This is a genomic window from Lactococcus ileimucosae (genome assembly GCF_943193185.1).
GTDB classification, from domain to species: Bacteria; Bacillota; Bacilli; order Lactobacillales; family Streptococcaceae; genus Lactococcus; species Lactococcus ileimucosae.
Genome location: NZ_CALPDE010000002.1, coordinates 56952 through 114622, shown reverse-complemented (window position 1 = coordinate 114622; position 57671 = coordinate 56952). Strand labels below are relative to the sequence as shown.

At 38.0% G+C, this 57671-nt stretch carries 51 protein-coding genes (2 of these 51 cut by a window edge); 7 read left to right on the top strand and 44 right to left on the bottom strand.

The genetic code is table 11. The annotated features are described in order from the left end of the window. The 4 genes from hprK to NFR51_RS01550 form a co-directional block, all read right to left on the bottom strand. Positions 1–399, bottom strand: partial view of an HPr(Ser) kinase/phosphatase gene (hprK, locus tag NFR51_RS01565; protein ID WP_251712014.1) — the beginning only. It extends 525 nt beyond the left edge of the window; only the first 399 of its 924 coding nucleotides appear in the window; it begins with the start codon at positions 397–399; the stop codon falls past the left edge of the window. 146 nt (positions 400–545) lie between these two features. Next, positions 546–2177 carry a hypothetical protein gene (locus NFR51_RS01560; RefSeq protein ID WP_251712013.1) on the bottom strand — a complete coding sequence of 544 codons (1632 nt, stop codon included), beginning with the start codon at positions 2175–2177 and terminating at the stop codon, positions 546–548. Between the two features lie 151 nt (positions 2178–2328). Beyond that, positions 2329–2475, bottom strand: a complete 147-nt coding sequence (locus NFR51_RS01555; protein WP_251712012.1) for an adenine methyltransferase — start codon at positions 2473–2475, stop codon at positions 2329–2331. 114 nt (positions 2476–2589) lie between these two features. Further along, positions 2590–2769, bottom strand: coding sequence for a DUF3272 family protein (locus NFR51_RS01550; protein ID WP_202229892.1), 180 nt, complete (start codon positions 2767–2769; stop codon positions 2590–2592). A 102-nt stretch (positions 2770–2871) separates the two neighbouring features. Between NFR51_RS01550 and NFR51_RS01545 the strand changes: the two genes are divergently transcribed. Continuing rightward, positions 2872–3327, top strand: a complete 456-nt coding sequence (locus NFR51_RS01545; protein WP_251712011.1) for a GtrA family protein — start codon at positions 2872–2874, stop codon at positions 3325–3327. A gap of 209 nt (positions 3328–3536) precedes the next feature. On the opposite strand, the gene NFR51_RS01540 is transcribed toward NFR51_RS01545, so the two are convergent. Together NFR51_RS01540 and NFR51_RS01535 are read right to left on the bottom strand one after the other, a co-directional pair. Next, positions 3537–4439, bottom strand: coding sequence for a YihY/virulence factor BrkB family protein (locus NFR51_RS01540; RefSeq protein WP_251712010.1), 903 nt, complete (start codon positions 4437–4439; stop codon positions 3537–3539). Positions 4440–4474: 35 nt separating this feature from the next. Beyond that, a complete protein-coding gene (locus NFR51_RS01535) occupies positions 4475–5332 on the bottom strand; it encodes a methionyl aminopeptidase (protein WP_251423960.1) in 858 nt (285 codons plus the stop codon). Positions 5333–5490: 158 nt separating this feature from the next. On the opposite strand from NFR51_RS01535, the gene NFR51_RS01530 reads away from it, so the two are divergent. Next, positions 5491–5934, top strand: coding sequence for a flavodoxin (locus NFR51_RS01530; protein WP_251423963.1), 444 nt, complete (start codon positions 5491–5493; stop codon positions 5932–5934). A gap of 40 nt (positions 5935–5974) precedes the next feature. On the opposite strand, the gene NFR51_RS01525 is transcribed toward NFR51_RS01530, so the two are convergent. Beyond that, positions 5975–6703, bottom strand: coding sequence for a TrmH family RNA methyltransferase (locus NFR51_RS01525; protein WP_251712009.1), 729 nt, complete (start codon positions 6701–6703; stop codon positions 5975–5977). Positions 6704–6798: 95 nt separating this feature from the next. Here NFR51_RS01525 and NFR51_RS01520 point away from each other — a divergent pair, with 95 nt between their 5' ends. Further along, positions 6799–7074 (top strand): acylphosphatase, encoded by a 276-nt coding sequence (locus tag NFR51_RS01520; protein WP_251712008.1) that lies wholly within the window; start codon positions 6799–6801, stop codon positions 7072–7074. 382 nt (positions 7075–7456) lie between these two features. On the opposite strand, the gene NFR51_RS01515 is transcribed toward NFR51_RS01520, so the two are convergent. The 7 genes from NFR51_RS01515 to NFR51_RS01485 all read right to left on the bottom strand — a co-directional run bounded on the left by NFR51_RS01515 (position 7457) and on the right by NFR51_RS01485 (position 14851). After that, positions 7457–8068 (bottom strand): lysozyme family protein, encoded by a 612-nt coding sequence (locus tag NFR51_RS01515; RefSeq protein ID WP_251712007.1) that lies wholly within the window; start codon positions 8066–8068, stop codon positions 7457–7459. 169 nt (positions 8069–8237) lie between these two features. Beyond that, positions 8238–9479, bottom strand: coding sequence for a serine hydroxymethyltransferase (gene glyA / locus NFR51_RS01510; RefSeq protein ID WP_251712006.1), 1242 nt, complete (start codon positions 9477–9479; stop codon positions 8238–8240). A gap of 110 nt (positions 9480–9589) precedes the next feature. Beyond that, on the bottom strand, positions 9590–10192 hold the full coding sequence (locus NFR51_RS01505) for an L-threonylcarbamoyladenylate synthase (protein ID WP_251712005.1): 603 nt from the start codon (positions 10190–10192) through the stop codon (positions 9590–9592). 455 nt (positions 10193–10647) lie between these two features. Then, a complete protein-coding gene (prmC, locus tag NFR51_RS01500; protein WP_251712004.1) occupies positions 10648–11460 on the bottom strand; it encodes a peptide chain release factor N(5)-glutamine methyltransferase in 813 nt (270 codons plus the stop codon). A 274-nt stretch (positions 11461–11734) separates the two neighbouring features. Beyond that, on the bottom strand, positions 11735–12808 hold the full coding sequence (gene prfA / locus NFR51_RS01495; RefSeq protein WP_251712003.1) for a peptide chain release factor 1: 1074 nt from the start codon (positions 12806–12808) through the stop codon (positions 11735–11737). Between the two features lie 34 nt (positions 12809–12842). After that, positions 12843–13436, bottom strand: a complete 594-nt coding sequence (locus NFR51_RS01490; RefSeq protein ID WP_251712002.1) for a thymidine kinase — start codon at positions 13434–13436, stop codon at positions 12843–12845. A gap of 425 nt (positions 13437–13861) precedes the next feature. After that, the gene (locus tag NFR51_RS01485) at positions 13862–14851 is read right to left on the bottom strand and encodes a helix-turn-helix transcriptional regulator (protein WP_251712001.1); all 990 of its coding nucleotides are present in this window, start codon (positions 14849–14851) and stop codon (positions 13862–13864) included. Positions 14852–14956: 105 nt separating this feature from the next. Here NFR51_RS01485 and NFR51_RS01480 point away from each other — a divergent pair, with 105 nt between their 5' ends. After that, positions 14957–15436, top strand: coding sequence for a hypothetical protein (locus tag NFR51_RS01480; protein ID WP_251712000.1), 480 nt, complete (start codon positions 14957–14959; stop codon positions 15434–15436). 58 nt (positions 15437–15494) lie between these two features. Then, positions 15495–15971 carry an effector binding domain-containing protein gene (locus NFR51_RS01475; protein WP_251711999.1) on the top strand — a complete coding sequence of 159 codons (477 nt, stop codon included), beginning with the start codon at positions 15495–15497 and terminating at the stop codon, positions 15969–15971. A 108-nt stretch (positions 15972–16079) separates the two neighbouring features. Here NFR51_RS01475 and NFR51_RS01470 read toward each other — a convergent pair whose 3' ends face one another. After that, positions 16080–16199 carry a transposase gene (locus NFR51_RS01470; RefSeq protein WP_439108850.1) on the bottom strand — a complete coding sequence of 40 codons (120 nt, stop codon included), beginning with the start codon at positions 16197–16199 and terminating at the stop codon, positions 16080–16082. A 73-nt stretch (positions 16200–16272) separates the two neighbouring features. Here NFR51_RS01470 and NFR51_RS11055 point away from each other — a divergent pair, with 73 nt between their 5' ends. Continuing rightward, positions 16273–16644, top strand: a complete 372-nt coding sequence (locus NFR51_RS11055) for a hypothetical protein (RefSeq protein ID WP_251711998.1) — start codon at positions 16273–16275, stop codon at positions 16642–16644. 542 nt (positions 16645–17186) lie between these two features. On the opposite strand, the gene NFR51_RS01460 is transcribed toward NFR51_RS11055, so the two are convergent. The 15 genes from NFR51_RS01460 to NFR51_RS01390 all read right to left on the bottom strand — a co-directional run bounded on the left by NFR51_RS01460 (position 17187) and on the right by NFR51_RS01390 (position 43647). Beyond that, positions 17187–19979 (bottom strand): AAA domain-containing protein, encoded by a 2793-nt coding sequence (locus tag NFR51_RS01460; protein WP_251711997.1) that lies wholly within the window; start codon positions 19977–19979, stop codon positions 17187–17189. A gap of 67 nt (positions 19980–20046) precedes the next feature. Next, positions 20047–23139 carry a type I restriction endonuclease subunit R gene (locus tag NFR51_RS01455; protein WP_251711996.1) on the bottom strand — a complete coding sequence of 1031 codons (3093 nt, stop codon included), beginning with the start codon at positions 23137–23139 and terminating at the stop codon, positions 20047–20049. A 13-nt stretch (positions 23140–23152) separates the two neighbouring features. Beyond that, entirely contained in the window at positions 23153–23722 is a 570-nt protein-coding gene (locus NFR51_RS01450; protein WP_251711995.1) for a hypothetical protein, read from the bottom strand. A gap of 6 nt (positions 23723–23728) precedes the next feature. Next, positions 23729–24877, bottom strand: a complete 1149-nt coding sequence (locus tag NFR51_RS01445) for a restriction endonuclease subunit S (RefSeq protein ID WP_251711994.1) — start codon at positions 24875–24877, stop codon at positions 23729–23731. Continuing rightward, positions 24867–25751: a DUF2806 domain-containing protein gene (locus NFR51_RS01440; protein ID WP_251711993.1), complete on the bottom strand. Its 885-nt coding sequence runs from the start codon at positions 25749–25751 to the stop codon at positions 24867–24869. The genes NFR51_RS01445 and NFR51_RS01440 overlap by 11 nt, the downstream gene beginning before the upstream one ends. A gap of 60 nt (positions 25752–25811) precedes the next feature. Beyond that, entirely contained in the window at positions 25812–26600 is a 789-nt protein-coding gene (locus NFR51_RS01435; RefSeq protein WP_251711992.1) for a hypothetical protein, read from the bottom strand. Further along, positions 26593–27330 carry a Fic family protein gene (locus tag NFR51_RS01430; RefSeq protein WP_251711991.1) on the bottom strand — a complete coding sequence of 246 codons (738 nt, stop codon included), beginning with the start codon at positions 27328–27330 and terminating at the stop codon, positions 26593–26595. Before NFR51_RS01430 ends, NFR51_RS01435 begins: the two co-directional genes overlap by 8 nt. Beyond that, positions 27327–28877, bottom strand: a complete 1551-nt coding sequence (locus NFR51_RS01425; protein ID WP_251711990.1) for a type I restriction-modification system subunit M — start codon at positions 28875–28877, stop codon at positions 27327–27329. Before NFR51_RS01425 ends, NFR51_RS01430 begins: the two co-directional genes overlap by 4 nt. Before the next feature lie 372 nt (positions 28878–29249). Next, the gene (locus NFR51_RS01420) at positions 29250–35861 is read right to left on the bottom strand and encodes a mucin-binding protein (RefSeq protein WP_277613144.1); all 6612 of its coding nucleotides are present in this window, start codon (positions 35859–35861) and stop codon (positions 29250–29252) included. Between the two features lie 429 nt (positions 35862–36290). Then, positions 36291–36728, bottom strand: a complete 438-nt coding sequence (locus NFR51_RS01415; protein ID WP_251711988.1) for a hypothetical protein — start codon at positions 36726–36728, stop codon at positions 36291–36293. Positions 36729–36738: 10 nt separating this feature from the next. Then, a complete protein-coding gene (locus tag NFR51_RS01410) occupies positions 36739–38256 on the bottom strand; it encodes an S-layer homology domain-containing protein (protein WP_251711987.1) in 1518 nt (505 codons plus the stop codon). A 269-nt stretch (positions 38257–38525) separates the two neighbouring features. After that, the gene (locus NFR51_RS01405; RefSeq protein WP_251711986.1) at positions 38526–40574 is read right to left on the bottom strand and encodes a KUP/HAK/KT family potassium transporter; all 2049 of its coding nucleotides are present in this window, start codon (positions 40572–40574) and stop codon (positions 38526–38528) included. 727 nt (positions 40575–41301) lie between these two features. Beyond that, the gene (locus NFR51_RS01400) at positions 41302–41973 is read right to left on the bottom strand and encodes an ABC transporter ATP-binding protein (protein WP_251711985.1); all 672 of its coding nucleotides are present in this window, start codon (positions 41971–41973) and stop codon (positions 41302–41304) included. Between the two features lies 1 nt (position 41974). Beyond that, entirely contained in the window at positions 41975–43048 is a 1074-nt protein-coding gene (locus NFR51_RS01395; protein ID WP_251711984.1) for an ABC transporter permease, read from the bottom strand. 35 nt (positions 43049–43083) lie between these two features. Next, positions 43084–43647 carry a TetR/AcrR family transcriptional regulator gene (locus tag NFR51_RS01390; protein ID WP_251711983.1) on the bottom strand — a complete coding sequence of 188 codons (564 nt, stop codon included), beginning with the start codon at positions 43645–43647 and terminating at the stop codon, positions 43084–43086. 226 nt (positions 43648–43873) lie between these two features. On the opposite strand from NFR51_RS01390, the gene NFR51_RS01385 reads away from it, so the two are divergent. Continuing rightward, positions 43874–44077 (top strand): CsbD family protein, encoded by a 204-nt coding sequence (locus tag NFR51_RS01385; RefSeq protein ID WP_251711982.1) that lies wholly within the window; start codon positions 43874–43876, stop codon positions 44075–44077. Between the two features lie 35 nt (positions 44078–44112). On the opposite strand, the gene NFR51_RS01380 is transcribed toward NFR51_RS01385, so the two are convergent. The 14 genes from NFR51_RS01380 to NFR51_RS01315 all read right to left on the bottom strand — a co-directional run. After that, positions 44113–46191, bottom strand: coding sequence for a sensor histidine kinase (locus NFR51_RS01380; RefSeq protein WP_251711981.1), 2079 nt, complete (start codon positions 46189–46191; stop codon positions 44113–44115). Continuing rightward, on the bottom strand, positions 46169–46858 hold the full coding sequence (locus tag NFR51_RS01375) for a response regulator transcription factor (RefSeq protein WP_251711980.1): 690 nt from the start codon (positions 46856–46858) through the stop codon (positions 46169–46171). Before NFR51_RS01375 ends, NFR51_RS01380 begins: the two co-directional genes overlap by 23 nt. A 144-nt stretch (positions 46859–47002) precedes the next feature. Next, entirely contained in the window at positions 47003–47791 is a 789-nt protein-coding gene (locus NFR51_RS01370; RefSeq protein WP_251711979.1) for a Cof-type HAD-IIB family hydrolase, read from the bottom strand. A gap of 340 nt (positions 47792–48131) precedes the next feature. After that, complete coding sequence (locus NFR51_RS01365; protein WP_251711978.1) at positions 48132–48566, bottom strand: Spx/MgsR family RNA polymerase-binding regulatory protein; 435 nt, start codon at positions 48564–48566, stop codon at positions 48132–48134. Between the two features lie 142 nt (positions 48567–48708). Further along, positions 48709–49821, bottom strand: a complete 1113-nt coding sequence (gene alr, locus NFR51_RS01360) for an alanine racemase (RefSeq protein ID WP_251711977.1) — start codon at positions 49819–49821, stop codon at positions 48709–48711. 22 nt (positions 49822–49843) lie between these two features. Next, positions 49844–50206: a holo-ACP synthase gene (gene acpS / locus NFR51_RS01355; protein ID WP_251711976.1), complete on the bottom strand. Its 363-nt coding sequence runs from the start codon at positions 50204–50206 to the stop codon at positions 49844–49846. Between the two features lie 113 nt (positions 50207–50319). Beyond that, a complete protein-coding gene (pepV, locus tag NFR51_RS01350; RefSeq protein WP_251711975.1) occupies positions 50320–51726 on the bottom strand; it encodes a dipeptidase PepV in 1407 nt (468 codons plus the stop codon). A gap of 109 nt (positions 51727–51835) precedes the next feature. Further along, positions 51836–52909, bottom strand: a complete 1074-nt coding sequence (gene mutY, locus NFR51_RS01345; protein WP_251711974.1) for an A/G-specific adenine glycosylase — start codon at positions 52907–52909, stop codon at positions 51836–51838. A 113-nt stretch (positions 52910–53022) separates the two neighbouring features. Then, positions 53023–54804, bottom strand: coding sequence for an excinuclease ABC subunit UvrC (gene uvrC, locus NFR51_RS01340; RefSeq protein ID WP_251711973.1), 1782 nt, complete (start codon positions 54802–54804; stop codon positions 53023–53025). A gap of 90 nt (positions 54805–54894) precedes the next feature. Further along, positions 54895–55083, bottom strand: a complete 189-nt coding sequence (locus tag NFR51_RS01335; RefSeq protein ID WP_251711972.1) for a hypothetical protein — start codon at positions 55081–55083, stop codon at positions 54895–54897. 30 nt (positions 55084–55113) lie between these two features. Further along, positions 55114–55776, bottom strand: coding sequence for an ATP-binding cassette domain-containing protein (locus NFR51_RS01330; protein WP_251711971.1), 663 nt, complete (start codon positions 55774–55776; stop codon positions 55114–55116). Next, positions 55773–56198, bottom strand: a complete 426-nt coding sequence (locus NFR51_RS01325; protein ID WP_251711970.1) for a hypothetical protein — start codon at positions 56196–56198, stop codon at positions 55773–55775. The genes NFR51_RS01330 and NFR51_RS01325 overlap by 4 nt, the downstream gene beginning before the upstream one ends. 70 nt (positions 56199–56268) lie before the next feature. Beyond that, the gene (locus tag NFR51_RS01320) at positions 56269–57417 is read right to left on the bottom strand and encodes a hypothetical protein (protein WP_251711969.1); all 1149 of its coding nucleotides are present in this window, start codon (positions 57415–57417) and stop codon (positions 56269–56271) included. Between the two features lie 6 nt (positions 57418–57423). Then, positions 57424–57671, bottom strand: the final stretch of a protein-coding gene (locus tag NFR51_RS01315; RefSeq protein ID WP_251711968.1) for an ABC transporter ATP-binding protein. The gene runs 418 nt beyond the window's last position; only the last 248 of its 666 coding nucleotides appear in the window; its start codon lies off the right edge, out of view — the gene reads right to left on this strand; the stop codon is at positions 57424–57426.

Genomic DNA, 57671 nt, shown 5'->3' with positions numbered 1-57671 from the left:
TTCTGCCAACTCCTCATCCAAGTAGGAAGTCAAGATGCTGTTTAAACGACTGGTTGTCTCACGTGACTGCAACAACACAATGTCATGCTTACGGGCAACATTGATCATCTCCTCTGGAATGTCCAAGTTACGGGCAACAATAACGACTGGTGTGAGTTCTGTCATTACTTTTTTGAGAATATCATAGCGGGCATCCCCCACCACATTCATCATGTAAGACCATTCTTTCATCCCAAACAGTTGAATCCGTTCAGGTGTAAAGTACTCAAAATAACCAGACATTTCTAAACCTGGACGTAAAATATCTGAAGTCGCCACTTCTTTCTGAAGCGCTGTTTCTGTCGAATAGATAACATTAAACTTAATTTTTTTTATGAGATCCTGCACTGTGACTGTCATAACCGTCTCCTATCGTCTTTTTCTTTACTTATTATATCAGAATTATTCTTCCCACTCTAGAATATTCAGTTCATCCCCAAGTTAAAAGCTATAAAAAAACAAGTTTTCCTTGGATTCCTTGTTTATATTTTATTAATTTAGAATTTTTAGTTTGTTGATTGGTGGATGATGAGGGCGGGACGAACGCCGCCAGTGTGGAGGCGGGCAGAAGTTAGATGATTACCTACTAGCATGCCAGCAGCATTTACATGCCAGGAATACAAACCAGTAGCAGGAGTTCGTAACATCCACCATCCTAATGCAATTCTTCCACGCTGCGCATAGTTTGGAAAAGCGAGTCCTTCCCCAGATAAACGTGAAACATCCGCAAGGGAAAGGGCAAAAGCACGAGGTGTCCCACCCGAAACCACTTGAGTTATATCTGCTGCTACATCTCCTGTTAGGTTATTTGGAACAAACCGTCCGCTATCAAATGAAACAACTTGATCGGACACATTACCTGTAGTAAAATTATTAGCTATAGGTTGAACCATGGCTACAACATCTTCATGAAGATCACCATACCAAGTCGTGAGTACTTCATCTTGCTCATTCCAAGTTACACTACGAATTGCATCATTACGAATAATCAAGTGATTACCCCCACCCATATCTTCAAGATAACGGTATTGCTCCCCTTCCATAGTAAAGATACGGCCAGGGTTCATGGTAGAAAAGTTAAAGGCATCGACAGGCGAGTCTACATTAGCTCCTGGGTTTTGTCCGCTGTCCTCTACAGCATTATTCCGTATGCCTTGAAGCAAACGCCCCAAATTACCATCATGTTCCTCTTCTGGTTCATTCTCAAAGCTGCGGTCAGGCGTAATCAACTGGCTATCCACATGGATAGCATAATAATAAGAACCACGAATATCATGTGCTGCCTCTGTCATCACCGTTGCATCAAGCAGGTAAGAACTGGTTTCTCCCTCCTGCAGTTGGCTGGCCCAGTAAGCCCAGCCTGTCTCATGGTCGATTACCCAGAAGTCACCGATTTTATGCTCATTAGGTAAGGCTGCCCATTGCTGGAGTGTCAATGGGGCACGGTCTTGCGGCAAGTTTTGTGCTGTTGTACGTTCAACGCCATCAAGGGCTCCGGGCCAGACTGTACTTGTTGGACCTTGACCATTTGTATAGCTCTCTCCTTCTTGCCAGTAGGCATCCTCACCTGTACCCGGATGAGTGGCTCCATCTGTACTGCCGTCTGTAGCGCCACTTCCAGCGATATAGTCCCGCGCATGACCTGCTGCGGCTGTCATCAAGTCGTTCTCCACATGGTTAAAGGTTGGCAAGTACCAAGGCGCATGTTCTCCTTGACGGGTCCAACCAAATGTCAAGTTACTGTATTGGTTAAAGACAGCAGAGTCCCCCACACGAGTAGTGAGCGTGTTTCCTTCTGGAATGTAGGTGGTCCAAGTTTCAATTGCATCCCGCTCAGTATTAGGCACTACAGGAGTGAACTCTGTTTCTCCTCTTCCTCGAATTTCCATAAACTCAGACAGACGAATCCGTGCCATGATAGATTCCTCCCCATAGTTTTCGACAAAGACGTCCTTGTTTTCCGTATCTCGGTTGTAGTAATCGTGAACGCGGCCGCCTACTTCGCCCAGATTATCTCTTAAACGGTCGTTAATGGCGCGTTGGTTGAAGGCGGTAAAGGCGAATGTCCCTGCAATCAGCAGAAGGAGTGTGAACAGAACCAGGGCAATCCCCAGTTTTTTCTTGTTTTTTACGTGCATTTTATTTTTCCTCTTTTTTAGTTTTTTCGGTTAGAAGTGATGTTGAACAGGAGTACTTTCAGGCACAGGACCAGCAGTACACGGCAAAAAACGCCCCAGTCATCCGGGACGTTTTGGTGCATGCGAAAAAGAACGGTAATCTACCGCGTGTTTATGTGCTGTGCTGTGCTGTGCTGTGCTGTGCTGTGCTGTGCTGTGCTGTGCTGTGCTGTGCTGTGCTGTGCTGTGCTGTCTGATTATAGAGCATGGCTTTTTCCTCGTCAAGAATATCGTGCACATTAAGTAACACAATATACATATTATATAATGTTATTGTAATCTTTTTCTTATCAATTTCAAAATGATATCTTTACGAAAATAAAAAGAGAGGCAAACCTCTCCTCTTGATAAAAAAAACAATGGACAAATTCCATCATTTGATATTACTGAGCTTTACAAATTTATCCACCTTGTAGGCCACATAAATCCTGCGCCCTAGAAGAAAACTTGCAATAAAGAACCAAAACCATTGAGCAGCAAAAAAGGAGATGGAGAAAATCCATGCTTCAATAATTGTCCCAAGTATAAAAGAGTAAAATCGTGATTTTAACATAGTCTTATTATAACACAGCTTGCTAAAGAAAGGGGAATTAACGCTAGAGCTTTCTCAATAGCTCCTAGCAAAAAAAGAAGAATTTTGTTAAAATAGGGTGCTATGGAAAAACTCAAAAACTTCGTAAAAACCGAGGCTTTTACCTATCTGGTCTTTGGTGTCTTGACAACTCTGGTTTACTATGTCTTTATGCAGGCAAGTTTCTATTTGCTTAACCAACCTGGAATAAATGCTGGTGCAATTTCCGAGGCTATCGGTCAGATTGTCAGCATCATTTTTGCTTTTTTTACAAATAAAATCTGGGTTTTTAAGCATAAATCAAATCATATTTTTCTTGATTTTCTTAATTTTGCTGCCGGACGTCTGTTCTTCATGCTTCTGGCTATCTTTCTTAAATGGTGGTTTATCGATACACATCCAGAAATCTTGATGGACCTCCTGCACCTTAAAAAACCAGTTGTGGTTCTTGTGCTTTCACTTGCAATTCAAATTCTTAATATCATTTTGAATTACTTTTACTCTAAATTCATTGTTTTTCGAAAAAAATCCAAAGTATAGAAAAACTTCCTGTTAAAGCGATATACTGCACCCCTAAAGGTTAGACAAAATCTAACATTAGAGGTGTTTTTTTATAAAATTAAGTTAGGACTCTCTTTTATTACTACAGCAATAAACATATTGAAGCTAAACTAAAAGGACTTAGCCCTGCACAGTCCAGAGCCAAATCCTTTTCTTAAATTATTTGTCCAGCTTTTGGACAGTATATTTTATTTTCTAATGTCTCTGATAAACGCCACAATCTCTCCTCGCCGAGTTTCAATCTGTCCAAAAGATTTTTTTTGATAAGTTGCATTTAGAGCAGTCCCAACAATCAAAACCTTTGCTATAAATATAAACCAAATCATCAGACCAAAAATGAGCACAGAACCGACCAGCTTAAAGTCACTCATCTGACTTAAAGCACGACCCAGATAAGCTCCGAAAAAGTGAGGCAGGGCCACTAAGACCAGAGTAGAAAAAATCGTCCCTGGCATAATATACTTTAGTTTATGTATCTTTACATTAGGTAAAACAAAATAGAGTAAAATCAAAGATACAAATACAATAACAACCACAACAGGCAAGGTCGCTGTTTGCAAGGTACGATAAAGTCTATCGTCAAAGGCAAACAAATGCTCATGTATGTAGGCTAGCACCAACTGTCCAAATGTCGAAATTAAGATCGTCAAAGAGAGCAAAGTCATAAGTCCTAAACCCACAACCATCCCAGTGATTCGGCTGAGGATGAAGTCACGGTGTTGCGAGACTTCATAAGCTTTATTCATGGCCATCTGCAAGGTAGCTAATGCTCTTGAAAAAGTCCAAAAGCCGGCTAAAACAGAGACAGAAAGTAAACCTGTGTTAGGATTCTCCAAAATATTCCGAATAAATCCCGCACTCATTTCATAGATTTGTTCGGGAATCTGCTCACGCAGAACATTCAATATCAAATCTACATCAAGATTTAAGAAGGGAAGGAGATTGGCAAAAATCAAAAGTAAAGGAAAAATAGATAGAAGCAAGTAATAAGCCACAGCGATACTTGATAAAGACAGCTCTGAACTTTTGTAAAAGCTCATAAAATCTTTTAAGGGTTGCCAGGACAAAACCCGCTTAAAAAAAGCTTTCATACACTATTTCTCCTTTCTCTTTATTTTCACAATGCTCAGTAAGTACCTTCTTCTCCTTGACTTGTCAGAATAACTGGACCATCTTTGGTAATGACAAACTGATGTTCAAACTGGCAGGATAAGCCACCATCCAAAGTCTTATGCATCCAGCCTGTTTCCATATCTGTATCGATCTTCCATGTTCCTGTATTAATCATCGGTTCAATAGTCAAGACCATCCCTTCACGTAAGCGTAAACCACGTCCTGCTTTACCATAGTGAGGTACTAAAGGATCTTCATGGAATGTTGGTCCCATCCCGTGACCGACAAGATCACGGACAACACCATACCCACGACTTTCAGCATGCTCTTGAATCGCCGCACCGATATCACCGATACGGTTACCTACAACAGCTTGCTCAATACCAAGATAGAGGCATTCGCGGGTTACATCCATAAGCTTTTTGACTTCTTCTGAAGGTGTACCTACTGCGTAAGCCCAACAACTATCGGCGATAGCTCCGCTAAAACCTACTGTGTATTTTTTCATCTCGGCAACATTATCAAAGTCCAACTTTGAAACATCTACGGAACCATCTTCAACCATACCCAACACCATATCCACCTTAATAAGGTCACCTTCTTTTAATTTCAGATGACGGGGAAAGCTGTGTGCAACTTCATCATTAAGAGAACAGCATGTCGCATATGGATAGTCCATGATTGAGCCATCAACACCAATCTGTAATGGCAGGGTATTTGTTTCCTTGCAAACCTTGCGTACATATTCTTCGATTTCCCACATGTCAATACCGGGCTTTATCAAATCACGTAAACCAATATGGATACTGGCGAGCAAAGAACCCGCACGATCCATTTGATCTATTTCACGTTGAGATTTTAATGTAATCACTCTTTTTACCTTCTCCTAAATATTTCTCTAATCACAATGATACTCCTATTCTATCATAAAAATACTGGGGTAGAAAGTCTGAAAAAATGCACGGAAGCTGATTTTTCTTGAATTTCTTGATATAATCTTGTTATATAAATTTCACAAGGGAGCAGAAAATGGCTTTAGCAAAAGTAGTTTATGCAAGTATGACTGGTAATACACAGGAAATTGCTGAAATTGTTACTGATAAATTGGAGGAGTTGGGTCTTGATGTAGACTTGGACGAATGTACCTCCGTGGATGCCGATGAGTTTGAAGATGCTGATCTTTGTATCGTTGCAACTTATACTTATGGTGATGGTGAACTACCGGATGAAATCGTAGATTTCTATGAAGACTTAAAAGAGGTTGATCTTTCGGGAAAAGTTTTTGGCGTTTGTGGTTCAGGCGATACCTTTTATGATGATTTCTGTATCTGTGTAGATATGTTTGAAGAACAATTTGCGCTCACAGGAGCTGAAAAGGGGGCTGAATCTGTCAAGGTTGATTTGAATGCTGAGGATGAGGACATTATTAATCTTGAAGCTTTTGCTGAAACATTGGCAGCTAAGGTGCAATGATAATATAAAAACTTGCGGTTTATCGCAAGCTTTTTTGTTTTCATAAACTGAACATCAAAATCCCTGCAGCAACAGCAACATTCAGAGATTCTGCTTGGCCAAACATTTCAATGTGTATCAGTTTATCTGCAGCACTTACTGCTGTTGAAGTTACTCCTGCTCCCTCATTTCCCATAACTAAAGCAAAATTTTTTTCTACTGACAGTTCTTTGTAATTCACAGAATCTTTTGATAAACTCGTCACATAAAGAGGAATATTGGCCGCCTGTAAAGCTGTAAAATCTTTTATATGCCAGATGGGGATGTGGAAGTTGCTTCCTTGCATACTTCGCATCACTTTTGGTGCATAAACATCAGCTGTATCCCCCAAACAAAGGACTGCTGAAAATCCTGCTGCATCTGCGGTGCGAATCATCGTGCCTACATTCCCAGGATCTTGAACGTTTTCTAAAATCAGAAACTTTCCTTGGTCAAGCTGAATATGCTCCTTTGTACGCACAACTTCAGCGACCACGCCTTGAGGGGTTCCAGTATCCGACAAGCTCTTCAAGACTTCCGAGCTGACAACAACAACCTTATCCAAATGTTCAACTTCTTTATGCTTATCTTCTTCCACAAAAATTTGTAAAATCTCAGCTCCAGAATTTACAGCCTCTTCAAGCAGATGAAAGCCTTCTATGAGATAAGAATTTTTACGGTATTTTTTCTTTGTGAGTAGCCTGCGTGCTGCCTTAATTTTTTTATTGTCTTTTGCTCTTATAATTTCCATTTGTTATAATTATATCATACTATTTATCACTGCACCTAAGGGCACTTATGTGCCTTATGCAATAAATTTTAGTTTCCTACAGGGGAGGAAGAACGATGTACAAAGTTAAAATAATCGCTCACGGACAGGTACAAGGTGTTGGCTTTCGTTATGGAACTGTTCTTATTGCACGACAACTGGGACTTAAGGGACGTGTTTGGAACAATGCAGACGGTACTGTAGGACTGTTTGCTCAGGCGGATAATCAAGAAACGTTAAAAATCTTTGAAGAAAAACTTCGTCAGGGCCCGACTCCCTTTGCTTCTGTTATTAAACTTGATGTCTTTTCTGCAGATTTCGATGATTTTGAAAATTTTGATATAAAATATTAAGTTTTTGTATGCGCCATGGTGGTAGATGAAAATCTACTGCCATTTTGTTTTAGTTTTAGTTTTAAATTTAAATAAAAAATCATAAAAATTCGTTAAATCTCCAGTCTACAGACACTTGGGTTAAATTTTCATACAGCTTGCCCTACTTTACGTATTTTTGTTTCGCCAGATTTTTTATAATTTAGGAAAAAAATATGGAATACACATCTGCACTGCTATCTAAAGAAATCAACTACTGATGAAAAAAATGAACCCCTAAACCAGAGATGAAAAATATAACTTTCTCCTGTCTGATTTATAACGTTCATTTTAGGCGTTGAATGTTTTTTGTTTATAGACTTTATCTTTTGAACAGGTCAGCTTCCTTGCTCTGTCCTACTTTCTACCAATTGAAAAGATCGAGCAACATTAAATGCCATTTGACCTCGTTTGCATAATACATATTTCCACCATTAACGTAGAGTTTTCCTCCACTGTTCATCAGTGAATCCACTGTCACATGATAATAAGTTTCACCTGTTGTATTTCCTAAACTCGGGGCCACAACGGTACGCGAATACTTTTCTGCTAATTCTAGATTGTTTTTTCCGCCATTTTTAGCCACATAGTCTATATAGGATTGACCGAAATTATAAGCCTGCACACCTGCCCAGATGTCTACTTTTTTGTCTTCGGCATACTCTAAAACCTTACAAAGATTTGCTACACCTTGCTGTATGCTCTCATCTTCAGTTGAAATACTATTTCGATTTCCATTTAAGCTTTCGCTTGACTGCATAACATCCGCTGCATTCCCTTTTGTCTCTGTATAAATAATGGCCAACGCCAACCTCGTATCACCTTCTAGTCCTTGCGCTTTAAGTGTTGCATCAACCGCCTTTTCATACTTCATCACATTTTTTACATTTGTATAAGTTCTATGCGCATAAAAAACTGCTCCAACTACTACTACAAGTAGTGTGAGCTTGATAAAGAGCTTCAAAATTTTCAACATTTGTCTATTACCTAATCATTCTTTCTGATGGCCGTACTTCAACTTCAGTTTGTACTTCTGCCATCTTGCCATGTTAAAAACTTCTCTAGCATGTCCACCTCTTTACTTATCACTGTTCATATTATTCTTTATCCGGTGGAAGTCTTGTTAAAAAAGTTGTACCTATATTCTAGACCAAAGGAAAGGTCTTTGTCAAATTTAATGCAAATTGACGTACCTCTTGGAGTGTTGTTTCGTCATCTTTGTTTGCCAATGCTTTAACGATCATTTGGGCAATCTTACGACTTTCGTCTTCTTTCATTCCTCGACTCGTAATTGCTGCTGCTCCGATACGTACACCACTTGTTTCAAAAGGGCTGAGTTTTTCGCCCGGAACCGAATTTTTGTTAAGCGTAATGTTGACTGTATCTAAGAGGTTTTGCGCTTCTTTGCCATTAATTCCTAGCTCTGTTACCTTCACTAAGAAGAGATGATTATCTGTTCCATCTGAAACAACGTGTAAACCTGCTCGTCTGAACTCATCAGCCATAGCCGATGTATTTTTCAACACTTGTCCAATATAATCCGTAAATTCCGGTGCTAAGGCTTCTTTAAAAGCAACTGCTTTAGCCGCTATCACATGCTCCAATGGTCCACCTTGTAAACCTGGAAAAATTGCGCTGTTAATTTTTTTAGCTAAATCTGCATCATTTGTGAGAATCAGACCACCACGTGGTCCCCGCAGGGTCTTGTGTGTTGTCGAAGTCACAACATCGGCATAAGGGAGCGGACTTGGATGATGTCCAGTAGCCACAAGCCCCGCGATGTGTGCCATATCTACCATCAATTTAGCACCAACTTTGTCTGCGATTTCGCGGAATTTTGAAAAATCTATAATACGTGAGTAAGCCGATGCTCCAGCGATAATAAGCGCTGGACGATATTTTTCAGCTTGTGCTGCGATTTCTTCAAAGTCCAGTAATTCTGTTTCTGGATTAAGTCCATAAGAAACGAAGTTATACATTTTACCAGAAAAGTTAACTTGTGAACCGTGAGTCAAGTGTCCTCCAGCATTTAAGTCCATTCCTAGCACAGTATCGCCTGGTTCTATGAGTGCCATATAAGCTGCTGCATTAGCTTGGGAGCCTGAGTGTGGCTGTACGTTTGCAAACTCAGCATGGAAAAGCGCTTTGGCACGTTCAATAGCCAAGTTTTCCACCACATCCACGGCTTCTGTTCCACCATAATAACGCTTTTCAGGATAACCTTCTGCGTATTTATTGGTTAAGACAGAGCCCTGCGCTGCACGTACTGCTGGGGATACGATATTCTCAGAAGCAATTAATTCAATTGTCTCCTGTTGACGTGTTTCTTCTGCATGAATAGCAGTCCAAAGTTCTGGATCAAGTGCCTCAAAATTATATATTTCCATATGTGTCTCCTTTGCCATATGCATTGCTCTCTCTGATTTTGTTAACCAAGGAGCAACTTTTGTACATCTTCCATTATATCTAAAGCAAAAGACTGAACCAAATGATTTGTTTAAACAATTTCAGATAATTCTGGAACTGCCTCAAGGAGTTCTTTCGCTGTAATGGCTCCTTGTCGTAAAATTTGGGGTTTATCTGCAGAAAGATCTAAAATAGTTGTATCTAGACCATAAACACTGTCATCTTGAATAGAAACTGCTGCCTTATCCAAGATATCTGTCGTTAACTCATTATAAAATCGTGGACTGGGTGCGCCTGTTAGGTTTGCGGAAGGTCCAACTAGGACTCCTAAAGCTTTAATCACTTCTTGTGTTGCTTGGATAGAAGGCATTCGGAACCCTACAGTGGTCTTACCCACATGAATCCACTCAGGTACTTCCGAACTTGCCTCTAAAATAAGCGTCAGCGGTCCCGGAAGAAAAGCTTTCACTAGCTTTTCTAGATATGGAGGCTGATGGATGGAGTATTTCAAAATCTCATTATAGTCTGCTACATTCATGTTTAGTGCCTTGTCAATGGGGCGGCCTTTTACGGCATACAATCTTTGTACAGCTGCTTCATTCGTTGCATCAGCAAATAGACCATAAACTGTCTCAGTAGGTAATACAGCTAGCTCTCCTGCTTTTAAAACTTCTATTGCTTTTTGAACTGTCATTTTATAATTTCCTCTCATGTAGCATTTGTCTTTAAGTAACACTTCTTTATCATAAATGGGAGAGACCTAATAGTCAACAAAATCGTTTTTTATTTTATATAAAAATACGGAACTACATGCTTCAGAGAGGAAAGAGCTCTTAAAAACGCCCTGTTTCAGCTCCTCCTCTCTTCTGTACAGTTTGACCAGCAGCTAAATTTTCTATGTCTAAGTTGACACTCACAAGGATAACTTACGACTGCTTACACAGCTTCCCCTACTCTAAATAAAGCAAGGTACGCCTTGACCAGCACATAGAAAATTCGTGAGAAGAAGTCAAGCTCGCTTGTATTCTTTCCGCCCAAAAAATTTTGAAAAAACTCGCCAACCACGCTGTGAAAATGGGGAGTATTCATCAAAAAAGGCACCTGTATTTGTCACGAAGATAATCTGCTTTGCCTTAGCTTGACTTGCACCTACTGCACGCTTACTATGCGGTCTTTTCCAAAAATATCTTGGTGAATGTTAACCGTTTTCCCCGGGAACTTGTCTTCAAAAAGTGCTTTCACTTTCTCCCCCTGTTTGTAGCCAATTTCCAAATATATTTTCCCTCCAGGTTTCAAGTGGTTTTGAGCCCTTTCCGCTATTTTTTCATAAATTGCTAAACCTTGATGTTCTGCAAAAAGAGCGCCGTCTGGCTCGAATCGAATAACAGATTGGTCCATCTCATAAGTCTCATCAAAAGCTATATAGGGTGGATTAGAAACAATGATATCGTACTTCTCTTGTATATTTTCAAAAACATCCGAGTGAATAAACTTTAACACAAGGTTGTGTTTTGAGGCATTTTCACGTGCTACTTCAAGAGCGGCTTTTGAAATATCCACTGCCGTAATTTGCCACTGCATCCTCTGCTGCGCTAAAGCCAAAGCAATAGCTCCTGAACCTGTCCCAATATCTAAAACAGCACGTACGCTTGCATCATTATCTGACAAAATCATCTGAACAAGTTCTTCTGTTTCTGGGCGAGGAATCAATACACGTTCATCCACAATCAATTTTAAGTCGCAAAACTCTGCCCAGCCGACAATATATTGTGGCGGTTCATCATTTTCTAAGCGCTGGGCTATAGACTTTAGCTCTGTCCACTCTGTTTCTGAAATGATTTCTTTCTGCAAATTTAACCATTGCAATTTCGTTAATTCGTGCAAGTTTCTCCAAACAAATTCTAGAGCAAAAGGCTCTACTAGATTGCTAGAAAGTTGACGCACAGCTTCAATCCATAACATTTTTTCTTTCCTCCTCATTTTTAAAGTAGAGGAAAATAGGTCCCGATAAATACACACAGGATTGCCATATTACTTTTGACAAAAAGGACCGCTTTTTCATTGCGTGTCCTGTTTTTTTCATTGACAATATTTTCCAACCTACAAGTACCACTAACTTTTTATGCTTACTCTACTTGTCACCGCTTCTTAAGCTTCTCTTTTATCAGTTAAGCTTAAAATCTGCAGGCTTTCCCAGAATGTCCTTCACTTTTTACTTCAAACTGAAACTTCTGCACTACTTGTTAAGCTCCGCCAATTTCTCTGTTTGATCATAAACCACAAGCGCATCAATGACTTCATCCATTTTTCCAGAAAGGATGGTGTCCAACTTTTGTAAAGTTAGGCCGATACGGTGATCGGTCACACGGTTTTGTGGGAAATTATAGGTCCGGATACGTTCTGAGCGGTCACCTGTTCCGACAGTGGACTTTCGCTCGGCATTTTGTTTATCCAACTCGATTTGTTGATAGTAGTCAAATACCTTCGTGTTGAGCAACTTGATGGCTTTATCACGGTTCTTTTGTTGCGTACGTTCTTCTTGCATTTCAACTTTGATGCCTGTAGGCAAGTGAACCATACGTACAGCTGTCGCAACTTTGTTGACATTTTGTCCACCGGCACCTGAGGCATGATAGATATCAACACGGAGATCTTTTGGCTCAATTTTCATCTCGAACTCTTCAACTTCAGGCATGACAAGGACTGTTGCTGTTGAAGTATGGACACGTCCTTGTGTTTCCGTTGTTGGCACGCGTTGCACGCGGTGAGCACCAGATTCATATTTAAGTTTACTATAGACAGACGTTCCTGAAACGAGAGCAGAGACTTCTTTATAGCCACCAATGCTGGTTACACTGGCTTCCATGATTTCAAATTTCCAACCTTGTGACTCTGCATAATGTTGGTACATGTTAAGCAAATCACCGGCAAAGAGTGCCGCCTCATCGCCACCTGCTGCACCACGAATTTCCAAGATAATATTTTTATCATCATTTGGATCTTTAGGGAGCAAGAGAATTTTTATTTTTTCTTCAAGTTCTTCTTTTGCTGATTTGGCTTCTGAGAGCTCTTCTTTGAGCATTTCTTTCATGTCCTCATCAAGCCCACCTTCACCGAGCATTTCTTCACTGTCGGAAATGGTTTCAAGAACCTTTTTGTATTCATTATAAGTGGCTACAGTATCACGCAGATTGGCTTCTTCACGTGAAAGTTCCATAAAGCGCTTTGTATCATTGACAACCTGTGGGTCACTGAGTAATTCGCCCAGCTCCTCATATCGTCCTACCATTGTTTCAAGTTGATCAAACATTTTATATTTTTCCTTACCTCTATTTTCAAAATTATTATTTTATCTGGGAACTGTTCATCTTTTTCAAAGGATGAAAGTAGTGTTTACGACACACTGGAATATAGCTCTCATTGCCCCCAATCTGTAGTTGCTCGCCTTCATATACAGGTTCGCCTTCAACCATGCGTAAAACCATCGTTGCTTTTTTACTGCAATACCAGCAAATCGTTTTTATTTCTTCGATTTTATCAGCCAGAAGCAATAAGTATTTTGAACCTTCAAAAAGTTCATTTCTGAAATCATTTTTTAAACCAAAAGCCATCACGGGAACATTTAAATCATCGACTACACGTGCCAAGTCATAAATGTTTTGTTTATTGAGAAACTGAGCTTCGTCAATCAGGACACAAAAAGGTCTTACAGGTAAATTTTCAATATAAGCATACACATCCATCTTATCATCGATAGCTACAGCATCACTGCTCATACCGATACGGCTAGCCACTACACCGACCCCTGCACGTGTATCTAAGCTAGAAGTCATAATCAAAACAGGTTTTCCCTGTTCTTCATAGTTATGGGCAACTTTCAGAATCTCAATACTTTTGCCTGAATTCATACTGCCATATTTGAAGTACAATTGAGCCATTTCTATCCCCTTAATTTCCCTATTTTTCCTAAATCTTCCCTGTCCGCACCACTAAAGGGCTAGCAAGGAGTTGCCTGAGGACTTTCATTTCCCAGAAATTCCCTAAATTTATCTTGTGTAGAGTGCAAACAGAATTCTCTCTATTTTACCATATTTATAAAATTTTTTGGCATGCTTTTGAATGCGAAGTGGGGAAATTCTGAAGCTTCCTATAAAGTTCTTACACTCCATTAAATAGGAGATGGATAAGGAGTTGCAAAGCTGTTTTGATGCTTCTGCTAATTCTGAACATGCATAAAAAAGCAGAATGTTCCAAGCTAGCAATTCTGTTTTTCCTGCTTGTCAAGCAAAATATTATTTTTTTCTCGTTATACTTGAGCAAGTTAATCTTCCCAAATATCACGTGCTTTAGAAATATGTCCCGCTTAATTTCCACTCCTATATCCCAACAGTGCCTTCAAGTTCTCCTGACGCCCTTTTAAGGCTACCTTTAAGGCCTGAGGCATACTTTCTATTTTTGCACCTAAACCTAGATAAAGAAGCCAGTCCGCATAGTATTCCACCTCTTCTTCATCACTTTCATTAATTTGCGTTTGGAAAAGTCCTGAAGATTGAAACATACCCGTAAATTGTAAAATTAAGCCTGGTGGATGAAAGGCTTTAAAGCGCTCTACAGCTCGTTTATTGAGTGTAACTTTGAGATTTCCGTGTACCCTTAACTGCTGGCGTTGCACCAGAATCTCCTTTTCACTTAAAGGCGGATTTCCTACCAAAGACCTGCTCTCTCTAAGCTGCTCAATTGGCAGATAACGAAAGGCAGTGGTATCAAGATCATAAAGGTCCAAAAGCCAAGTGCCTTGCATTTGAAAGACCTGCAAAATATAAGCGTTTAACTGTTCAGTCCTCCCTGTCACAGGTTCATAAGTCAAAGTCATATAACGGTCATTCAGAGCGAGATTAAGAAGTTGATTAAACTCAGGTGGTCCCGCATCATCCAACTCCAAAATATCAGGATGGGCAGGATTTGAACCTGTAAAAAGCAACAGTTGATTCAACATGATAAGGATATCCTGCTGAGTCTGTGGTGCTATAGCAATCAACTTTTCCATAATCGTTTTGCGACCGTGGAGATAGGGCAGTTGCTGATTTTTAGTAGCCATAAAGGCGATGAAAACAGCCTTAAGCTCATCGGATGTAAAACGTACAGTAGGTAAAAAATCATTTTGCATGACAAAATAACCTCCCCCACGACCACGTTCCGCAACTAGAGGCAAGCCCATAGCTTCAATGTCTTGCACATCTCGAATGGCTGTAGCACGGGAAATATCAAACTCTTTTTGTAGCTCTGCTATTGTGAATCGCGAGCGATTATTTATATAGCGCATGATTAAATTGATGCGTTCGGATTTTTTCATAATTTGATTATACTAAAAAGTATCAGTTTTTGATACATTTAGAAGCTATACTAGGCTTGTGCTTAATCCTAAGCGGCAAACAAACGAAAAAACAGGAGCATTTAAATGAACTACACAATCACGCATATCCCTGAGGACTACAAAATGACTGCTTTTGGTGTCACATTTGAAGATTTTAATGACTGGGCAGGCAACGCACAAAAAACTGCACAACTCAAACAAAGCATCATTGAAAATGGAGCGCTAGCTGAACTCGCTAAAAAATCAGACGGGCAAATTTACCAAATCAATTACGCAAATGAAGCAGGCGCACGCCGTGGCTTTGGTGTTATGGGCGCTTTCTCTGAAGTTGCGAATACCGATGTTTTCGAATTTTTAGCTGGTGATTATCTCGTTTTTGAGATGACTGGAGATGATAAAAACACCTTAGCAGATCAGTTAACTGGCTACGTCTTTGGTCAAGCCTTGAGTGAAATCACTGAATGGCAGTATATTGGTCCTGGTAATGCAACTGCAACCTCTGAAAATCCTGATGGCAGTTTCACTGCAACGATGACTTTGCGTGCTCAAAAAATTGAGGCATAAGTCAAAATTTATTATAATCAAAGAAGCTCTATGTTCTCCAAACACTGAAAGGAATTTTATGGATTATCAATTAGAAACAAAAGAAGCTTTTAGCCTTGCGGCTATTGGTTTCAGCCTTCAATCAGATTTATCTGACATGAATGCTGTTATCGCAGAGAAAACAGCTTTTTACAAAAAACTGGCACAAGATGGGACACTGGATGCGCTTAAGCAATCAGCTACAGACGATCTAGAATGGTCTGTCAATGAAGTCTACCAAAACAAGGCTTGGAACTACCGCGCCATTTCTACAAGCGAACCTTTAGAAATTGCTACACGCATGGTTGAATTTCCTGCAGGTTACTATATCACTGTATCTGGTACCTCTGAAAATGCTGAAGAACTATTTGATCAACTGACTTACAAAGCTTTTGGAGAAATACTTCCACATATCACAGACTATGCCTATGTGGGAGGTCCTAATGCCACTTGGCGCAAAGATAATGGAGACGGCACGTATTCAGGCCAATTTATCGTGCCTGTAGTCAAGCAATAATATAAGGCTCTGTCAACTCTGCGGTGGTAATCGCTAAAAAATGAGTTACAGCCGTGTGTAAAAAGTTGTCCTAGGACAGCTTTTTTAGTTGTCTTTAACAAGTATTTGTTAGAGTAAAATCCGTTTTCTGAGGTGGGCAAAACGCCCAAAGCCAAAGGCAATACCCTTGATGAGCTTACAGAGATTGTTCTTACCCTCGAGAGGGCCGTTGGAATAGGGCGAAACAATGCCTCATGAAATGGCCTGATTGTGTTGAAGCAGATAGCGACAATTCTTTTTAAAGTCCTCAGGCATACTTTCGATGGCTTCGAAAGGTCATCTGCTTGCTTGTTTTGAAAAGCGTCTAAAGCACTTTGATAGACCTCATAGGCCGCTTGAAGCTGAAGACTATAAGCCAAAAGATAGTCAATGCCCTCATCTTCTGTCCGACATTCCCACGAAAAAGGGGACATTGTTTCCGGTTCTGATAATTGACCTTACCATTCCATTTGAGAAGTTGTCGCCAGTATTTCTTGAGCTTACGATAGATTCTTCCCTTATCGCCTTTGAGATTCTTGAGTTTCTCCATTTCCTTAATCCGAAGCTGGTTAAAGGCCCGCGACAACTTTTGGATAACATGAAACCATCAATGACAAGGTTAGCGCTAGGAAAAAGCGTCAAGAGGGCAGGATAGGAGAGATTCGTGTTCATGACAGGTGTTAGTCCTAGACGCAACGAAATAAGGGAGGTGGGTAAATGTGGCCCACAGTCTGCGCAGTCGTACTTGGCCTTCTTCAATTCCAGAACTCTAAGTCTGTGTCCGCCGGGGGTCATAAGAACCTCAGAACTCCTGTAATCACGGACCTTGCGCTGATCTGAAATGCCCCCACAAGCAGGGCAAACCGTCTGCTTCGGTCGATAAGTAGCAGAAAAGATGTGTGCTTCATGTTCACCTATCAACTTTGTAAAACCTAGACGGAAATAGTTTTCTTACAGGAAAACTAGGTCTGAGACTTTGAAATCCAGCAAAAGTGTGATAGAATCTGAATGAGTCATAGGAATCCTTAACTAAAGTGTTTGTGTCGTAACTCCATTTTAGCGAATTTCTATGGCTTTTTTCCTACAAAAAATGGCAGCAGATTTTCATCTACCACCATTATACAGAACCACTAAATCCTTGCAATAATTCTTGTCCAACTTTTTGGGGGCAGTACAGTTGATAGAACTTGTTCGGATTTATTTTTTACTGTCCAAAATCAGGTTCTCTTCGAGAAGTTTTATCAGCTTCTCTTTTTCCTGACTTCCATCAGTTGGAAAACGTTGAAGTTTAATGCCACAAATTTCTAAAATATGATTTTTTAACTTATCTCGTTCAAATTGTGCTGTATTTTCTCTATGAAAAGTTACCCCGTCTACTTCTATTGCCAAAACAGGACTTTTATCCATTTTGTTTTCAATCAAAAAATCAATCTTTGTATTTAGATTTCCAGCATATTTTCTTTCTCTTGCATTTAATCCCAAAGTATCGAAATCTCTGATCAGCATTTTGAGCGGGTATTGAGGTACAACTCTAAATTTACTGAATCTGTCTTCTTTCAAAATTTCTTCAATAAGCACATACATTAAATTTTCACTATCAAATTTTGATTCTTGATGCTTTCCTTTTAAATATTTTTTTCTCTCTCTTCTATTTATTTCAAAAAGGTAGTCAAAAATTGAATAAATTTTACTTTCAGAAATATCAAAATTATTATATTTGATATAATTCATCAAATCTGAAATATTGTTATTTCGCTTATCCTCACCATTTCCGTTCACCACCAAAATAAACTTATGGATTGCTCGAGAAACTGCAACATTCAACCGATTAGGGCTCGCAGAAAATTTTGTAATCTGATTATCCACCGTTGAAAAAATTATTTTATCTTTCTCACGCCCCTGATATTTATCAACAGTATCCGCAGGATATTCTTCTTTTAATGCCTTTTGAAGTTCGTTTGCCTGTTTTCGGTAAGGTGTAATCACTCCCCACACTTCTGTTCCATCTGGATTATTTAAGAGAATATTTTCTACTTCATCAAGCTCCCTTTGATTTTTGTGTCCAATAGACCATCTCATATGATTTCCAGGTACTGTCGTAATCACCGACAATGGATTTTCTTCAAGACTATCATTTTTTGATAAGACAATTAATTCATCATTGTAAAATTTTTTATTACAAAATTCAATAATTTTTGGGTGACACCGATAATGTTCTCTCAACAAAGTTGAAGTTACATCAGGAAAAACTTCTTTAACCGACTGAAGTAAGCTATGATTAGAATACCTATAGGCTTCTGGTAAATTATAGTGACTAAATATTTGATCATATGCTACTTTATCATTATTTGTTACTACATTAGGAAGCTGTTTCAAGTCTCCAACAATCACAGCGTTTTTAGCACAAGATAATGCCAGTCCACCTGTTGCCAAATCCACTTGAGATGCTTCATCTAAAATAACATAGTCATACAAGGGACTATCAGAAAAAATTGTACTTAATGAAAAAGTGGTACTTAAAATCACAGGATACTCATATAAGACAGCTACGGAATTATTCTGCAAATTTCCATCTTTTTGGGAGCCGCTATCTGTAAATTTTTTCCTTGTCCTCCCGTTATAGATATCATAAAGGCTTGTCTTAAAATAATCCATAGACAAATCTTGATATTCTTTCAATTTATTCTCAAAGGAAAAATCTTCCAAAATATCTTTACATTGCCTTATTTGAACATCAACTTCTTCTAACAGTTCCTTATAAAAATTTTTTTGACATAAGAAAATAAATTCTTCCGATTCATGACTATAAATATCCTGATTTTTAATTCCTAATTTGAACCAATTAACAAGTTGTCTCCAAAAATTAAATTGTTTGTTTTGTTCAAGCAAATTTTCATATCTAATCCATAGTTCCATAAAATTTTGTGAAGATAATTTTTTACGGAGAACAATTTGGGCATCAGAATCAAATTGTTTCCCATAATCTTCTCTAAAATATTTATATTCAAGTCGAATTTCTTCATAGCTTTGTTCAAGTCTTGCTAATTGATTTCTTAAACTTAATTTACTTTGTAAATCAGCATATAGCTCATGGATTTTCGTCAATAATGTTTCTTTTTGTTGCTGATTTTTGTTCCAATCCGCTAAATCAGGAATTTCAGATTGATGATCGAGAAAATACTTTTTCCTACTCACTCCTTCTTCAACAGTTCCTCCAAGAAAAGCAGTCAAAAAGCTCAAACCATATTTTTGAAGTTTTTCAAATACATTAGAAGTTGCTGAGTTGTTACTGGAAGCTATCGCAACTTTTTTATTATGCATTACTGCATTTGCAATGATATTTAAAATAGTCTGTGTTTTCCCCGTACCAGGAGGTCCTTCTATGACACTAATTTTATTCTGAAAAGCTTTCTCTACTGCTTCCTTTTGGCTAAGATTAAATCCAAAAGGAAAAATTGGAACATCATCAATTGGCTCTGCATTTTGAGCAAGATTTCCTATCAAATAATCGACTAGAACACTTTGTTCGCTCACAAAACATTTGCTATAATTCTTACTGAGACGCTTTGTACCATCATTATGTTTTAAAGGATTAAGCTCGGCTAATTCTCTAAGGTAATCAAAATTTTTCTTCACTGAAGAATCATTTAATGCCGATTTTTCAATCTTTACCCGACTTTTTTCATAAACTCTAAAGTCTCCATTTCTATCAACAATGCGGATATGTTTCAAAAAAACCTGAGCAAATTGATAGTCTTTCTCGCTCCCATCAACCCATATTGTCGTTGTTTCATTCGATATTTTTTCAAAAATTTTAAAAAGCTTAACATTTTTAGCTGAATAATTATAAATTTTTTCTTTATTAACATATTTAATACTAGTTGAATTTCCCGACTTTTTCATTGATTCAACATCAGATTTAACTTCACCTTTTATTATAAATAATGTTTTTCTATAATTTATCGGGATTTCATCATAGTGATTTTTCATTTTTTTCCTGAAGCCTCCCCTCAAAATTCATTATATCGAGATAAAACCACATCTTCGCTTTTTCATACTATCCACCAATTCCCTTAAATTTCTCGACAAAAGCACTTATCTTTTCAAAAACTGTTTGTTTTTTTGCATGATAAGCTGGATTTAAAGGACTCATTTTTGGCAATGTTTCATTGAGTTCATTTCCGTTTTCACTCGCATATTCTCGTTTTAGTGAAGTTTTAATATAGCGTTTTGCATTGCTTTCATTTAATCCTTCTTCTTCAATAAGTTTGAGCATCTCTTTTTGTTGTTCTTTTTGTGCAAAAGTATAAAACTTCTCAAGAATTTCTGGACGATTTTTTATTGCATTGATATTAGTGTTCTTGATGAAATCTACAATTAGACTTTCTTTCGCTCGATTTCCAACGCTAGCGCGGATCGTCCGAATGATTTCATCAATCAGTTGATCTTTATCCGAAACTTTCTTATTTGTTTCAAAAATCAATTCTAAAATATAATCTAAGTTGATTTCTTGCGACTTCAAGAGTTCCACTTCAAAAGTGACAGTATCCCAATCTACAGTTGATTCCTCTTGTTTTTGGTTCCGTCGTTCATTGGTGTACCATTCTCGAATATCGTTATAGGTCGAGCGATAGTCTTGAATTTCTCGAACATTTGGAATTTCGAGCTGTTCAAGTTCCTGAATCTTTTCATCATCTAAATAAAATTTTGCTTTGAGCTCCTCAACCGCCTGCTCATCTGATAAATCAATTTCTTGTAAAGCCTGCAATCCTGCAAATTCATCATAGTTTTGCAAAATATTATCCAGTTTTAAAAATTCGCCAAAGAGTTTAACAAATTGCTTCTTATCTGCTTCCTTAACAATTTTATCTGGTTCTGGGAATTTCTCTTTTAACTCCCGAACAACCTCCAAATAACCCCGTCTAGCTTCATCCGTTTCATCATCTTTAAAACCATTCATATATTCGTTATATGGACGTTCAAGGAGCACTTCTGCTGTTTGAGATTTTCCAAATAAAGTAATCGCTGCTTTTGTTTTGCTTTCCAAATCACGGAAGGTCACAATATTACCAAAAGATTTCGTCGCATCATAAATTCGGTTAGTCCGTGAAAAGGCTTGAATTAAACCATGATATTGCAAATTTTTATCCACAAATAAGGTATTTAATGTCGGTGCATCAAAACCTGTCAAGAACATTCCTACAACAATGAGTAAGTCAACTTCTTTATTCTTTACTCTCCTAGCCAAATCCTTATAATAATTTTGAAAACTCTTGCCATCGACAGAAAAAGAACCATTAAATTTCTTATTGTAGTCGTTAATTGCACGAGTTAAAAACTCTTTCGCACTATAATCTAAGGCTGTGGGTTCAAAAGTTTCATCTTCAATATCACCAATCGCATTTTGGTTTTCATTTGCTGCAAAAGAAAAAATGGTAGCAATCGTCAGTTTCTTCTCAGATTTTTCTTGCAATTTTTGGAGTTCTTCATAGTAAAGTTTTGCTGCTTCGACACTTGATACAGCAAACATAGCATTAAAGCCTTTTCCTGCTATTCGGTGCGTTTTCTGCGCAAAATGATTTAAGATATAGTCTGAAATTTCATGAATTCGTGTAGGATGAAGTAAGGCTTGCCGATTTTCAGCCGCTGATAATTTCTGCTCATCTGTTTCAGCTTCTAGCCTTGCAAACTGTGGGCGAACATCATTATAATCCACCATAAATTTTAGAACTTTGTGGTCGCGAATGGCATCCGTAATCACGTAAGAATGTAATTCTCGCCCAAATACAGAAGCTGTTGTTTCACTCCCCAAAGCATTTTCAGGAAAAATGGGTGTTCCTGTAAAACCAAATTGATAATAATGTTTAAACTTCTTTTTCAGATTCTTTTGTGCTTCACCAAATTGGCTACGGTGGCATTCATCAAAGATAAAGACCACTTGCTTATCATAAATCTCGTGTGCCTCTGTCGTTTTCATGAGATTATTAAGCTTTTGAATGGTCGTGACAATAATTTTATTGTCTTCTTTTTCAATATTTCGCTTCAAACCAGCTGTACTATCAGAACCATTCACACTATCTGGTGAAAAACGTTGATATTCTTTCATGGTCTGATAGTCGAGATCTTTACGATCTACCACAAAGAAAACTTTATCAATAAAGTCAAGCTCCGTCGCGAGACGGGCAGCCTTGAACGAGGTCAAGGTTTTGCCAGAACCTGTGGTGTGCCAGATATAGCCCCCTGTTTCAATTCCTGCTTTTAGTTTTGAATCATGAGCAGATTTGATTTTCCAAAGAATACGCTCCGTTGCTGCAATCTGATAGGGGCGCATAATTAAAAGGGTGTTGCTTGCATCAAACACTGAATAGTTAATCAAAACATTGAGCAGCGTTCGTTTACTCAAAAAAGTTGCCGTAAAGTCTTTCAAATCTCTAATTGGCTCATTGTCTTTACGTGCCCAATTCATGGTAAAATCAAAGGAATTTTTATCCCGCTTGGTGGTATTGGCAAAATAGAGTGTATCTGTACCGTTTGAAATCACAAAAATTTGGAGATACTTGAAAAGTGAAGATTCACCGTTAAAACTCTCTTTACTGTAACGATGAATCTGATTAAAGGCTTCAACTATCGACACCCCACGCTTTTTCAGCTCAATCTGTACCAAAGGTAAACCATTCACTAAAATCGTCACATCATAACGATTGGCATGGCTACCTTTTTGCTTCATTTGATTGATGACTTGCACTTTATTACGCGCAATATTTTTCTTATCCAATAGATAGATATTTTGAATATGACCATCATCAAAAATAAAGTCATAAACGTGATCATCATGAATTTTACGTGTGCATTCAACGATACCATCACTTGGTTTATTGATATACTCTGATAAAAGGCGTTTCCACTCATTATCTGAAAAATGAACAGCATTCAAGTCTTCTAGTTGCACACGCAAATTTCCTAATAATGCTTCTGGTGTCACTAAATAATTAGCATAATCATAGCCTTGCTGCTGTAAATCTGAAATCATCTCACGTTCAAGGTCTGCCTCTGACTGGAAATTTCCTTTTTGTTCGAGTTTTGTCCATTTGTCTAGGACGATGAAATTGTTGGATTCGATGATAGGGGAAGTTTCGTTTAGTTCTTGCATAGTTAGCACCTTTTTAATCTTTTTTCGAATTATTAATTATAATATTAGAAATCAAATTTTTTCTTATTCCACCTGCACCTGCGTCTCGTCTCATTTCTGATACTACTTTTTCCATCAAATCTATTTGTATTTCACTAGCTACCGTGCTATCTGTGATTGCTTTCCAATATTTAACAAAAGATTTATAAGTTCTCTTTGAACCATAAAGTAATAAGGTTTGTTTAAACTGATTTAACCTGTTTGGTAAATCATCAATTTCTTGACCATTGGCTTCTAAAATATCAAAAAATATTTTTAAAAAATCCTCATATGACTCTTGTCTTTTACCTGCCAAATACTTCCTCAACTCAAATTTATGATCTGAACGTTTAGATAGCAGATTTGCCACAAAAGTAGTAACCGCACCTATTATTGCAACAATTATTACTGCATCTAAGCTTTTAAGTGGCTTTAATAAATTAATGAACCATTTTAAAATATCTGGGAAATGATAAACTCCTAATCCAGTAATTACCAGCACTCCAATAATTATTAACCAAGCAAAGATGACACCAATAATATTTCCAATTTTCTCACTATTCATGTGTATTTAATATTCTTTCTTAAAACTTAATAACTGTTCACGCCAATATTCATATTGTTTTTGTCGCAGTTCAATCTCACGTGGCAAACCTTCTGATAAATCTGATGTGAGTTTGTCAAACTTGTCGAGAATTTCGACGATGCGTTTTTGTTCTGACAGAGCTGGTACGGGAATTTTGATATTCTCAAACGATATTTTTGACAATCTTGGCACACTTGCTCTTCTAACTTTTGACTTGATAGAATTTTGCTTTGTCAGCAAAAAGTGGTAGAGATAACGACTCATCAAATTTGACGGAACTGTCAGAACTGACACATCATCAGCTGCCCAGAAATTTTCAGACATATAGCCAATTTCTCCAGCAGCACCAGCACAAATAATGAAAGTATTGTCTCCCTCAAAATTGTACTGGTGATAATATCCCATAGGTGTCATACTATTTTGATAAACTGGATATTCCCCAACTTCTTCAAGATCGTTTTTGACAAGACGTTTTCCTCGCTTAATTTCAGAAATTTCTCCTAAAGATCTCCACTCAACACTGAGTTCCTCGAGTGACTCCTCCGAGTTACTCAGCGGGTTAGCATCTGCGCCAAAGCTCAAAAGCTGGTCACGATAGTAAGAATATTGCTTTTGACGTAACGTCAGCTCCGTCGTCAGCTCCGTCGTCAGCTCCGTAACATAATCTATCATTTTGTCAAGGATTTCGACCACTTTTTGCTGGATTTCAAGGGAGGGGATGGGGATTTCAAAGCGTGCCACATCTTTTGCATATACGTGTGGAACGCCACCTCCTGATTTTAAAGCATGAATTTTATCTTGGATACTTAACAAGAAATGATAAGCATATCTTGGAAGAACAATCTTTTTGTTTGTCTTAACCGAAAAAGCATCTGAAACAAAAATAGGTTCGTTCCAAAACATTACAAAACCAGCATATGCACCAGATCCTGCAACTGTGATAGTTTCTCCCTCTCTATTGAACTTATCAATGAAGTATGCAGGTTGCTGACCACCGGAAATAACAGGATATTTTCCCTCAACAGCAGTTTTTTTGGTTACAGAAGTTCCTCGTTTTAATTCTGCCACTTCTCCAAAGGTTTTCCATTCCACATCTGCATCTCGGATAAGATATAAAAGATTCTTATTTTCCAATGTCTTCATCTCCTTCAAACTCAACTTGTTTATACTTCAAATACTCTTTGAGTTTTTCCAGATAAGTCTCATCTTCTTCAAAATCAACAAGACTAGCAATACTCCTTCCAACATCTGTAAGTAAAATATCACCTGTTGGTAGTCGCTTGCCAGGAAATTTAGTTATTTTTATTTGCTTACTTCCATACAGCAAAACAATATTTGGAAACTGCTCATATTCAATAGTTTTTATATAACCACTATTATCGTAATGCAGTAACCCAAATGTTTCTAACTCATTAACAATACCAAAATTTATCCCTAAATTTTTGAATGAAGTATTAATATCCTTTGCCGGCAAAAATATCTGTTGTCCTAAAAAAATCGGTTGTTGACTATTCTTTGGAAAGCCTAACATCGTTACTCTCATTTTTGACAAGTTTGAAAATATCTGAGCTAGCTGTACTGGTAGCTCTGTCAGAATGCGAACAACTTGCTTAGGAAAAGTCCCTGGTTGTTCAAATTCTCCAGCGAGGACTCTCCCCCACAAAAGCTGAGTCTCTTTATCTGTCACAAATTTTGCAGAATCCATAAATCGTGCTAACCATTCATCATCAATGTTGGAGCTGTCACTAAAGTTAGTTCCTTCTTTAGCATTTTCAATAGCAATTTTTGAAATTTCTTGTTGATTTTGATATTCCTTGATTTTCTTCTTTGCATCTAAAGTGGCAAAAAGTTTTTCATCTGCTGACAAATTACTTTTTTCAACACTTGCAATATAATTTTCAAGAGCTTGTTTCTCAACTCCAACATATGGAAAGAGCTTAGAAAATAGAATTGTCAATTTATCTAAGGCATTATTCGCAAATTTTTCTGGAAACCAGTTAATATCCATTTAGCCTACTCCTTTATATTCCTATCAGTACTGATAGAGCATTTTTCTCTGTCATAGAATTCATTCATATCCCGAGCTCAAAATATTCATCCGTTGAACAATTTTAATATTTTGTGTTACAACTTTATAATCTTTCGTTTTTAGTTCCTCAATATTACTATTCAAATTATTTAATGAAAAAACCTCAAAGTTAGCATCATAGGGAAATGCCATATTGCTATCTGCATCTTCTGCAACGATAATATAACTAATCTTATCTCGATAATTTTGAATCAACTCCAGAAAATCTTTGTCAAAACTCGCACGATAAGGTAAGAAATTCCTACTTTGATTTTTCCAAAGACTTTTAGATACATTTTCCATACTAAGCACCCCATCTGTAAACTGAACCAAAAAAACTGGTGTAATATATTCTTGCTGATATTTATCCAGACTTTCAAGATGATTTTCAATATTTCTTTTCAAAGAATTCAGTAAATTAGTATGAGAATGTTGAACTACCGAATGTTCTTCATATAAATTACTCATTTCTCCTTTTTCATTCAAGTTTTGAAGTTCTTTCTCCTCTTGTTTTCTAAATTCTCTCTCATGCTTGTTTTCGGTAACTAAATGCTGAGACCCTTTTCTATTTTCATTAGCCGATGTTACTTGAAAATGCTCAATAAAACCATTTTTAAAAATCAAATCTGGAAATTCATTAGGTTCATTATTTCTCTGTGCTTCTAGGATAGCTATTTTCAAATATTCAATTTCTTTCTCACTACATCCATAAAAGGTTGTATGTCCCTCAATACTTCCTAAACTTTTTTGAATTAAACGTAAGCAAGTGATTTCCTTATCTTTACTCATTTCCCACCTCAATATCCGGATAAAAATACCCCACCCACTCTTTATAAACATCTTGCGCAGCCAGACAAGTCTCAATCAAATAACCTGGCTGAGTCGCAAACTCACGCAAACCGCGATAATAAAACAACTTTTTATCATTATCAATCACAAAAGGTACAATATCATTCTTCAAACATTCCCTAAAAAGAATCAAACGTCCAACACGACCATTGCCATCTTGGAAAGGATGAATCCGCTCAAAATGCTCATGAAAAGCAATCAAATCATTAAAAGTAACTCCTGATTTCACCAGATAATCATCAAGAAGGTTTGAAATATCTGAAGCAACATTTTCTGGTAAACTCGTTTTAATATCACCGACTTCATTAGGGATTTTTTTCCAGTCGCCAACATTAAAATAAGCTTTGTGACTGTCGCTCGTGCCTTCTTTTAGAATTTTATGAAACGTTTTGATGATTTTCTTGCTCAAATCTTCGTCAATCGTTTCAAGTAAATAGTCAAATGCTCGAAAGTGATTGCTAGTTTCGATAATATCATCGACTGGTAAACCGTCCGCATCAAAACCAATCGTCTTTGTCTCAAAGACATAACGGGTTTGCTCTTCAGTCAGTTTACTGCCCTCAATTCGGTTGGAATTGTAAGTCAAACTGACTTGCGTTTTGTGATAGAGACCGCCTTTAAGTCCGTTTTTCCGTTCCTCTAGTAGTTTTACTAAAATCTGATTTTTCATTTGCTCAACTCCTGCACTATCTCATCAATCTCAGACCGGAGTTTTGTTATCTTCTCAACAGTCGTCTTGATATCCTTATTAAGCACTTCAATATCAATCTTTTCCGTCAAATCCTCTGCTTCCACATAGCTAGAAACAGAGAGGTTATAGTTATTTTCGACAATCGCATCAAATTTGACAGCTTTTGCAAAATAGTCCAACTCTTCTTTTTTATCAAAATGGGAAAGGATTTTATCGATATTATCTGGCGTTAAGATGTTATTATTGGTTTCTTTTTTGAACTCCTTACTGGCATCAATAAAAAATGTATCAGTATTAGGCTTATTTTTTGCCAAAATCAAGATACAAGTGGCGATACTTGTCCCAAAGAAAAGATTTGCAGGTAACTGGATAACGGCTTCCACAAAGTTATTATCAATCAAATATTTACGAATCTTTTGCTCAGCACCCCCACGATAAAAAATCCCTGGGAAAGTAACAATAGCCGCACGTCCTTTGGACGACAAATAACTTAAAGCGTGCATGATAAAAGCGAAATCTGCTTTTGATTTCGGCGCTAAAACACCTGCTGGACTAAAGCGGTCATCATTAATTAAAGTTGGATCATCTGAACCAATCCATTTGATAGAATAAGGCGGATTAGAGACAATGGCATCAAAGGGCTTATCATCATTGTGCAATGGATTGATAAGTGTATCCCCACGTTTAATATCAAATTTATCATAGTTGATATTATGCAAAAACATATTCATACGTGCAAGGTTATAAGTGGTCATATTGATTTCTTGACCAAAGAAACCTTCTTCAATGATATGCTCTGAGAATTGCTTTCTCGCTTGAAGCAAAAGAGAGCCAGAGCCACAAGCAGGGTCATAGATTTTATTGATTTTATTATGTTCATCTTTACCTAGCATGACAATTTTAGCCAGTAGTTTTGAGACAGATTGGGGGGTAAAAAACTCGCCGCCTGATTTACCTGCATTTGAGGCATAGTTTGAAATCAAAAACTCATAAGCATCACCAAAAAGGTCGATTTGATTATCTTCAAAGCGACCAAAATTAAGTTGATTGATGCCTTCAAGGACATCGGCTAAGCGTTTATTTTTCTCTGCAACCGTATTTCCTAGGCGATTACTTGTTGTATCCAAATCATCAAACAAGCCCTTAATATCATTTTCAGAAGCATAGCCAGTCGCACTTGATTCAATAGCGGCGAAAATCGCTTTGAGGTCTGTATTTAAATCATCATTTTCACGTGCCGTCTTCACAACATTTGAAAAAAGTTGACTTGGCGCAATGTAATAACCTTTCGTTTTTACTGCATCATCAATAATTTCAGGAGTAATTGCCTCATCTGGGTAATCCGCATAATGAACTTCTGGATCACCCGCTTCTATATAATTTTGAAAGTTTTCACTGATAAAACGGTAGAACAAAATCCCTAAAATATACTGTTTAAAGTCCCAACCGTCCACAGCGCCACGAACTTGGTCAGCAATAGACCAGATATTTCGTTGTAGTTCTTGTCTTTGATTTTGTGCTGTCATATTTTTCTCCAGATTTCTTATACTGCCTCTTATTTTACCATTTTATAAAGTATTATTCAGCTTGAAAAAGAACCAAAAAACCGCCAGCATCAGCTAACGGTTTAATTTAATATAAAACCACCCGTTTTACGGGTGGTTTTAACTTGTAGCGCTCTCGCTAAAGGATACCTCGTGTTTCTTAACACTAAGCTTGTGGAGAGAAATATCGTACTTTCCTGTTCTTGAACATATTTTGCAACTGTTTTCTCATTTCTAGTAATATAGTCGCTTTCTGCCTAAGAGATTCTCTTTAGCTTGTAGAGGTGAGGAAAGTTACGTAACATTTCTCAGCAGTTCCTAACATAACTCCTGCTTTTCTTCATGAAGCTACTATTAGTCTTCTTTTCTCTTACGCTTCTTGGCAAGAAGAATAGAAGTCACTACAGCTAACAAGCCTAATACTCCCCATACAAGTGATGCTAAGAGGCTCTCTCCAGTTGCAGGAAGTTTCTTCTCTACTTTTGTTGATTTTGTATTATTATCAACATTTTTCTGGCCTGTAGACTTATCACTTTCTGGTTTATCCTTATTAGAATTGTCACTCTCATCTTTTGGTTTTTGTTCATAATAAACATCAACCTCAGTTGAATCCGTATCTGGAGTGACTGTCACCTTATCCACCTCACTCACAGAAGGTGAACCGTAGCCTTGCGTACTGTAGTCTGGAGAAACAACCTTATCCCATGAATCAGAAGTCGTAGTCCATGAAGCCGCATCTTCTGTCGTGTCCACTTTGCCGTCACCATTGGTGTCATAGCCAAGCAGCTCACCTGTTACTTTGTCCACAACAGCGGTACGGGTGTAGGTCACGGTTTGGACCTCTTGTTTGAGGACCTTACCTGTCTTCTTGTTTACATAGTTGATGGTCCGGGTGATGGTCTTCGAAAGGGAAGACTTGTCGGTACCTTCTGGCCACTTCGGTCCGTCTGGACGATTTGGATCAATTGGACTACCCGGTGTGCCCGGTTGTTCTGGAGTGACAGATGTAGTTTCATGCTCATAATAAACATTAACCTCAGACGAGTCTGTATCTGGAGTGACAGTTTCTTTAGCCACCTCGCTCACAGAAGGTGCACCGTAACCTTGAGCACTATAGTCTGGAGAAACAAGTTTGTCCCAGACATTAGAAGTCGTCGTCCATGAAGCCGCATCTTCTGTCGTGTCCACTTTGCCATCCCCATTGGTGTCATAGCCAAGCAGCTCACCTGTTACTTTGTCCACAACAGCGGTACGGGTGTAGGTCACGGTTTGGACTTCTTGTTTGAGGACCTTGCCTGTCTTCTTGTCTACATAGTTGATGGTACGGGTGATGGTCTTAGAAAGGGAAGACTTGTCGGTACCTTCTGGCCACTTTGGTCCATCTGGACGGTTTGGATCAATTGGACTACCTGGAGTGCCCGGCTGTTCTGGAGTTACAGATGTAGTTTCATGCTCATAATAAACATTAACCTCAGACGAGTCTGTATCTGGAGTGACAGTTTCTTTAGCCACCTCGCTCACAGAAGGTGAACCGTAGCCTTGCGCACTGTAGTCTGGAGAAACAAGCTTGTCCCAGACATCAGAAGTCGTCGTCCATGAAGCGGAATCATCTGTTGTGTCTACTTTTCCGTCACCATTGGTGTCATAGCCAAGCAGTTCGCCTGTTACTTTGTCCACAACAGCGGTACGGGTGTAGGTCACGGTTTGAACCTCTTGTTTGAGGACCTTACCTGTCTTCTTGTCTACATAGTTGATGGTCCGGGTGATGGTCTTCGAAAGGGAAGACTTGTCGGTACCTTCTGGCCACTTCGGTCCATCTGGACGATTTGGATCAATTGGACTACCCGGTGTGCCCGGTTGTTCTGGAGTTACAGATGTAGTTTCATGCTCATAATAAACATTAACCTCAGACGAGTCTGTATCTGGAGTGACAGTTTCTTTAGCCACTTCAGCCACAGAAGGTGAACCGTAGCCTTGCGCACTGTAGTCTGGAGAAACAAGCTTATCCCAGACATTAGAAGTCGTCGTCCATGAAGCCGCATCTTCTGTTGTGTCCACTTTGCCGTCACCATTGGTGTCATAGCCAAGCAGCTCACCCGTTACTTTGTCCACAACAGCAGTACGGGTATAAGTTACGGTTTGGACTTCTTGTTTGAGAACCTTACCTGTCTTCTTGTCTACATAGTTGATGGTCCGGGTGATGGTCTTCGAAAGGGAAGACTTGTCGGTACCTTCTGGCCACTTTGGTCCATCTGGACGATTTGGGTCAATTGGACTACCCGGTGTGCCCGGGTGTTCTGGAGTTACAGATGTAGTTTCATGCTCATAATAAACATTGACCTCTGCGCTCTTACTGTCTGGAGTGACAGTCACCTTATCCACCTCACTCACAGAAGGGGAACCGTAGCCTTGCGCACTGTAGTCTGGAGAAACAAGTTTGTCCCAGACATTAGAAGTCGTCGTCCATGAAGCCGCATCTTCTGTTGTGTCCACTTTGCCATCCCCATTGGTGTCATAGCCAAGCAGTTCGCCTGTTACTTTGTCCACAACAGCGGTACGGGTGTAGGTCACGGTTTGGACTTCTTGTTTGAGGACCTTGCCTGTCTCCTTGTCTACATAATTGATGGTACGGGTGATGGTCTTCGAAAGGGAAGACTTGTCGGTATCTTCTGGCCACTTCGGTCCGTCTGGACGATTTGGATCAATTGGACTACCCGGTGTGCCCGGGTGTTCTGGAGTGACAGATGTAGTTTCATGCTCATAATAAACATTAACCTCAGACGAGTCTGTATCTGGAGTGACAGTTTCTTTAGCCACCTCGCTCACAGAAGGTGCACCGTAACCTTGAGCACTATAGTCTGGAGAAACAAGTTTGTCCCAGACATCAGAAGTCGTCGTCCATGAAGCGGAATCATCTGTTGTGTCTACTTTTCCGTCACCATTGGTGTCATAGCCGAGCAACTCACCTGTTACTTTGTCCACAACAGCGGTACGGGTGTAGGTCACGGTTTGGACTTCTTGTTTGAGAACCTTGCCTGTCTTCTTGTCTACATAGTTGATGGTCCGGGTGATGGTCTTAGAAAGGGAAGACTTGTCAGTACCTTCTGGCCACTTCGGTCCATCTGGACGATTTGGGTCAATTGGACTGCCTGGGGTACCCGGGTGTTCTGGGGTTGCAGGTGTGGTCAAATGAGACAAGTATATGTTTACTATTTGGTCTTGGCTCTTATCGTTATCAAACTTAGATGGTAACTTATCAACACTGTCTACTTTGTAACCTTTACTTTCATAAGCTTCAGCAATTTTTTGCAAATCTTCCTGAGTCTTACTCAATGGTGCATCAGTGTCACCACTGTCAAATAAAACTGAACTTTCTAGGTTAGTTTTTGTTGTGTCATCAATAACATTGTACAAAACTCTTTGGTTCTGAGCTTTCACATAAACGTATTCATCCTGTGTAACGTTTGAATCAAAATCATAACTACCACTTGTTGCCCCTGGATCTGCACTCACTAAATCATACCCTTTAGGGACAGCAAGAGTGTTTGTATAAGTTTCTCCAGAGTAACCGGTTAATGTTTGAAGAGCATCTTTTAATTCTATGCCATCTTCAGGTTTCCAATCACTTGTTTTATCACTTCCACTTACATTAATATAATGGATTTGAACTTTTTGTTCGTCTTTAGCATAGAGATAAGTGACATCATTAGTATCATCAGTCAACGTTCCAGAAGCAGGAGCAGAGTTTTGAGCTAGGCCTTTATAAGTGTATCCTGGAATATCTTTTTTCTGAGATTGATACGCTTTATAAGCTGGATTCGTTCCATTAGTATCTACCCCAGTAATGGTTTCCGTATCTGCTAATACTTTACCGTTTGAAGTTGTACCATCTGTTGTTTCTACATAATGTACATTAATCTGCGGAATACCATAAATCTGAGCTTTCATTGGGGTATTTGTGCTTAAGTCACTGCCCTCAATTGCACCCTTAGCATAACTGTAGCTTTGTACAGTTGCAGTGTCAGCAATCTTCGTATTTTTAATGTCAGCAACTGCTACAGGTAGATAGCCCGCCAATACAGTTTGAGAGGCTAGTTTATCTGAAACAAGGGCAACAGAACGTACTGTAGACCAATCATTCACTTTACTCTCATCTACCCAATCGCTGGTCGTTAAATCTAGCGATTGATAGGAGCCATTTTTAGGAAGAGAATACGCTTTTGTAGAGTAGAGCACTCTTGCACCTGATCCCTGAATTTCATTTACAGGTCCTGTTAAGTTAAGTGTAAATTTATCACCGTTTTCAACACTTGGTAAAACAGCAACTTCTTGGGCATTTGTATAGTCTCCAGGTGAACCATTGGTCACTGATAACATAATACGTCCAGAGTTGTTATCGTCTGAGTCATCAGATTTCAACCCTCTGTCAAAGCCAGCACTCCCAGTTTTCTCCGTGTAAAAAGTATTTTCCCCTGTTTTGCTTCCCGCTATTCCTACTTTTGCAGCAATATGAGCTGGAGCTGTAACTGTCCATTTCATCCCAGTTGAACCATCATAAGTTTTTCCACCGTAGACAGGATGAAGCGCATCCTTATTGTTGTCTATCAATTGTGAAATCCAATGAGAAGTTACACCAGTTGCGGGAGCGGCGATATCGCTAACTTTCCACGGCAACGCATCTGGAAACATAAACGCCCTATCTGGGTTTGTGTCTGCTGGGATTGTAACAGTGTATTGTGAGAAATCTAATTTTGTTAAATGTTCACCAGTCGTCGGATCTATTCCCATATCAGTAATCACCGGAGAATATTTCTTCCCATTATATATCCAGCCCCAATTTCCAAGTCTACTTTGATCAAGGTCTATCATTCCTTTATCAACACTACTTATGATTATGGTAGGCAATTTAACATCAGCTGTAGCTCCGGCAATAGCTGTTCCAGGGATTAATATTCTTCCGTCTATACTGTTACTCAAGGTTGTTTCTTTATTAAGCAACGTCCACTTCGCTCCAGTAGTAAACGTTTGTCCCTGAGTATATGTACCAGAGATATTGTAGTCAAGTGTGTTCCTTACACTAAATTGTGAAGAACTTACTGCACTTTCATCAAAGTATTTTAAATGTCCGACCACGCTTATATCAGTATTAGAGGTCACACTGTGAACGTCTAGCTGAATAGGAACTCGGTCTCCGTTATTATAAGCGCCGTCTTCAATAACAGCATTTCTTAACTGAACTTGAATGTTATTTCCTGCAAGGACTTTAGCTTGGGCTGAGATACTTTTAATATGCGCTCCGGCCGCAATAGCGGAAGTAATAGCTGCATCAGCACTATTCAAGGAGCTCACTGTGTACGTACTGCCATTGTCCATAACAACAGTAAAAGGCCCATTGTTATTCTCATTTCCACTATCACTTACAATTCCTCTTGAAATGGTAGAGAGAATAATATCCGTTGTATTTCCACACCATTTTTCTGGAAGTGTTACTTTATAATCCCGCAGCTCATTTGTCTGGTTTACAGTTGTATCCAAGAAATCAACTGCCACTGTAGGAAGGGTTGTAATTTTGTTGACAGATGTGTCTGATGTCTTTCCTGTGACAAATCCTGTTACTCCCGTATCTTTACTGATTGTTTTTGAATAAAAGCCTGCATGGTCTAAATCTAAGCTATTTGTATCATAGCCTTCTAAAACCCCGCCATATTTTGCAGTCATCGTACCTGGGTTTGCAGAACCAATAGTGATATCAGAAAAACTTCCTCTACTTACAGGAATATTTCCAACTGTTCCATCATAATATTGTGGATGAAGAGATAAGTCCGTTGAGAAATTATATGTACCAGCTTCAGTTCCTGTGGCAAAATAGCCGTACAAGTACAGAAAAGCTTCATTGTACCGGTTGTAACCTCCACCAACTATATCAGATACGATGATGTCAGAACCTGCTCCTCCTGGTTGTGTCAAACCGCTTGGAATTGGTGGAACTGCACCTCCGTCTGTTGGAGCATTGGCTTGAGTGTCTAAATAATTAGCAACAGAAGCTCCTGTAAGGACAAATCCCTTTGGTACATGAATGACACCTGACATTTTAGCATGTATTGCTTGGGTAATTTGTTGACTTGAATCCGTAAAATCTGGAGTTGTCTTTATGCCTAAAACAAAGTTATATATTGAATTTCCATCTGCTGTAAAGACATTATTAGACACTGCTGTGTTATGAACTCTGGCAGTTGCACTACTTGTTGTAGGATTTACCGCAATGATGTTACCCGAAACAGTTGTCGTGTCACTGGTTACAGTCACGGGTAAAGCAGTAGAACCAGGAGCAAATTGGGCGTTGTCTCCCTGAGTTCCAAAATAGTAAGAAACATTGAACGATGCAGTGATATCAGTTGTTGCCCTATAAGTTAATACTGTGTTTTTCCCACTTTGTGATTTTGACACAGTCATACCTGCAACAGCATCATATGTTGAGACCACTATTCCTTTAGGAACAGTTATTGTTATCACTTGCCCAGCAGTAAAATTACCTGCAACTCCAAATTGTTTAGATTCGGCTGGACTACTCGGCCATCCTACACCATCAGATGTCAGATTAAAACTGACATCATTTTCAGTAGTTGTCGTACTCGCATCCATATCTAAACTAAGATTCATAGCTTCTGCTGCAGCTGTAGATACTCTGCGTAGTTTTCCTACTCCTTCGGTACTGCTTCCCTTATCTGTTTCTGTTGAAGCGGACTCATCTGTAACTGTGTTCGGCTTAACAGTATCAGCTGATGAACCAGTATTTAAGTCACTCGCGACAGAAGTTTCTCCCTCTAAAGGATGAGTAATGACATCCGCAGCACCTAATATATCAGATGGTCCGAACAATACCATAATAAATACTGCACCGGATACACACCATTTCTTCCCGGATTTCCACATCCTGAATCCTTTGATACATTTATTTTTGAACATCCTTAGTTCCTCAAACCTTTCATTTTTATGGTTCTTTTAATTTTAAATTTTATACAAAAAAGCCCTCTGCCTCCTGTCTTCCAAAAAATTGTTTTGGGGGCGAACTTCTCCTTTCCTAAATTTATCATAATAAAATTTCTAATTCAAGGTTTTTAATTTATCTTTCATTTCTTTTTGAAGTTTCTACCGTTACATTTAGGTTAAAACAATATTCACTTTGAGCTTACTTTTCTGATAGAGTTTACTTGCCTATACACAAAAAATCGAGAAACTGATATTTCTCGATTTCACTGTTACAGGACATCACCCTCACAACTTTCACTAGCAATTATTAATGAATTCTAAATTTTTTGAGTATTCCTGATAAATGCTGTTAATTCTCTGACAACTAGCTCCTGTATCTTCTTTTGAACATTTTGTCAGAAATATTTAATGGCCATTTTTCGCTAATACTTCTCTTATGTTTTTTACGAAATCCTTAGTCCCTTGCGAACGTTTCCATATCCTTAAGATTTCCTCATTCGTTAATGAATGAGAGTCAATCCCTGCCTCGTATAAAATAATACGTGCTTTGCCTAAATCTGTCGCCCTTCCTTCTTCAGTTCTTATAGTGTCGTCTGAATTGGGTGCTTGTGGATTATCTGATACTTTAGAATTTTCTGCCCCCTCATTTTTCTCGGGAGCAGTTTCTTTTGTACTTGTTGATTCCTTTGTTTTATCTGATTCAGACTGCTCTGTACTTTTTTCACTCTTAGACATTTCTGAGCCGGATTGTTTTGGAGATTGCTTCTCTGTTGCTTCATGATTGCATCCAGATAACCCCCAAAAACTTATGACCAAAACAAATATCACAACTAACTTTTTCATGTCATCTCTCCTATTTAACCGCAAAGACGGGTCTCCCTGCGTTCCAATCCATTGCATCTTGACTAGGACGTCCCCACAACTCATTTAAACTCGTTTTACCTGTGGGATAGAATAATTTACCATAAGGATCGTTAACATTTACCAGGCCATTATTATAGTCAGAAACAACTACTGCATGACCAATCCCTACATTGATGTAAAAGACTAATGGATATCCTGCTTTTAGTAAGGAAGCGGCTCTTTCCTTATTATGAATCACTTCAACATTACGACCATATGACTTGGCTGTATTTATCAAATCCCTACCCGAAAGACCAAAACTTTCGCGACTAATAGTGTCAGCTTTTTTAGCCACAATTCCTGGGTCTACATTCATTCCATAACTGCCTCGTAAAATCATCGCGAGACTCGTAGGAACGCAGCCTGATACACCTACGTTAGACGCATTTAATCTGATATTTCTCCATCTTGAATCAAGCTGAGAATAATATACAGGCTGATTCGCATAGGGTTGTGGAGCAGGGGGAAGTTTCTGATTATTTACTGTAACATTATAAAAGCGATAAAGGAAGGCAGCCATCTCCCCACGTGTAATGTCTGCATCAGGATTAAAGGAGGTCGGTGTATATCCTGTTGTAATTCCTTTCGAACTTAGCCAACCAATGTCATTTTTAAACATACTGTCTTTGACATCCCAAAATTTTGGATTATATTTTCCAGAAACAGGAGCTTTTCCTGATGCTTTTGCCATTCTATGTAGAAATGCAGCCATTTGTCCTCGTGTCACCTTACCTTTTGGGTTATAGTGTGGTACTGTTCCATTTGAAATATTTGCTGCAGTCAACCAAAGAATTTGATTTTTGTACTGACTCACATCTGTATAAACGTTAAACGGAGGATTATAAGCTGAAATACCTGCTAGTCGGTAAAGAAATACAGCCATCTCCCCTCGAGTTACCTTCGCTTCGGGATTATATGTTGTTGGTGTATATCCTGTCGTAATTCCTCGACTATATATCCAATTGATATGATTTTTAAATATTGACCGTGATGTATCTCTAAATGGAGAACCTGAATTTTTTACCGGTAATGGCTTAAGCCTTACAGGAACCTTTGGAAGATTTTTTCTTGATAAATTTTCTTGAAAAGTACTTTCCCTGCTAGCTTCTTCCGAAGCATCAGTTTTCTTAGGCTTTTCAGCTGTACCTTCCTCTATAACTTTTTCATTTCCAATTTTTTGACTTGAACCGCTCTTTTCTGTTTCATTGTCTAATCCTGAAGAACTTTTATCCTCGGAACCGCTATCTTCAATTGAACCCTCCGGTGGAAACACCTGTTCATCGGCTATCTCTGAATCATTCGTGTTAAATCCACTGTTCTCTAAAGTATCACTCTTTTCAGGACTAGAAGTTACTTGGGCACGCTCTTCCTTAGTATCTAAAAATACTTCACTTGCCTCTACTACTCCGCCTTGCACTGAAGACATTACCAAGACACTGAGCATTAATATTTTTTGATGTTTTTTCACGTTTTATATCCCCCAACCTTATTTTCCATAAATTCCTATGAATTCTATTTACTCTATCGCTGTCTTTTACTTATAGTATTATAATATCACAATATTTCACAATTGTTTCTCAGTTGTTCATTTTTTGATTGTCTTAATGGGGCATTGATACTAAAGTAAAACAGTAACTGGAAAAAACGTTAAAACTGCTGAAAAAGTCCCTTTATTCAAAATTCATGGAAATAGAATCGCATAGTTGAGAATCCTGCTTTTATTTTTAGAATCCCTTCCTATTTTTCAGTTGTCGAGTTTTCCTTTCTCACATTTTCAAACGTATCTTCCTCAGTTTCCTCCGTTTTGACACGCTCATAAATATTCAAATTATGTACATCTGATAAGATTAAGGGCACCCTTTCCAAGGAAACTTCTGAGAACTGTAAGCCAAACCAGCGGTCTGGCGTAGCTGTATATCGTTTGATGGCAGCTTTGGCTTTCAAAACAAATCGATCAAAACTTGGAAGCTCTTGTGCATTTGTCACACGTTCTTCAATAACAACAAATCTAAAATCACCGACATTTCGGCCTGGCATTGTCGTATATTTTTGTTTTTGCTTAGGTAACCTTCCTGATGCGATTAAGTCTTTCACTATTGTTCTCAAATAGCGTGGGACCTCTTGTTTCATGCGAAATCCTAAGTAAAGATGAACTTTGACAATGTAGTCTGTTCCCATCATATCTACCTCATATTCCGAAGTCCACGGTTCATCTGTAACCTTGACGTTAACAAACCAATAAACTTCTGCTTTCTTTGGCCTTTTATCCAAAATAGAATATAAGATGGAGCGATCAATAAAATCACCTTCCATTTTATTACTCAAATAAACAATGTTGGTCTGATAAAGGTCCAACTCTCTGTCTTCTTTTAAAGCTTTAAGTTGCCCTTTAAAGTCGTTAAGGTTCAAGGATTTGATATACTTATTCACACTTTTATTTGCTTGAAACCAGATAAACATTACAAACACAATCAATGCTGCCATGATAACAACAACATAACCACCATGGACAAATTTTGCTGCAGAGGCGATGAAAAAGATGAATTCGATACTGGCAAAAAAGGCAGCAATTAAATAAGCCAAGATGCGCTTAACACCTTTGTAAATCAAATAGTAAGACAAGAGAACTGTTGTCATCAACATCGTAACAGTAATCGCTAAGCCATAAGCTGCCTCCATATGCTCGGCACTTCTGAAATACAGGACAATGCCACTGGTTGCTAGCCATAAGGCCAGATTCACTGCTGGAATATACAGTTGACCTAAAGTTTTTCCTGGGTAGTAGATACGCATCATTGGCAGGAGTTTTAAACGAATCGCTTCTGAAACCAACGTAAATGATCCTGAGATTAAAGACTGGGAAGCAATAATTGAGGCAAAAGTTGCTAAAATAACCGCATAAATCATCATCTCAGAAGGTATGATGACAAAGAAGGGGTTCATTCCTTCCAAGTCTCCCCCTTTATGCGCGAGCAACCAAGCGCCTTGACCACAATAAGACAAAACAATAGCCAACTTAACAAAAGGCCAGCTCCTATAAATATTTCCTCGCCCTACATGTCCAAGGTCAGAATAAAGTGCCTCTGCTCCTGTTGTAGCCAAGAAAATAGAACCTAAGATAAAGATACCAGCCTTATTTTCTGGACTTAAGAGAAGATGCAGAGCATAGTAGGGATTGATAGCTTTAAAAATCTCTAGATTTGTCAAGGAATTAAAAAGGCCTGTTGCAGCTAAAAAAGCAAACCAGATAAACATTATCGGACCAAACAGCTTCCCAACAAGTCCTGTACCAAACCTTTGAATAAGGAAAAGAACCGCCAAAATAATAAGCGTGGTCACAACAACCCATGATTGATTGGCGTAAATTTCTCCTAACCCTGGTACTCCCTTTAAACCTTCAACAGCAGATGTTACTGTGACTGCTGGTGTTAAAGCCCCATCTGCAAGCAGAGTCGCTCCTCCAATCATAGCTGGTATGATTAACCATTTAGCCATACGACGTACCAAGGTAAAGAGTGAAAATATTCCCCCTTCATGGTGATTATCCGCTTGAAGTGCAATCAAAACATACTTAACTGTTGTAATCACCGTTAAAGTCCAGATAACTAGCGATACAGCTCCTAAGATAAAACTCTCCGAAATATTTTGAAGGCCACCTTGTCCTGAAACAATCGACTGCATGGTATATAAAGGACTTGTCCCAATATCACCATAAACTACACCAAGCGCAATAATAAAGCCTGCTGAAGTAGCCTTATTAAACGACTTGTCACTCGAATAACTCATACAAAACCTCTTTCATTCAAAGGGGGGAAGTCTGCGCTTCTCCAGAAACCTTACAAAATTACGAAACTTAACATTATCTCAGTTTCTTAGAATCATTATATCAGTTTCCACAAAAAACGGGAGAAAAAAACTTTAATTTCCATATGCTTTGGACTATTTCTATCAGAACTTTCGCCGCTTACAATGTTACCTGTTCAATATAATACTAATATATTATGATAAAGAAGGATTATTTCCAGCTATCACACGAAGATCAGAAGCCTTGGGATCTTCAAATGACTAAAAAAGTTAAGTCTAAGCATTACGGGCATCAAACAATTTATAGAGTATGTATAGATAGGTCAGGCGATAAACAGTCTGTACAAGAAAAAATTCCCTCATCATTTGCTTGAAACTATCCAAAAAAGTTTCATAACGCATCTCCTTGGAGATAAAAACCACAAGGCTGAATGAGTGCCTTATGGTTTTTTTCACATTATAGAAGTTCTTTTAGAATATTGTCAGAACTTCTGTCTCATGAACTTAAGTTAGAATTCAATATTGCAAGAACAGTGTTGAGATTATAAGTGTACTGCATCTATCCAAACACCAACATTGATAAAAATATCTTTGGCAATCTAGAGACTCCTCCCAATCTTCCGAAGAAAAGTTAGGAAAATGAACCTTTTGACTTTTGAACAGCTTCACCTCTCTCTTTGCTCTGTATCTCTCCAATTCTAAACCTTATCTACTCTCTGTAGAGATTTCCGTCTTCAATACGATATACGCTATCACTATTTTTGATCATCCGTGCATCATGTGTCACCATAATGGTTGCTTTATTTTTTTCATGTGCTTCTTTTCTCAAAATATCCACAACTTGATAAGCTCTTTCTGTATCTAAGCTGGCTGTTGGTTCGTCTGCCAAGATCAAACTCGGATTATTATAGAGTGCACGTGTGATTGCAACACGTTGCCGCTCACCACCAGAAAGTTCCCCAGGATATTTATCTTGTAGCTCTAAAATATCTAAGGCGTCGAGCATTTCATCTATTTTCTCTCGATTGATGTTCTTTTTATTTATCTTATCCACAAGTTTCAACTGTTCTTTGACGGTCAAATAAGGAATGAGGTTCGAAGCTTGCAAGATAAAACCCACTTCTTTAAATCTTACTTTGGAGCGTTCTTTTTCTGAAAGTTTATTAAAATCAATCGTATTGATTTTTGTTGTCCCTGTTGTTGAAGACTGAAGCCCTCCAGCAATTGTTAGAAAAGTACTTTTACCAGAACCTGAAGGACCAATGATTGAGATGAATTCCCCAGCTTTCACCCGTAAGTCAATGCCTTTCAAGGCTTGAACTTCTGTTCGCCCCTTACCAAAGCTCTTTGTGACTTTATCCATAAGTAGAATATCTTTCATTTTAACCTCCAATCGCTTGAGTAGGATCAATTTTTCTTATCGTATACAGTGAAAATACAGAACCCAGTATGGACACGATAATCAATACGAAACCATAAATTGTCCAGATAGAAAAATCAATGGCAAATGGCATGGCTTGCGGAAGCACGAAGCTTGTGAGATAGCTCCCACCAAAAGCTACAACAACACCAACCAGTGCCAGCCAGAAACTTTGCCATAAGATGGACTTCATGATAAGGAAGTTTGAAATCCCTTGTGCCTTCATAATCCCAAAGATGGGAACTTTTTGAAGCGTGATAACATACATAAAGACGGCAATAATGAGCAGCACAATCAAGAACAAGAAATAAATCATCGCGCTCAGTGTTGTTTTCTGTGCGGAATAACCAGGAATGTTGTTGATAAGTTCAGAAGTTGTGATGACTTTTAATTTATCTGAGCTTGAACCCTTCAAGGTTACTTGACCAGATTTTACAATGACACCATTCACAGAACCATCTGCGGCGGCTGCGTTCATGTTTTTAATTGCGGAAAGCGTAGTAAATGAACTGTAGACGACAGGTGTTGCGGAGTAGTAAGTCGGTTTGGCAATGCCAACGATTTTTAACTCTGTATCGTTATTCCCTACCTTTATCTTGTCTCCAACTTTATAACCCTTGTCGGCAAGATTTTCTGGGATGACGATTTCTTTTTTATCTTCCGAAAAATCGTTGCCTTCCTTTACATTCGGTAGAATGTCAGAGCCGATTGGAAGCGCCATGACTGTAATATTCTCTCTTTTATCTTCTCCTTGATTGATCGATGTTGAAAAAATCGAAACGGGAGATAATTCGTCTCCTTCAATATTATCTAACTCTGTTTTTGAAATTTGAGAAGCAGATAAAATATTATTCGAACTGTCTGACAGAACAATCTTTTCTGCATTCCAATCCACTACAGCTTGTTTAAACTGGTCTGCAAGGCCAGTCGATAGACCTGACAATATGAAAACAACATAAGAAACCAAAAATATGATTGTTGCAATCAAAGTGTACCTTGTCTTGTAATAAAATATTTCTTTTAGTGATAAAAACATAATACAACTCCTTGGAGAACTTAATGTTCTCTTCTTTACTGATGATTTTGGCTGCCGGAAAGGCCATTCATAACCACTGCGACTTCACTGTCATAGTGCGCTACAAACTCTTGATCACTCCACTCTTCCGCAAATAATCTGTAAACCAGATCGTGTACAACCGCTTTAAACACGGAAATCATTGGCGAAACAGGCTCTTTACTCACAAATGTTTGAGGGTTATACTTTTTCCAAGCTAAAGTCAACTCGTGGTTCCAATCTAAAAAGCGATATTTGTAGATGGCGTAATTTTCATTATGCACGAGTTCCTTTAGTAGTAAATGCTTGTATTCGTCTACCGCTTTCTCAAGCGGATATTTTTGGATTGCATCTAAGAAAAGTTGGTGAAGCTCACTTGTCTCTTGAGACAGGACATACATATAACAATCCGTTAAATCTTCAAAATATTGATAAAAACTTCCCCGAGGAATCTCTAAACTTTGCACAATGTTTCTGACCGTTGCCTGATGGAAGGGTTTATCGGCAAATTCTGTCTTACAAGCCGCGTAGATGCGCTGCTGTTTTTCTTTTGGAAGCTTTAGGTATGTAGCTTTAGGCACTCTATTTCCTCCTTCTATTTTTCAAAAAATGACACAGTGTCACTTTAAGAGAAATTTTAACAGTTTAATCATTAAGAGTCAAATATATGAACTTATTTTATTCCGTTCTCATTTTTCAAACTTAATATGATTTTAAAATAAAAAATTTGTAAGTTGAATATCTTGCAAAAGCAGAACATAAGCAGTAGAATAAAGTTAGAAACAAAATAATAAGGAGGAATTTTGTATGGTCGACAAAGGTACAACAGACAAACTTAAAGGTAGCGCTAAAGAAGTTGTTGGTGATGTTACAGGTGACAACAAGAAGAAAGCTGAAGGCATTCTTGATAAAACTATCGGTAAGGTGAAAGAAGTTGCTGCGGACATCAAAGAAGCCTCTGAAGATGCTGTAGAAGATGTGAAGGAAAAGCTTGAACATCATAAAAAGTAAAAAAAAAGCACTGTTCGGTGCTTTTTCTTTTAAAATTACGGACTTGGCAAAGAAAGAGTTACTTTGAACAAGTCTCCATCTGTTTCTAAAAGGAAACGACCGTCATGTGCTTCCACAATCGACTGAGCTATGGCTAGCCCCAAACCTGAACCTGATGTATTTCTCGATAAATCTCCTCTTTTAAAGCGCTGTGACAATTCTTGACTATTTTCTCCCAGTTCTTCTCGCGAAATATTTTTAAAGACCAAATCAATCGTATTTTCAGCACTTTTATGGGCAGAAATATAAACTCTACTCTTTTCCAGCGAGTATTTCAAAATATTGTGGATTAAATTTTCAAAAACTCTCCACATCTTATCCCCATCCACTTCCGCCAACAGTTCCTTATCCGTTTGTGTGATAAATTTCAGTGAGGAAGCTTCTATTTTTTCAGAGAGTTCAGCCAGTGACTGCTCTAGCAATTGTACAAGGTCAACTTTACTTTTTTTCAACTCAATGTTTCCGCTAGCCATTTTTGAAACTTCAAAAAGGTCATCAATAAGAACTTTCAGACGTTTTGATTTTTGATCAATGACTTCAATATATTTTTCTTTTTCGGTTTGGGAAAGTTCTGCGTTACGCAATAAATCAACAGAAGTGATGATTGAAGTTAAAGGTGTTCTTAAATCATGTGAAACATTCGTAATGAGCTCTGTCTTCAGGCGCTCACTTTTTATTTGCTGACTTTTTGAAGATTTCACTTCTTCATTTATTTTTTTGAGATTTTCAGAAACTTCTCGAAAAACAGTTTTTCCCCTGGGTGTGACTTTTAATACTTCAGCATTCTTCCCTTGAGCAATCGCCTCAATAATTTTTACTGTCTGATTAAACATGGCCAACCTTCTCAGCAAATAAACGAAGAGAAGCAAAAGATAAACCACAAGCACGAACAAGTAAAGAACAATGGCTTGTCCTCCCCACATCAGTGCAAGCAGAAAACCAAGGGCGGCTGCCAGCATACTCCAGAAAATGAACCAAGCTTTCGAACCTGTTGAAAAATTGCTGGCAGCTTCTTTTAAGAGAGAGAAGCTTCTAGAAACATAGGTTTTCTTCCAATTTTCTCTATCCTTTGCCCTGTAGTAAATCCCCCAACCTCCAAGAACGAGCAGATAGAGCACGAAGAAAGCCCAACAATATTCTTTGAGAAAAGGTATAAGATTCCATGTGACTCTAGCCTCACGTATGAGTGATAAGTAAAGGAGGGAAAGGATCAAGGCAATGAAAATCTGTCCATCAAGAGCTATTTTATCCCATGTTTTGGTTTTCTCCAGAAGCAAGTCCTTATCTTGTGCTGCTTTTTTCCAGTATACTAGAAAGGCTGCAAAACTTAAAATACTCACACAAAGAAGTCCAATCGTCAGGTTTTTCATTTCTGTAAAACTCTTAAAAGATGCTCTTTGATCAAAGTTGCTATTTTTTAATATAATAATTTGACCGTCAAAGCGATTGGGACCGTCAAAATTAAGTTCATTTATATTGCCTTTGAATAAAGTTTTCGCTGTTGCAAAAGTTTTATTTTCAGAGATATTATCAAGATATTTCCCCGAGCTTGTTTCGGTCACTTGATAATTAATATCTGCTGAAAGCTCTTTATATTGTGGCATCCAAGCTTTTTTCTGCTGCGCAATGAGTTCTTTTTTCTGCTCTCTTATTTTTTCTGTGACGTATTTATCATCTGTGAATAATTTATCCACTTCACTTAACTTTTTATTTTGCTCGTCCTCAAGTCTTCTTACAAGTGATTTGTCGCCAGCTTCTTTAGCTTTACTGAGACGTTCAAGGAAGACAGGATCCTCTTTAATCGTTGCCACTTGCGTATACTTGTCTGGCTGATTCATGCGGTATTCTTCAATGTCTTCTGTCGTCACCTCTATTGGTAAATTAGGATTTACCTGAGTATTGATTAGCGCTTCTTCTAAAGTCGAAATTTCTTCTTTGAAGTACTTTGACTGAAAATAATCATTAAAAATATATTGATCAGCATTCAATGCTGTAAAAACTAAACTGTTTACCCCCAAAAGAAGTAAAGCTAGCCCGATACTCACTCCAAACTTATTTTTCCATTTTATAACCAATGCCCCATACCACCTTTAAATATTTTGGATTTTTTGGATTTACTTCTATTTTTTCACGAATTTTTCTTATATGTACAGCTACAGTATTTTCTGCATTAAAACCTGGTTCTTGCCAAACTCGTTCATAGATTTCTGAAATTGAGAAAACTTTTCCAGCATTGCAAGCCAATAATTCCATAATTTTGAATTCTGTAGGTGTTAACTTTATCAATTCCCCATCCACTCTCACTTCTTTACCTTCTTGATCAATGGTCAAGCCACGGAGCTGAACTACTTTTTCTCCTTTTTCGTAACTCCCCAGAGAGGTATATCTTCGAAGTTGTGATTTGACGCGAGCGATTAATTCTAAAGGATTAAAAGGCTTGGTTAAATAATCATCAGCCCCAATTTGCAAGCCTAAAATTTTATCCGTATCTTCACTTTTAGCACTCAGCATTAGGATAGGAATCTGCTGAGATTGTCGGATTTTAAAAGTAGCTTCAATGCCATCAAGCTTAGGCATCATGACGTCCATGATAATTAAATGAACTTCTTCTTTATCAAGAACCTCCAGTGCTTCCACGCCATCTTTTGCTTGAACGGCACGTATTCCTTCATTCTTCAGATAAAGTGCAATCGCTTCACGTATGTCTTTCTCATCATCTACAATTAAAACAGTATGTTTCATCCTTTCCCTCATTTCTACTTGATGAAATTAGTATAACAGAAATTTATTAACAGTTTTTAGCTTAATTTCTTAATACTTTCTTAAGTTTTTATATTAAAAAACATAAATAAAAAAGTACGCCTCAGTTGTACTTTTTCCTGCTTTTCACTGAATGATTTTTTCAATCTGAGAAAGTACGGCTTTCTCCTTATTACTTCCTATAATCCACTTCGCTCTTGCTTTCGCTTGGTCATTGGCATTCGCTACAGCATAGGAATAGCCGGACATCTCTAACATTTCTAAATCATTATTCGCATCACCAAAGGAGGCTAAGTTTTGAGGGGAAAGTTCAAGCTCTCGCAAAACTTTCTCAAGAGCTGCACCTTTATTGCTGCCTTCAAGAACGATATCCAGATAGATATTGCCGCTTGTCACGGCCTTTATCCCTTTTTTAAAATGGCTATTCAGTGTTGCTGTGACCGTAGCTAACTCTGCTTCGGGGATAATTGTTGCAAATTTAACCACTGTATCTTCTGGTAGCTGTTCAAAAGAAGAAAGAAGCTCTAGTTTTTCATAATATTTATGAGCAAAAGTTTCAAATTCTTTTGAAACACTCTCTAAAGTATAAGCGCTCTTCGCACCACAGACAACGACAGGAATCTTTAAATCTGCAAGCAAACTGAGAACTTGGCCCACCTCTTTTGAGTTAAAACTTGCGACTATCTCCACTTCATCATTGATGGTAATGATGCCGCCATTTTCAGAGATAAAAATAATATCTTTAATGTCCTCAAAATAAGACTTTAACTTAAAATACTGATTACCACTTGCCACGATGAAGCGAATTCCTTTGGCATTCATTTTTTGCTGGAGGGCAGAGAAGTACTTTTTGTCATAAGTAGATTGTTCATCCAAGAATGTTCCGTCCATATCTGTTGCAATAGCTGTTATCATTTTATTTACTCCTCTATATTCTGAATCTATTTTAACAAAATATAAACTTTTATGTTGCTTATGTTCCCCCAGTTACTCCCATAACATAAAGAAAAAGTCCGGCGTTCCCTCAAACTCTTCTTCTATTGAAAGATACTCTTTGCTCGAGGACGAATTATATTCTTAACTTCATCATAAAAATTTTCATATCAAGAAACATTAAGGCTCATTTCCATGCTGTTCTCTTTCGAAATAGGGTTCTACTTCCTAAATACCCGTATATCTTTGAGTTTCTCAGTTACCATGATTCCTAAAAAAGCGCAATAAAATAAAAATGAAACCTCTACATTTCACTTTTATTTTATTGCGCTTTTTCCTCTAAAGTACGTTCCACATCTAACTGGCGGATATTATATGTCGCTTCAAGCATCTCCACGCGTCGAACAGAACGGGGCAAAAATTTTCGGATATCATCCTCATTATAACCAACTTGGAGTCGCTTATCATCAAGAATCAATGGTCGACGTAAAAGCGTACGGTTGTCCTCAATTATAGCGACGAGTTCATGAAGGGACAAACGTTCAAAATCTAAAGACAAGCGCTTATAAGCACGGCTTCTTGTCGATATTATCTCCTCTGTGCCATTTTCAGTCAAAGATAAAATATTAAGGAAATCTTCTGGATCTATTTTATCTGTTACTAAATTAATCTCTTCGAACTCTAATCCATGATTAGTTAGCCATTCTTTGGCTTTTTTACAAGAACTGCAAGCCATGACAGTATATACTTTTATCATATCCTTTTCCTCACCTTTCTTAATTTTATCTCATCTATATTTAACATAATTATATCATTTTTAAACAAAATGTCAAACTGACTAAATTTTGTAGTATTTTATATAGAATCGTAATAAAATAAGAACTGCATCAAAGCAGTTCTTATTCCTCATATACACGGTAAATTCTATCCGATAAGAGACAAATCACTTCGTAACCGATGGTTTGCCGCCAATTTGCAATATCCTGAACCGTAATTTCTTTATCCCCGTTTTTCCCTATCAAAGTCACTAGAGTTCCCATGTCATAGTGTCTTGGAAGGCGAATCGTCATTTGATCCATAGAAATGCGCCCGATGATTTCACAAAACTGTCCATCAACAAGAACCTTGAAGCCTTGCATATCTCGTGTCCAACCATCCGCATACCCTATTGAAACTGTGCCCACATAGGTGTCTTCTTCTGCACGGAAAGTTGCTCCATAGCCCACTGTATCTCCTTTATGAATTTTTTTCACATGCGTCAGCTCTGAATGCAAGCTCAAGGCCGGCTCTAACTCATAAGGCAATTCTAACGCATCGCCACTTGGGTTTAAGCCATACATAGCTAGGCCAATGCGTTCAATATCTTGGACGTCTTGATTTTGCCATAAGCCTGCTGCAGAATTTGTGGAATGCACATACTTTGGTCGATAACTGAGTTGACTTACCAAAGCATCAAATTTGGCTTTTTGCTCTTCAAACTGTGTAGTGTCCTTTTCATCAGCAGTTGCATAATGTGTAAAAATTCCTCGAACCGTGATGTTATACTGTTCCGCAAGCGCAATAATTTGATTCGCTTCCTCAGCTGTTGTCACACCAATCCGTCCCATACCTGTATCTACCGCGATATGAATTCTCAGACGCGAAAAATGTTTATTTTTATTGGAAGCAATGACTTGCTGGAGCCACTCTAAACTTGGTGCAGTCAAAGTAATGTGTTGGCTGGCAGCAATCTCCGCATGCTCTGGAACAATCCCTGATAAAACCAGAATTGGTTTGATAATCAGCTGCTGGCGAAGTTCGATAGCTTCATCAAAATTTGAGACACAAAAACCATCCACAAGACCCTCAATATGCTGTGCAACCGCAACTGCACCATGACCATAGGCATTGGCTTTTACGACTGCCCAAAGCTCTGGTTTATCACCAATGTGCTTTCGCATCTTTTTGACATTATTCTCAATCGCTGACAACTTAATGACGGCTGGTGTGTGACGGTGTGGTGCTGCTTTCATAATATCTATCCCTTTCTTGTTTTCAGTCTCTACTTTCCAAAAGAACCATAGCCACTGCTTCTTGGTTACTATGTGAGATACTCAAATGTGCTTGTCCAGCAAAGGGATGCTTTAAAAAGTAAGGTTTTCCTTTATCATTTTTAGATATTTCTATTTGATGGAAGGAAAGTTGACTGTCAAAACCTGTTCCCAATGCTTTTGAAAAGGCTTCTTTTGCTGCCCAACGTCCAGCTAAAAACTCTATCTGCCGTTTTTTTGAGGTAAAACTTTCAAAATGAGTAAACTCACTTATTGTTAAAACGCGTTGTGCAAACTTAGCATTGTGTTCCACTGCTTGGATAATGCGAGATATTTCAACATTATCTATCCCTATACCGTAAATCATTCCTCTATTATATCAAAATTTTAGACACTTTATTTTAATTTTTTCTTTTATTCCCAGAAACAAAAAACAGCAGCAGATTTTCATCTACTGCCGTAAAATATACATAATTCTTATTATTTAGCCAATTCGTAAATTGCTTCAGCATAGATAACTGCTGATTTGAAGAGGGCATCCAATGGTTTGTATTCATTTGCTTGGTGCATTGTATCTTCTTCACCTTCAAACATTGCACCGTAAGCAACACCACGTTTAAGGAGGCGACCGAATGTACCACCACCGATTACTGTTTCGTAACCTTTAAGGCCAGTGTGTTTTTCGTAAACGCTAATCAATGTAGAAACGAGTTCATCTTCCATTGGTACGTAGTGAGGTTCCATCACGTGATCGTTCATGGTTACTTCTTTTACGCCTTCAAGAGCTTCAAGAACTGCTTTGATTTTATGTTGGTCAGTTCCTTGTGGGAAACGGAAGTTGAGAGCAATCGTACCTTCACCGTTTTCGTCAAAGTTCCAAACACCTGCATTCATTGAAGTTGCACCCATAAGCTCGTCATTATAGGCTGTGCCTAATTTTTCACCTTCGTGGTCATCGATCAATGTTTCAGCAGCAAGTTTGATATAGGCAGCTGCACCAGCTTCAAAGTCAAATTGGTTAAGGAATTTAGCAAGATAAGTTGCACCGTTAATTCCTTTAAATGGCATTGCACCGTGTGCAGATTTACCATAAACTGTTATTGTTGCTTTACCGTCAGCTTCTTCAAGGTCAAAGCGCAAGTTTTTGTCTGCATTTTCAGCAACAAAAGCTTCCAATTTTGCTTGAAGGTCTGTCGCACCTGAGATTACTGCAGTTGCAGACTCTGGAACCATGTTTTCAGCTAAACCAGCTTTGAAAGAGTGGAGTACTACAGGACCAGCATTTTTTCCGTCAAAGTGAAGGTATTCTGTAACATTACCTTTTTCACCATTGATGATTGGGAATTCCGCATCTGGAGAGAATCCAAAATCTGGCAATGGTAATTCACAGTGTTCGAAGTAGTAGTCCATATCTTTCCAACCTGTTTCTTCGTTTGTACCCACGATGAAACGGATTTTTTTAGACAATGGGACACCAAGGTCTTTCAAGATTTTCAAACCATAGTAACAAGCCATAGTTGGGCCTTTATCGTCTGAAGCACCACGTGCGTAAAGGTTCCCGTTACGTATTTCAGGTTCAAATGGGTTTGAATCCCAGCCAGAACCTGCAGGAACAACGTCCAAGTGACCAAAGATACCTAAAACTTCATCGCCTTCACCATATTCAAAGTGACCAACGTAGTTGTCATAGTTTTTAGTTTGGTAGCCGTCACGCTCAGCCAATTCCAAGAATTTGTCAAGGGCTTTACGAGGTCCAGGACCAAATGGGTTCTCCTTATCCGCGTTGTCCATATCCATTGCTGAATCAATACGAAGAAGTTCAAACAAATCTTCAAGCATTGCGTCTTTGCGCTTTTCTACTTCTGCAGTAAAATCAATAGTTGTCATGAGTGCCTCCATTTTTCGACCTTTTGCGAACACTCTCACAAAAAATCTTTTTTCTAAACTGCTATAATTATACCAAAAAAGTAAAACGTTTGCATTTCTCAGGGGAAAACTAATCTTTAAAAAACTTAAACATTTTGACCTGTGGTGTCGGTAGCGCTACTTTAGAAAGGTCGGAAAGCTTAACCCAAAGTTGATTTTCATTCAGTTTTTCTTCTTGAAGAACAAAATTTTCCTCTGGAATACACTCAATAATTTGAACAAACCACTTCAAATGGGAAAAAACATGAGTGATTTCTCCGACTTTTGTCATACGTGAAATACTATCTGGAAGATTGGTGGGCAATAATAACGCCTCATTATCAAACTCTTCTTTGGAAATCTCTTGCATGGGAAAAGTCCACATATTAGCAAGTAAACCTGTTGTCGGACGTCTTTGGAGGTAGTATTCACCTTGTGAATTTTTTAATGCATAAGCATTGTAGTAAATATGCTGCTGCTTTATCTTTTTACTCTTGACAGGATACTTAAGTTGCGTGCCTTTAGGTCTGGCTTGACAATAGGCAGCTAAAGGACAAATCTCGCATTTGGCAATTTTAGGCGTACATACCATTGAACCAATGTCCATGAGTGCTTGGTTAAAATCTCCAGGATTTTCCTCTGAAATAAGTTCTCTCAGCTTTTTATCAAATATTTTACGAGAAGCAGCCTTCGAAATATCTGCATCAATCTCAAATAATCGACTCGTCACGCGCATCAAATTTCCATCAATGGCGGGTTCAGGTAAGCCAAAAGCAATCGAAGCAATGGCCGCTGCAGTATAGGGACCAATACCTTGCAGACTTTTAATATCTTCTAACTTGTCAGGAAATTCCCCTTGAAATTCTGTCATTACCTGCTGGGCGGCTATTTTTAAATTTCGTGCCCGTGAGTAATAACCTAAACCTTCCCAAAGTTTCAACAGCTCATCATCATCAGCTTCTGCTAAGTCCGCAATCTGTGGATATTTTTCCATAAAACGGAGATAATAGGGCATAACTGTTTCAACCTGTGTTTGCTGAGACATAATTTCAGAAATCCAGACAGAATAAGCCTGCGTGTTTTTACGCCATGGTAAAGGCTTTTTGTGGATAGCGTACCATCCTAACAAATCATGCTGGAACTTTTCTATTTCGGTTTTATTCATAAACTCTATTATAACAAGTTTTCAGGCAAAAACAGTATGTTTTACCTCCTTGTACAAGGCAAGGAAGTGCTAAAAATAAAAAAGCAAATCGTTTTTTGATTCGCTTTTTGAATTTATTGTTGATTTTCTTTTCCCAAAACTTCCTTGACACGTTCAGCCACTTCATAAGGTACACCTGCTTCAGCAACCTGAGCCACATCTGCTTCGGCTATTGCCTTAAGCGACTTGAAAGTCGTCATCAGTTTTTGCTTACGTTTCGGTCCAAGCCCCGTAATACCATCCAGTTTTGAAGAAAAAGTATTTTTCCCCCGGACTTGCCGATGGAAAGTAATGGCAAATCGGTGAACTTCATCTTGAATACGCTGGAGAAGAAAGAATTCTTGCGATTGTCGACTCAATGGTACAACTTCCAAAGGATCTCCAAAAAGTAACTCGCTGGTTTGGTGCTTATCGTTTTTAGCCATCCCTGCCACAGGAATATCTAAACCTATTTCTTTCAAAATAGCCTTGGCTGCGTTGACTTGCCCTGCACCACCATCCATTGCAATCAAATCAGGTAAAGCAGTACCTTCGCGCATGGCTCGGCTATAACGGCGCGTAATTACTTCACGCATTGAAGCATAATCATCTGCACCTTCAACTGTTTTAATCTTGTATTTCCGGTAATCCTTCTTTGAAGGCTTACCGTTAATAAAGACAACCATCGCCGATACTGGCGAAGTCCCCATAATATTAGAGTTATCGAAAGATTCGATACGGACAGGAGTTGGAATGTTGAGGATTTTCCCGAGATTTTCGATAGCACCTTGCGTTTTAATCAGGTCTTTTTCTAGGAGGTCAAATTTCAATTGTAACTGAGTCCGTGCATTTTTAGTCGCCATCGCAACAAGCTGCTTCTTCTCACCACGGCTGGGTTTGAGAACCTTCGTATGGGTCACCGCTTCTACCGACTGCACATCAATCTCTGACGGAATCAAAATTTCTTTTGGCACCATATGTTCGGCCGCTTGATAGAACTGTCCGATGTAAGTTAAGAAATCATCTTCTGCTTCATTGTAATAAGGAAACATATTGACATCACGTTGAATCATTTTTCCTTGTCGCACAAAGAAGACCTGCACACACATCCAACCTTTATCCACATAGTAACCAAAAACATCCCGGTCTTTTAAGTCATGGTTCATGACGCGCTGTTTTGTTCTTAGAGTGCCGATAGAATTGATAACATCACGATACTCTGCTGCTTGTTCAAACTCCATTTTTTCCGAAGCCGCAAACATTTTTTCTTTGAGCTCATTGATAATCTCTTTATCATCCCCTGTCAAAAATCGCTTGACCTCCTGAGCCATATCTTTATAGACTTGTGGATCCACATGATTCACAACCGGACACAGGCACTGATGGATATGATAGTAAAAGCAGACTTTCTTTTCATGCAAACCACATTTTCGAAAAGGAAAGATACGATCTAAGAGGCGTTTGACTTCATTGGCTGCTTTAACATCTGGATAGGGTCCAAAATACATGGCACCGTCCTTTTTGACACGGCGCGTAATCATCAGGCGTGGGTATTTTTCATTTGTAATCGTCAAAAAAGGATAATACTTATCATCCTTAAGCATGATGTTATATTTGGGCTTGTAGCGTTGAATTAGGTTGATTTCAAGAACCAGTGACTCAATGTTTGACTCAACCACAATCCATTCTAAATCTTCAATCTCGCTAACCAAAAGCTCCGTCTTTGTATTATGGGAACCATGAAAATAGGAACGCACGCGATGTTTCAGATTTTTCGCCTTCCCAACATAGATAACAGTTCCATTTTTATCTTTATGTAAATAGCAGCCGGGACTGTCTGGTAAGAGTTCCAGCTTTGCTTTAATCGTGTTATTCATGGTTTTAATTATAGCATATTCAGTAATGGAACTTTTGTTAAATGAACCCTGTCAATTATACGTTTATCTTGGAGAATAATACTTCACCACCTACTTCTTTCTTTTCTTATTCTTCCTACTTTCTATAAATATCTCAATACCCTCTCTAAAATATATCCCTAAACTGATAAAAATGATGACATTCCAGTTATTGCTTCCCCCTAGAGAAAGATTTATAAATAACAGCATCAACGATACGGTACTTAGAATAATCAGTATTACTATTTCTTTTTTGTTCATCTGTTTTCCTTTTTGCTTGCTTAATAAAGTTTAAACTTCATCTAGGATTGACATCTTTTTTAAAATGAAATTCTCTAACTCATCCGCTTTTCGAAAATTATTTTCAAAAAATACCGCGTGATTTTCTTTTAGATACACGATATCATCCGATAATTCAAAGGCTATTTTAGAAACATGGGTAGAAAAAATAATTTTCATCTCCTTCTTTTTATTTTTCAGTATTTCGGTAATTTCTCTAAAACTAATGACATCAATATCTGAAAAAGGTTCATCCAATAACAGGACTTGGGGTTTCGATAATAGAGCTATGATGATACACAATTTACTTTTCATACCTTTGGAAAAATCCTTTATTAGCTTATTTTCGGGTTGAAAATGTAATTGCTTAAATAATTCTCCTTTCTCCTGAAAATCTATTTTTTGATCTTTAAAAGTAAAGGTCGTATCAATGAATTCATTTGCTGTCATAAATTCAAAGGGAAGTTCATTATCCTCTAACAATATCACTTCTTCAGCACCATAAATTTCTCCGCCATCTGATGCTAATGTCCCATTTAAAATATTTAATAAGGTGGTTTTCCCAATCCCATTTCTTCCAAAAATACTGTATATCTTTCCTTGTTTAAACTCTAAATCAATATTTTTAAATATATAGGTATCCCCAAATTTCTTGGATAATTTTTCTGCTCTCATAGTGCTCCTTTAATTACAAAATGTTCAATTATTCCCGATATAATTAGTAGTACGACAGGAATCCATATTAATTTATATTTTTTATCAATTCCAATAAAGCACCCCAAAGAAAAAGCAAATATTTCAATTATTCCGTATTTCCCTACTTGATAAAGGCTATTCGTTACATCATGTGAAATTACCAATACAATTGAAAAATAAATAGCATTATAATAGAAAATAAAATATGTTATCTTTTTATGGATGAGCCCTCCCACAATCAGAAGAGTTAACACTAAAAGATTCTTGAAAAAAATTGTAGAAAACGACAATACTGGAATATCTTGATTGTCCACAACTGAACTATTGCTTCCTAAAGACATAATAAGTACTACTGCTGAAGGTAACCAAAAGGTTATAAAGAATATCAATATCTTTTTCATAACTCTCTCAACATATACGCTAACATAGCAAATAAAAACACCGATGTTATGACAAACAAACCATAGTAATCTATTTTTTTTTATTGTCGCTATGTCCGCTTTCCATAATAAATATCCCAACGATGATTCTGCTAAAAACTAATACTGTCGTTAACACAAGCCCAATCATAAAGAATGTTAATGACAATCTTACAAATATATTCAAAATAACCTGCACAACCAGTAAGAAAAATAAAATCCTATAACCATATTGGATTAAAAAGCGTTTTTTATTCCAGCCTATCATTTTCAAGTAGTTTATCATTGGTTTGCTACAAATATTCGGCATTAAAAGAAAGGATAAAAGTGTTACAAATACAATCGTCTTACTTATCTCGCTTATAGGAAGCATTCCCAAAAGACCTGCCGGAATAACCAACCAAAAAGCTGCGCCTTTTATATAGCCCTCAAAAAATTCCTGAGTCATTCCTCTAAAATTTCTTTTCTCCTCAATGTTTTTTAAGGCAGGATTTCGCTTTATGATAAGAAACATTAAAATATGAATTATCAATAGCGTAAAGATGACATTTACAATTATCCCAAAGCCAGATGAACCTATCAAATGCTCAATATCTTGCGATTTTAAGACTGTTGGAAACATCAAAGTGACTGTAGCAACGATAAAATAAGAAATATACCATGGATAGCGGGGGCTCTCGCTTCTTTTTATGTCCATAATAGCCACCGTCTTAGAATAAACATAGTAAGTCGTAATAACTAGACAAAACACCATAAGCAAGACTCCCCCTATTCCTGATTTTAAAAAATAAGGAAGTATTGCTATATCTACCAAAATAAAAGTTCCCATTACATATGTAGCATAATACAATCCAACTTTTTTTATATTTATAAACCGTTCTTCTTTTGTAAATATTTTCCCCAGTAGGAACTGTAAACTTTTTATTTTTTGATTGCTCATCTTAGCTTGTTTGGCAAATACAAAAATAGAAAGTGACATCAATAGAATTTGTGACAATAGCAAGTGCACTGTAGCCACATTTATCTGCGAAGTATAAACTGTGACAGCCACCAAAAAAGCAAGATAGAAGAAACAGCGCATCAGTAGATAAAAATTAAAGATTATTTTTTTCCATAATTGCCCTAAATCTGATAAAAGAAGATTATGCTGAAAAAAATAATTCCTATTTAAGCGATAAAACAATGAAAATATTTTAATCATACCAACTCATAACCTAACAGCTTCAAGCCTTTTATCCTTAATAACCACTACCTGTTCACAACTTTTCGCGACTTCTTTACTATGTGTAGCGATGATTATTTTAGTTCCTTTTCGTTTTAGCTCTTGAAAAATATCTAATACGATACGCTCTGTCTCTTCATCTAGAGCACCCGTAGGTTCATCCGCTATTAATAGTGTTGGTCCTTTCGCCATAGCTCGAGCTATGGCAACACGTTGACATTCGCCACCAGATA

Excerpts from the sequence above, each read along its gene's own strand:
- NFR51_RS01520 (WP_251712008.1), top strand. The coding sequence starts at position 6,799 with ATGTACAAAGTTAAAATAATCGCTCACGGACAGGTACAAGGTGTTGGC.
- NFR51_RS01420 (WP_277613144.1), bottom strand. The coding sequence starts at position 35,861 with ATGTTCAAAAATAAATGTATCAAAGGATTCAGGATGTGGAAATCCGGG.
- acpS (WP_251711976.1), bottom strand. The coding sequence starts at position 50,206 with ATGATTTACGGTATAGGGATAGATAATGTTGAAATATCTCGCATTATC.
- NFR51_RS01370 (WP_251711979.1), bottom strand. The coding sequence starts at position 47,791 with ATGATAACAGCTATTGCAACAGATATGGACGGAACATTCTTGGATGAA.
- NFR51_RS01385 (WP_251711982.1), top strand. The coding sequence starts at position 43,874 with ATGGTCGACAAAGGTACAACAGACAAACTTAAAGGTAGCGCTAAAGAA.
- NFR51_RS01400 (WP_251711985.1), bottom strand. The coding sequence starts at position 41,973 with ATGAAAGATATTCTACTTATGGATAAAGTCACAAAGAGCTTTGGTAAG.
- NFR51_RS01475 (WP_251711999.1), top strand. The coding sequence starts at position 15,495 with ATGGATTATCAATTAGAAACAAAAGAAGCTTTTAGCCTTGCGGCTATT.
- NFR51_RS01540 (WP_251712010.1), bottom strand. The coding sequence starts at position 4,439 with ATGAAAGCTTTTTTTAAGCGGGTTTTGTCCTGGCAACCCTTAAAAGAT.
- NFR51_RS01375 (WP_251711980.1), bottom strand. The coding sequence starts at position 46,858 with ATGAAACATACTGTTTTAATTGTAGATGATGAGAAAGACATACGTGAA.
- NFR51_RS01505 (WP_251712005.1), bottom strand. The coding sequence starts at position 10,192 with ATGACAGTTCAAAAAGCAATAGAAGTTTTAAAAGCAGGAGAGCTAGCT.
- NFR51_RS01330 (WP_251711971.1), bottom strand. The coding sequence starts at position 55,776 with ATGAGAGCAGAAAAATTATCCAAGAAATTTGGGGATACCTATATATTT.
- NFR51_RS01440 (WP_251711993.1), bottom strand. The coding sequence starts at position 25,751 with ATGGATATTAACTGGTTTCCAGAAAAATTTGCGAATAATGCCTTAGAT.
- NFR51_RS01490 (WP_251712002.1), bottom strand. The coding sequence starts at position 13,436 with ATGGCTCAATTGTACTTCAAATATGGCAGTATGAATTCAGGCAAAAGT.
- NFR51_RS11055 (WP_251711998.1), top strand. The coding sequence starts at position 16,273 with ATGGCTTCGAAAGGTCATCTGCTTGCTTGTTTTGAAAAGCGTCTAAAG.
- mutY (WP_251711974.1), bottom strand. The coding sequence starts at position 52,909 with ATGAATAAAACCGAAATAGAAAAGTTCCAGCATGATTTGTTAGGATGG.
- NFR51_RS01530 (WP_251423963.1), top strand. The coding sequence starts at position 5,491 with ATGGCTTTAGCAAAAGTAGTTTATGCAAGTATGACTGGTAATACACAG.
- NFR51_RS01430 (WP_251711991.1), bottom strand. The coding sequence starts at position 27,330 with ATGAAAAATCAGATTTTAGTAAAACTACTAGAGGAACGGAAAAACGGA.
- NFR51_RS01405 (WP_251711986.1), bottom strand. The coding sequence starts at position 40,574 with ATGAGTTATTCGAGTGACAAGTCGTTTAATAAGGCTACTTCAGCAGGC.
- NFR51_RS01425 (WP_251711990.1), bottom strand. The coding sequence starts at position 28,877 with ATGACAGCACAAAATCAAAGACAAGAACTACAACGAAATATCTGGTCT.
- alr (WP_251711977.1), bottom strand. The coding sequence starts at position 49,821 with ATGAAAGCAGCACCACACCGTCACACACCAGCCGTCATTAAGTTGTCA.
- NFR51_RS01515 (WP_251712007.1), bottom strand. The coding sequence starts at position 8,068 with ATGTTGAAAATTTTGAAGCTCTTTATCAAGCTCACACTACTTGTAGTA.
- NFR51_RS01320 (WP_251711969.1), bottom strand. The coding sequence starts at position 57,417 with ATGATTAAAATATTTTCATTGTTTTATCGCTTAAATAGGAATTATTTT.
- uvrC (WP_251711973.1), bottom strand. The coding sequence starts at position 54,804 with ATGAATAACACGATTAAAGCAAAGCTGGAACTCTTACCAGACAGTCCC.
- NFR51_RS01550 (WP_202229892.1), bottom strand. The coding sequence starts at position 2,769 with ATGTTAAAATCACGATTTTACTCTTTTATACTTGGGACAATTATTGAA.
- NFR51_RS01325 (WP_251711970.1), bottom strand. The coding sequence starts at position 56,198 with ATGAAAAAGATATTGATATTCTTTATAACCTTTTGGTTACCTTCAGCA.
- prfA (WP_251712003.1), bottom strand. The coding sequence starts at position 12,808 with ATGTTTGATCAACTTGAAACAATGGTAGGACGATATGAGGAGCTGGGC.
- NFR51_RS01460 (WP_251711997.1), bottom strand. The coding sequence starts at position 19,979 with ATGAAAAATCACTATGATGAAATCCCGATAAATTATAGAAAAACATTA.
- NFR51_RS01560 (WP_251712013.1), bottom strand. The coding sequence starts at position 2,177 with ATGCACGTAAAAAACAAGAAAAAACTGGGGATTGCCCTGGTTCTGTTC.
- NFR51_RS01545 (WP_251712011.1), top strand. The coding sequence starts at position 2,872 with ATGGAAAAACTCAAAAACTTCGTAAAAACCGAGGCTTTTACCTATCTG.
- NFR51_RS01480 (WP_251712000.1), top strand. The coding sequence starts at position 14,957 with ATGAACTACACAATCACGCATATCCCTGAGGACTACAAAATGACTGCT.
- NFR51_RS01485 (WP_251712001.1), bottom strand. The coding sequence starts at position 14,851 with ATGAAAAAATCCGAACGCATCAATTTAATCATGCGCTATATAAATAAT.
- NFR51_RS01415 (WP_251711988.1), bottom strand. The coding sequence starts at position 36,728 with ATGAAAAAGTTAGTTGTGATATTTGTTTTGGTCATAAGTTTTTGGGGG.
- NFR51_RS01335 (WP_251711972.1), bottom strand. The coding sequence starts at position 55,083 with ATGAACAAAAAAGAAATAGTAATACTGATTATTCTAAGTACCGTATCG.
- NFR51_RS01455 (WP_251711996.1), bottom strand. The coding sequence starts at position 23,139 with ATGCAAGAACTAAACGAAACTTCCCCTATCATCGAATCCAACAATTTC.
- prmC (WP_251712004.1), bottom strand. The coding sequence starts at position 11,460 with ATGTTATGGATTGAAGCTGTGCGTCAACTTTCTAGCAATCTAGTAGAG.
- NFR51_RS01365 (WP_251711978.1), bottom strand. The coding sequence starts at position 48,566 with ATGATAAAAGTATATACTGTCATGGCTTGCAGTTCTTGTAAAAAAGCC.
- NFR51_RS01450 (WP_251711995.1), bottom strand. The coding sequence starts at position 23,722 with ATGAATAGTGAGAAAATTGGAAATATTATTGGTGTCATCTTTGCTTGG.
- NFR51_RS01435 (WP_251711992.1), bottom strand. The coding sequence starts at position 26,600 with ATGAGTAAAGATAAGGAAATCACTTGCTTACGTTTAATTCAAAAAAGT.
- NFR51_RS01555 (WP_251712012.1), bottom strand. The coding sequence starts at position 2,475 with ATGTATATTGTGTTACTTAATGTGCACGATATTCTTGACGAGGAAAAA.
- NFR51_RS01395 (WP_251711984.1), bottom strand. The coding sequence starts at position 43,048 with ATGTTTTTATCACTAAAAGAAATATTTTATTACAAGACAAGGTACACT.
- pepV (WP_251711975.1), bottom strand. The coding sequence starts at position 51,726 with ATGACAACTATTGATTTTACTGCAGAAGTAGAAAAGCGCAAAGACGCA.
- glyA (WP_251712006.1), bottom strand. The coding sequence starts at position 9,479 with ATGGAAATATATAATTTTGAGGCACTTGATCCAGAACTTTGGACTGCT.
- NFR51_RS01525 (WP_251712009.1), bottom strand. The coding sequence starts at position 6,703 with ATGGAAATTATAAGAGCAAAAGACAATAAAAAAATTAAGGCAGCACGC.